The organism is Streptomyces cacaoi, from assembly GCF_006539165.1.
Taxonomy (GTDB): Bacteria; Actinomycetota; Actinomycetes; order Streptomycetales; family Streptomycetaceae; genus Streptomyces; species Streptomyces cacaoi.
This window is the reverse complement of record NZ_BJMM01000003.1, coordinates 452,316-500,264: the sequence shown is the minus strand read 5'-3', so window position 1 is coordinate 500,264 and position 47,949 is coordinate 452,316. Positions and strand designations below refer to the sequence as shown.

At 73.9% G+C, this 47,949-nt stretch carries 26 protein-coding genes (1 of these 26 cut by a window edge); 12 read left to right on the top strand and 14 right to left on the bottom strand.

The genetic code is table 11. The annotated features are described in order from the left end of the window. From SCA03_RS05395 to SCA03_RS05370, 6 genes are all read right to left on the bottom strand, one after another. Positions 1 to 20,922, bottom strand: a 20,922-nt coding sequence (locus SCA03_RS05395) for a type I polyketide synthase (protein ID WP_141275230.1), incomplete at its 3' end; no start/stop codon positions are given. A gap of 208 nt (positions 20,923 to 21,130) precedes the next feature. Continuing rightward, positions 21,131 to 22,165, bottom strand: coding sequence for a GDP-mannose 4,6-dehydratase (locus tag SCA03_RS05390; protein ID WP_030882160.1), 1,035 nt, complete (start codon positions 22,163 to 22,165; stop codon positions 21,131 to 21,133). 157 nt (positions 22,166 to 22,322) lie between these two features. Continuing rightward, positions 22,323 to 23,792 carry a GH1 family beta-glucosidase gene (locus tag SCA03_RS05385; protein WP_086814834.1) on the bottom strand — a complete coding sequence of 490 codons (1,470 nt, stop codon included), beginning with the start codon at positions 23,790 to 23,792 and terminating at the stop codon, positions 22,323 to 22,325. A 210-nt stretch (positions 23,793 to 24,002) separates the two neighbouring features. Then, positions 24,003 to 24,992 (bottom strand): carbohydrate ABC transporter permease, encoded by a 990-nt coding sequence (locus SCA03_RS05380; RefSeq protein ID WP_230988493.1) that lies wholly within the window; start codon positions 24,990 to 24,992, stop codon positions 24,003 to 24,005. Between the two features lie 11 nt (positions 24,993 to 25,003). Next, positions 25,004 to 25,993, bottom strand: a complete 990-nt coding sequence (locus tag SCA03_RS05375; RefSeq protein WP_086814835.1) for a carbohydrate ABC transporter permease — start codon at positions 25,991 to 25,993, stop codon at positions 25,004 to 25,006. Continuing rightward, positions 25,974 to 27,314 (bottom strand): ABC transporter substrate-binding protein, encoded by a 1,341-nt coding sequence (locus SCA03_RS05370; RefSeq protein ID WP_030882150.1) that lies wholly within the window; start codon positions 27,312 to 27,314, stop codon positions 25,974 to 25,976. The genes SCA03_RS05375 and SCA03_RS05370 overlap by 20 nt, the downstream gene beginning before the upstream one ends. 232 nt (positions 27,315 to 27,546) lie before the next feature. Between SCA03_RS05370 and SCA03_RS05365 the strand changes: the two genes are divergently transcribed. Continuing rightward, entirely contained in the window at positions 27,547 to 28,656 is a 1,110-nt protein-coding gene (locus SCA03_RS05365; protein WP_030882148.1) for a LacI family DNA-binding transcriptional regulator, read from the top strand. Positions 28,657 to 28,758: 102 nt separating this feature from the next. Here the strand turns inward: SCA03_RS05365 and SCA03_RS05360 are convergent, their stop codons facing one another. Then, a complete protein-coding gene (locus tag SCA03_RS05360) occupies positions 28,759 to 29,331 on the bottom strand; it encodes a nitroreductase family protein (protein WP_230988492.1) in 573 nt (190 codons plus the stop codon). A 246-nt stretch (positions 29,332 to 29,577) separates the two neighbouring features. On the opposite strand from SCA03_RS05360, the gene SCA03_RS05355 reads away from it, so the two are divergent. Further along, complete coding sequence (locus SCA03_RS05355; RefSeq protein WP_086814836.1) at positions 29,578 to 29,919, top strand: DUF6092 family protein; 342 nt, start codon at positions 29,578 to 29,580, stop codon at positions 29,917 to 29,919. Between the two features lie 21 nt (positions 29,920 to 29,940). Here SCA03_RS05355 and SCA03_RS05350 read toward each other — a convergent pair whose 3' ends face one another. From SCA03_RS05350 to SCA03_RS05340, 3 genes are all read right to left on the bottom strand, one after another. Next, the gene (locus SCA03_RS05350; RefSeq protein ID WP_051847148.1) at positions 29,941 to 30,657 is read right to left on the bottom strand and encodes a methyltransferase; all 717 of its coding nucleotides are present in this window, start codon (positions 30,655 to 30,657) and stop codon (positions 29,941 to 29,943) included. A 28-nt stretch (positions 30,658 to 30,685) separates the two neighbouring features. Continuing rightward, a complete protein-coding gene (locus SCA03_RS05345) occupies positions 30,686 to 31,801 on the bottom strand; it encodes a cytochrome P450 (RefSeq protein WP_158102260.1) in 1,116 nt (371 codons plus the stop codon). 140 nt (positions 31,802 to 31,941) lie between these two features. Beyond that, the gene (locus SCA03_RS05340) at positions 31,942 to 32,661 is read right to left on the bottom strand and encodes a tRNA-dependent cyclodipeptide synthase (protein WP_230988499.1); all 720 of its coding nucleotides are present in this window, start codon (positions 32,659 to 32,661) and stop codon (positions 31,942 to 31,944) included. 431 nt (positions 32,662 to 33,092) lie between these two features. Here SCA03_RS05340 and SCA03_RS05335 point away from each other — a divergent pair, with 431 nt between their 5' ends. The 3 genes from SCA03_RS05335 to SCA03_RS05325 all read left to right on the top strand — a co-directional run bounded on the left by SCA03_RS05335 (position 33,093) and on the right by SCA03_RS05325 (position 36,633). Further along, positions 33,093 to 34,301 (top strand): sensor histidine kinase, encoded by a 1,209-nt coding sequence (locus SCA03_RS05335; RefSeq protein WP_086814839.1) that lies wholly within the window; start codon positions 33,093 to 33,095, stop codon positions 34,299 to 34,301. Next, positions 34,294 to 34,959 carry a response regulator gene (locus tag SCA03_RS05330; RefSeq protein ID WP_086814840.1) on the top strand — a complete coding sequence of 222 codons (666 nt, stop codon included), beginning with the start codon at positions 34,294 to 34,296 and terminating at the stop codon, positions 34,957 to 34,959. Before SCA03_RS05335 ends, SCA03_RS05330 begins: the two co-directional genes overlap by 8 nt. A 438-nt stretch (positions 34,960 to 35,397) precedes the next feature. Beyond that, on the top strand, positions 35,398 to 36,633 hold the full coding sequence (locus SCA03_RS05325; protein ID WP_141275233.1) for a serine hydrolase domain-containing protein: 1,236 nt from the start codon (positions 35,398 to 35,400) through the stop codon (positions 36,631 to 36,633). Positions 36,634 to 36,676: 43 nt separating this feature from the next. Here SCA03_RS05325 and SCA03_RS05320 read toward each other — a convergent pair whose 3' ends face one another. Beyond that, positions 36,677 to 37,540: an IclR family transcriptional regulator gene (locus tag SCA03_RS05320; RefSeq protein ID WP_051847150.1), complete on the bottom strand. Its 864-nt coding sequence runs from the start codon at positions 37,538 to 37,540 to the stop codon at positions 36,677 to 36,679. Positions 37,541 to 37,745: 205 nt separating this feature from the next. On the opposite strand from SCA03_RS05320, the gene SCA03_RS05315 reads away from it, so the two are divergent. Genes SCA03_RS05315 through SCA03_RS05300 form a run of 4 tightly spaced genes read left to right on the top strand, consistent with a single transcriptional unit; the run spans position 37,746 to position 42,508 of the window. Further along, positions 37,746 to 38,315, top strand: coding sequence for a thioesterase family protein (locus tag SCA03_RS05315; RefSeq protein WP_037866154.1), 570 nt, complete (start codon positions 37,746 to 37,748; stop codon positions 38,313 to 38,315). 14 nt (positions 38,316 to 38,329) lie between these two features. Next, complete coding sequence (locus tag SCA03_RS05310) at positions 38,330 to 39,490, top strand: acyl-CoA dehydrogenase family protein (protein ID WP_030895626.1); 1,161 nt, start codon at positions 38,330 to 38,332, stop codon at positions 39,488 to 39,490. Beyond that, a complete protein-coding gene (locus SCA03_RS05305; protein WP_086814747.1) occupies positions 39,490 to 41,694 on the top strand; it encodes an acetate--CoA ligase family protein in 2,205 nt (734 codons plus the stop codon). Before SCA03_RS05310 ends, SCA03_RS05305 begins: the two co-directional genes overlap by 1 nt. Continuing rightward, a complete protein-coding gene (locus SCA03_RS05300; protein ID WP_086814748.1) occupies positions 41,687 to 42,508 on the top strand; it encodes an enoyl-CoA hydratase-related protein in 822 nt (273 codons plus the stop codon). The genes SCA03_RS05305 and SCA03_RS05300 overlap by 8 nt, the downstream gene beginning before the upstream one ends. A 371-nt stretch (positions 42,509 to 42,879) precedes the next feature. On the opposite strand, the gene SCA03_RS05295 is transcribed toward SCA03_RS05300, so the two are convergent. Beyond that, a complete protein-coding gene (locus SCA03_RS05295; protein ID WP_086814749.1) occupies positions 42,880 to 43,803 on the bottom strand; it encodes an NmrA family NAD(P)-binding protein in 924 nt (307 codons plus the stop codon). Positions 43,804 to 43,907: 104 nt separating this feature from the next. Here SCA03_RS05295 and SCA03_RS05290 point away from each other — a divergent pair, with 104 nt between their 5' ends. From SCA03_RS05290 to SCA03_RS05280, 3 genes are all read left to right on the top strand, one after another. Beyond that, positions 43,908 to 44,471: a TetR/AcrR family transcriptional regulator gene (locus SCA03_RS05290; protein ID WP_086814750.1), complete on the top strand. Its 564-nt coding sequence runs from the start codon at positions 43,908 to 43,910 to the stop codon at positions 44,469 to 44,471. Between the two features lie 97 nt (positions 44,472 to 44,568). After that, positions 44,569 to 44,895 carry a hypothetical protein gene (locus SCA03_RS05285; RefSeq protein WP_086814751.1) on the top strand — a complete coding sequence of 109 codons (327 nt, stop codon included), beginning with the start codon at positions 44,569 to 44,571 and terminating at the stop codon, positions 44,893 to 44,895. 356 nt (positions 44,896 to 45,251) lie between these two features. Continuing rightward, positions 45,252 to 46,007, top strand: a complete 756-nt coding sequence (locus SCA03_RS05280) for a S1 family peptidase (protein ID WP_030885290.1) — start codon at positions 45,252 to 45,254, stop codon at positions 46,005 to 46,007. 158 nt (positions 46,008 to 46,165) lie between these two features. Here the strand turns inward: SCA03_RS05280 and SCA03_RS35960 are convergent, their stop codons facing one another. Continuing rightward, positions 46,166 to 46,591, bottom strand: coding sequence for a zinc-binding metallopeptidase family protein (locus SCA03_RS35960; protein WP_230988491.1), 426 nt, complete (start codon positions 46,589 to 46,591; stop codon positions 46,166 to 46,168). A gap of 893 nt (positions 46,592 to 47,484) precedes the next feature. Further along, a protein-coding gene (locus SCA03_RS05270; protein WP_086814752.1) for a DUF1028 domain-containing protein crosses the window boundary here: on the bottom strand, positions 47,485 to 47,949 show its 3' portion. The gene runs 234 nt beyond the window's last position; the window shows 465 of its 699 coding nt (coding positions 235-699); its start codon lies off the right edge, out of view — the gene reads right to left on this strand; the stop codon is at positions 47,485 to 47,487.

Sequence of the window (47,949 nt, the reverse complement as noted above, 5' to 3'; positions counted from 1 at the left end):
CGCCAGCACCATCTTGATGACCCCGGCGACACCGGCGGCGGCCTGGGTGTGCCCGAGGTTCGACTTGACCGATCCGAGGAACAGCGGCTGTTCGCGGTCGTTGCCGTAGGAGGCGAGGAGCGCGTTGGCCTCGATGGGGTCGCCGAGTCCGGTGCCGGTGCCGTGTGCCTCGACCGCGTCGATGTCGGCCGGGGTGAGGCCGCCGTCGGCGAGGGCCTGGCGGATCACCTGCTGCTGTGCGCGGCCGTTGGGGGCGGTGAGGCCGTTGGAGGCGCCGTCCTGGTTGACGGCCGTGCCGCCGATGACGGCCAGCACCCGGTGCCCGTTGCGGCGCGCGTCGGAGAGGCGTTCCAGTGCGAGGACGCCGACGCCCTCCGACCAGCCGGTGCCGTCGGCGGCGTCCGCGAACGCCTTGCAGCGGCCGTCCGCCGCCAGCCCGCCCTGGACGGTGAACTCCGTGAAGGCGTCCGGGCTGGACATCACGGAGACGCCGCCCGCGAGCGCGAGCGTGCACTCGCCCTGGCGCAGGGAGCGGGCGGCCAGATGGAGGGCCACGAGGGACGAGGAGCAGGCGGTGTCGACGGTGACGGCAGGGCCTTCGAGCCCGAGGGCGTAGGAGAGCCGGCCGGACATGACGCTGGCCGTGTTGCCGGTGGCGACGTGCCCGCGCACATCGGCGGTGCCGCCGCGCAGCAGGGTGACGTAGTCCTGGCCGTTGGTGCCGACGAAGACACCGGTCCGGCTGCCGCGCAGCGCGTGGGCGTCGATGCCGGCGCGTTCCAGTACCTCCCAGGAGGTCTCCAGCAGCAGCCGCTGCTGCGGGTCCATGGCCAGCGCCTCGCGGGGCGAGATCCCGAAGAAGGCGGCGTCGAAGAGGCCGACACCGTCGAGGAAGCCGCCTTCCAGGGTGGCGGATCCGCCGTGGGCGAGGCGGTCGAGGTCCCAGCCGCGGTCGGTGGGGAAGCCGGAGATGGCGTCCTCGCCGCGGGTGAGCAGGTCCCACAGGTCCTCGGGGGTGGTGATGCCGCCGGGGAAACGGCAGCTCATCCCGACGACGGCGATGCGGTCGTCCTCGGCGGGACGGTCGGCGGCGGCCGTGCCGGCGGTCCGTGCCGTGCCGTCCTCGGTCAGGGAGCCGGTGAGCTCGGTGAGGAGGAAGCGGGCGAGGGCACGCGGGGTGGGGTGGTCGTAGACGAGGGTGGCGGGCAGCTTCAGGCCCGTCGTGGCGGACAGCGCGTTGCGCAGTTCGACGGTGGTGAGCGAGTCGAAGCCGAGGCCCAGGAAGGTCTGTTCGGGGTCGAGGCGGTCGCCGCCCGCGTGGCCGAGGACGGCGGCGGCGTGGCCGCGCACCAGGTCGAGGACGAGCCGGGCGCGGCCCGACGCGGGGAGCGGGGCGAGCTTGCCGAGCAGTTCGGGCGCCTGCTGTCCGGGGGTGCCGGGGCCGGTCAGGGTGGCGGAGGACACCACGGCGCCGGCGCGGCGCAGTGCGGGCAGGTCGGCGACGAGCGGGTTCGGCCGCACGGTGGTGAAGGCGGCGGCGAAGCGTTCCCAGTCGATGTCGGCGACGGTGACGGCCTCGTCGTCGTGCTCGATGGCGTGGTGCAGGGCGGCCAGTGCCCGGTCGGGGGCCATCGGGGTGTAGCCGCCGCGGCGCACGCGCTGTTCCACCCCGGCGCCGTCGACGGCCATACCGGCGCCGGCCCACGGGCCCCAGGCGACGGAGGTCGCGGGCAGGCCCTGGGCGCGGCGTACGGCGGCGAAGGCGTCGAGGAAGGCGTTGGCGGCCGCGTAGTTGCCCTGCCCGGCGGCGCCCAGGGTGCCGGCGGTGGAGGAGAACAGTACGAACGCGTCGAGGTCCAGGGCGCGGGTGAGGTCGTGCAGATGGAGCGTGGCGGTGACCTTGGCACGCTGGACGGCGGCGAACTTCTCCGGCGTCAGGGCGTCGACGAGGGCGTCCTCGACGACACCGGCCGTGTGGAAGACCGCGGTGAGCGGCGTCTCGTCCGGTACGGCCGCGAGGACGGCGCGGAGCGCGTCGCGGTCGGCGGTGTCGCAGGCGGCGAGGGTGACCCGGGCGCCCGTCTCCTCCAGTTCGGCGCGCAGCGCGTCGGCGCCCGGCGCTTCGGGGCCCCGGCGGCTGACGAGCAGCAGGTGTGCGGCGCCGTCGCGGGCGAGGCGGCGTGCCACATGGCTGCCGAGCCCGCCGGTGCCGCCGGTGACGAGGACCGTGCCGGTGGGCCGGTAGGGGCGCACGGCGGGGTCGCCGCCGACGGGGTGGTGGGCGAGGCGCCGGGCGAAGACGGCGGTGGAGCGGACGGCGAGCTGGTCCTCGTCGCCGGCGGCGGTGAGGGCTCCGGGCAGCCGCCGGAGTGTGGCTGCGTCCGGCGCTGCGGGCAGGTCGACGAGGCCGCCCCAGCGGGTCGGGGGTTCGAGGGCGACGGCGCGGCCCAGCCCCCAGACGGCGGCCTGGGCGGGGTCGGCCGGCGGTTCGGAGCGGCCGGTGCGGACGGCGGCCCGGGTGAGGCACCACAGGGGTGCGTCGATACCGGCATCGCCCAGCGCCTGCACGGCCGTTGCCGTGAAGAGCGGCCCCGCCGGGGTGTCCGCCGGGCCGGTGGGCTCGTCGTGGCCGGTGGGCTCGTCGTGGAGGGAGAGCAGGGACAGCACTCCGCTGAACACGGTCCCGTCCGCGACGGACGCGCGCAGGCGTGCCGCGAGGGCGTCCCGGTCGGCTTCGGTGACGTCGAGGCGCACGGTGCCGGTGCCGAGCGCGGCGGCCACGGTGTCGCTCCAGTCGTCCGCGCCGGTGGTGCCGGGGGCGAGGATCAGCCAGGTGCCGTCGGGGTGTTCGGCCCGTGTCCCGGTCAGCGGCTTCCAGGTGACGCGGTAGCGCCAGCCGTCGACGGTCGTCTCCTCGCGGCGCTTGCGGCGCCAGGAGGACAGTGCGGGAACGAGGGCGGTCAGGGTCTCGCCGTCCAGGTCGAGCCGGTCGCCGAGACCGGTCACGTCGCCGCGTTCGACGGCCGACCAGAACTCGGCGTCCACCGGGTCCGCGGGGGCCGAGGCGTCCACGGGCCCGGGGAGGGCCGGGGTGTCGGGCCAGTAGCGGGAGCGCTGGAACGGGTAGGTGGGCAGGTCGATGTGGCCGGTGCCGGGGAGCACGGCGTTCCAGTCGGGCCGTACGCCGTGCAGGTGGAGCGCGGCGAGGGCCGTGGCGACGGCGTGGGGTTCGTCCCTGTCGCGGCGCAGCAGGGGCACGGCGGCCGGGGTGGTACGGCCCTCGGTGTCCGCGACGCCTCCGAGGTGGGTGGTGCCGACGGTGTCGGCTGCGGCGGCGGTGTCCGCGGCGTGGGCGGCGTCGGCCGTATCGCCCGCAACGCTTGTGTCGGCTGTGCCGGCTGTGCCTGCTGCGTCGGCTGCGTCCGCTCCGTCGGCGGCATCTGCTGCGGCCGCGGCATCTGCTGCGGCGGCGATGTCGCGGACGGCGCCGGAGAGGGTGCCGTCGGGGCCGAGTTCGAGGCAGCAGGTCACCCCGGCGTCGGCCAGGCGCCGCACCGCGTCGGCGAAGCGCACCGCGTGCCGGGTCTGCCCGGCCCAGTAGGCGCCCGTGCCGAGGTCCTCGGCGCCGAGCAGTTCACCGGTGACGGCGGAGACGAACGGGATCTCCGGCGGCCGGTGGGTGACGCCCGCCGCGATACGGGTGAACTCCTCCAGCACCGGGTCCATGTGGTGCGAGTGGAAGGCGTGGCTCACCGTCAGCCTGCGGGTCCTGCGGCCCTGTGCGGCGAAGTGTTCCTCGATCGCCCGCACCGCGTCCTCGTCGCCGGAGACGACCAGTGAGCGCGGGGTGTTGACGGCGGCGACGGACGCACGGCCGTCCGGCCTGTCCAGCAGCGGCAGCACCTCGTCCTCGGCCGCCTGGAGCGCGCACATGGCGCCGCCCTGTGGGAGCGCGGCCATGAGCCGGCCGCGTGCGGCGACGAGCGTGCAGGCGTCGTCGAGGGTGAGGACGCCCGCCGCGTGCGCTGCCGCGTACTCGCCGATGGAGTGCCCGGCGACGTAGTCGGGGCGCAGGCCCCAGGACTCGGCGAGCCGGAACAGCGCCACTTCGAGGGCGAAGAGCGCGGGCTGGGTCCAGGCGGTGTCGTCCAGCAGCGCGGCCTCGGGGGTGCCGGGCTCGGCGAAGAGGATGTCGCGCAGCGGCCGGTCGAGTTCCTGGTCGAGGCGGGTGAGGACGGCGTCGAGGGCGTCGGCGAACACCGGGTGGCGCTCGTACAGTTCCCGGCCGGTGCCGGGGCGCTGGCTGCCCTGGCCGGTGAACAGGAAGGCGAGCCGGCCGGACGCGGGGCGGCCGGTGCTCAGCACGCTGTCCGGGGTGCCCTCGTGCAGCGCGGTGAGCCCGCGGAGGAGGGTGTCCCGGTCGGCGGCCACGACGGCCGCGCGGTGGTCGAGCGCCGTGCGGGTGGTGGCGAGCGCGCGTGCCAGTGCGGCGGGCGGCACCTCGGGCCGCTGCTCGACGAGGTCGCGCAACTGTGCGGCGCGGGCGCGCAGTCCGGCCTCGGTGCGGCCGGAGAGCAGCACGGGCACGGGCCCGGCGACGGCGGCCGTGTCCCGGGTCTCCCCTGCCGCCGCGACCGCCCCGTCGGCCGTGTCCGTTCCGGCGGTCCGGTCGGTTCCGTCGGCTCCGCCGGTCTCGTCGGTTCCGTCGGTCCCGGCCGGTGCGGCGTCGTCCTGCGGCAGTTCGAGGACGGTGTGCACGTTGGTGCCGCTCAGCCCGAACGACGAGACGGCGGCACGGCGCGGCCCCGGGGTGTCCGGCCACCGCTCTTCCTCGGTGAGCAGCCGGATGGCGCCGGAGGACCAGTCGACGTGCGTGGAGGGCTCGTCGACGTGCAGGGTGCGGGGCGCGGTGCCGTGGCGCATCGCCATGACCATCTTGATGACGCCCGCCACGCCCGAAGCCATCTGCGTATGGCCGATGTTGGACTTCACCGAGCCCAGCAGCAGCGGCTGTCCGGCGTCCCGGTCCTGGCCGTAGGTGGCCAGCAGCGCCTGCGCCTCGATGGGGTCGCCGAGCCTGGTGCCGGTGCCGTGGCCCTCGACGACGTCCACCTCGGCGGGGGTCAGGCCGGCGTCGGCGAGGGCGTCGCGGATGACGCGCTGCTGCGACGGCCCGTTGGGCGCGGTCAGCCCGTTGGAGGCGCCGTCCTGGTTGACGGCGGAGCCGCGGATGACGGCGAGGACCCGGTGGCCGTTGCGGCGTGCGTCGGAGAGCCGCTCGACGACGACGAGGCCGAGGCCCTCGGCCAGGCTCATGCCGTCGGCGGCATCGGCGTACGCCTTGCACCGGCCGTCGGCGGCCATGGCCCGCTGCCGGCTGAAGCCGACGAACGCGCTGGGGGTCGCCATGACGCTGACGCCGCCGGCCAGGGCGAGGGAGCTCTCCCCGTTGCGCAGCGACTGGCAGGCCAGGTGCAGTGCCACCAGCGACGACGAGCAGGCGGTGTCCAGGGTGACGGCCGGGCCCTCGAAGCCGAAGCTGTAGGCGAGCCGCCCGGACAGCACGCTGGAGATGCTGCCGGTGATCAGGTGCCCCTCGTTGCCCTCGGGCGCGGCGCCGCCGGCGGTGTAGTCCTGGTAGCTGGCGCCGATGAAGGTGCCGGTGCGGCTGCCGCGCAGGGTGGCGGCGTCGATGCCGGCGCGCTCCACGGCCTCCCAGGCGCTCTCCAGCAGGAGCCGCTGCTGCGGGTCCATGGCCAGCGCCTCGCGTGGGGAGATGCCGAAGAACCCGGCGTCGAAGTCGGCGACGTCGTGCAGGAAGCCGCCGCGGGTGGAGTAGGTGTGCCCGGGGCTGTCGGGGTCCGGGTCGTAGAGGCCCTCGGTGTCCCAGCCGCGGTCCTCGGGGAAGGCGCCGATGGCGTCGCCGCCGGAGGCGATGAGCTCCCACAGCTCCTCCGGGGAGCCGACGCCGCCGGGGTAGCGGCAGCTCATGCCGACGATGGCGAGCGGCTCGTCGACGGAGCCGCCGGCGGGAGCGGGCGGGGCAGCGGCGGCGTCGGTGGTGCCGGTGCCGGCGAGCCGGGTGCGCAGGAACGCGACGAGCGCGGACGGCGTCGGGTAGTCGAACACCATGGTGCTCGGCAGGGTGAGGCCGGTGACGCCGTTCAGCCGGTTGCGCAGATCGACGGCGGTGAGGGAGTCGAAGCCGACGTCGCGGAAGGCGCGCTGTTCGGAGAGGACATCGGGCGAGGCGTGGCCGAGGACCGTCGCGGCCTCGCCGCGGACGAGGTCGAGGAGGACCCGGTCCTGTTCGACGGGGGGCAGCGCGCGGATCCTGGTGGCGAACTCGCTGCCGCCCTCGGTGGCGGTGCCGTCCTCCGCGAGCTGCTGGACCTCGGGCAGCTCCGCGAAGAGGGCGGTGTCCCGGCCGGACGTGAAGACCGGGTGGTAGCGCTGCCAGTCGATGTCGGCGACGCAGAGCACGGTCTCGTCGGCGTCGAGGGCCTGCCGCAGCCCGGTGAGGGCCAGTTGGGGCTCCATGAAGGCGAGTCCGCTGCGGCGGATCTCGCCGGGGTCGACGCGGCCGAGTTCGATGTCGTCGGACCAGATGCCCCAGGACAGGGAGGTCGCGGTGGCGCCGCGGGCCCTGCGGTGCTCGGCGAGCGCGTTGAGGCAGGCGTTGGCCGCGACGTAGGCGGCGTGCCGGCCGCTGCCCCACATTCCGGCGGTCGAGGAGTACAGCACGAACGCGTCGAGTGCGTCGTCGTCGAGGAGTTCGTCGAGGTGGCGGGCGCCGGCGACCTTGGCGTGCACGACCCGGGCGAAGGAGTCGAGGTCGGTCTCCTCCAGGGAGAGCAGTTCGATGACGGCGGCCGTGTGGACGACGGTGCGCACGGTGCGTCCTTCGGCGCTGAGCCCGTCCAGCAGTGCGGCGACCGCGGCGCGGTCGGTCAGGTCGCAGGCGGCGACGGTGACCTCGCAGCCGGACCGGCCGAGTTCCTCGACGAGTTCGGCGGCGCCGGGCGCGTCCATGCCGCGGCGGCTGGTGAGCACGAGGTGCTCCGCGCCCTGCTCGGCGAGCCAGCGGGCCAGGTGGGGGCCGAGGGTGCCGGTGCCGCCGGTGACGAGGACGGTTCCGCGCGGTGTCCAGGGGCGGGCCGGCTCGGCGGGCGGGGCGGGTGCGTGCACGACGCGGCGGGCGAGGACGCCGGAGGGGCGGATGGCGAGCTGGTCCTCGCCGGTGCGTCCGGTGAGGACGGCGGCGAGCCGTTCGGCCGCGCGCCGGTCGAGCCGCTCGGGCAGATCGGCCACGCCGCCCCAGCGCTGCGGGTGTTCGAGCGCGGCGGTCCAGCCGAGGCCGAGGATCTGGGCCTGCGCCGGGCGGGTCAGCCGGTCGGAGCGGCCGGTGGAGACGGCGCCCCGGGTCAGGCACCACAGGGGCGCGTCCACGGCGGCGTCGCCGAGGGCCTGGATGAGGACGACGGACAGGGCGAGGCCGAGGGTGAGCGCGGGCCGCTGCTCGTCGGGTTGCTCGGCCGCGGCCAACAGCGAGACGACGCCGGTGAGTTCGGCGAGGTCCTCGCGTGCCGCCAGCCGGGCGGTGAGGGCGGCGCGGTCGGTGTCGGCCTCGTCCAGGACGAGGGTGCGCACCCGTGCTCCGTGTGCGGCGAGGGCGTCTTCGACCTCGGAGACCGCGGCAGCGGAGGCCGCGTCGGAGGCCGTGTCGGAGGCGGCATCGGCGGTGGTGACGAGCAGCCAGGTGCCGGACAGGGCGGCTGCGGGCAGTCCGGTGAGCGGCTTCCAGGTGGCGCGGTAGCGCCAGGAGTCGACGGTGGACAGCTGGCGGCGCCGGCGGCGCCAGTCGGCGAGCGCCGGCAGCACGGGGGCGAGGGCCGCGCCGTCGACGCGGAGCCCGGCGGCGAGGGCGTCGACGTCGGCGTCCTCGACCGCGCTCCAGAACTCCGTCTCGGCGGCGTCGGCGGCACCGGCCGCCCGGCCCTGCTGCCGGTCCTGCGCCGTGGGGAGCGCCCACAGGTGTTCGCGCTGGAAGGCGTAGGTGGGCAGCGGCACGGGCCGGGCCCCGGTGTCCGCGAAGACGGGGTTCCAGTCGACGCGGACGCCCCGGACGAACGCCTCGGCGAGGGAGGTCAGGAAGCGTTCGACGCCGCCCTGGTGGCGGCGCAGGGTGCCGGTCACGACGGCCCCGGTCGCGGTGCCGCCCGCGGTCTCGTCCGCTGCCTCGTCCACGGTGTCGCCGACCGCCATCGTCAGCACCGGGTGGGAGCTGACCTCGATGAACGTCGTGTGTCCGGCGTCGAGCAGGGCGCGGACGGCCGGTTCGAAGCGCACGGTGTGCCGCAGGTTGCGGTACCAGTAGTCGGCGTCGAGGGGGGCGTCCTCCGCCGCGCGGTCGCCGGTGACGGTGGAGTGGAACGGCACCTGCGCCGGGCGGGGCCGTACCGGGGCGAGGGCGTCGAGGAGTTCGTCCCGGAGGAGTTCGACCTGCTCGGAGTGCGAGGCGTAGTCGACGGCGATGCGCCGGGCACGGACATCGGCGGCGGTCAGTTCGGCGAGGAAGGCGTCGACCGCCGTCACGGTGCCGGAGACGACGACGGAGGCGGGCCCGTTGACGGCGGCGACGGACAGGGCGTCGCCGTACGCGGTGAGGCGCCGCTCGACGTCGGAGACGGGCAGCGGCACGGACATCATCCCGCCGGAGCCGGCCAGGACGCGGGCGATGGCCCGGCTGCGCAGGGCCACGACGCGGGCGGCGTCCTCCAGGGTGAGGGCGCCGGCGACGGTCGCGGCGGCGATCTCGCCCTGGGAGTGGCCGACGACGGCGTCGGGCGTGACGCCGTGGCTGCGCCACAGTTCGGCCAGCGACACCATGACCGCCCAGGAGGCGGGCTGGACGACGTCGACGCGGTCCAGCCCGGGCGCGCCCTCGGCCTGGTGGAGGACGTCGAGGAGGGACCAGTCGGTGAACGGGGCCAGGGCTGCGGCGCAGGCGTGCATCCGTTCGGCGAACGCCGGTGACTCCGCCAGGAGTTGGGCGCCCATACCGGCCCACTGGGAGCCCTGGCCGGGGAAGACGAAGACGGTCCGGCCGTCGGCGTCGGCGGTGCCCTGCACGACGGCGCGCGAGGAGCGGCCCTCGGCCAGCGCGGTGAGGGCGTCCAGCGGGTCGGTCACCTCGGCGTCCGCGCCGGTGTCGATGTCGGTTCCGGCGGTGTCAGCGGCGGTCTCGCCCGCGCTGTCGTCGGACGCTCCTGCGCCCGTGGTGGTGAGGACGACGGCCCGGTGCTCGAAGAGGGTGCGGGAGGTCAGCAGGGTGTGGCCGACGTCGAGACGGCACGGTGCGTCGTCCTCCGTGAGGCGCCCGGCCAGCCGGGCCGCCTGGGAGCGCAGCGCCGCGGGGGTGCGCGCGGACAGCAGCCAGGGGACGACGCCGCCGGCGGGCGCGACGGGCTCCGCCGCACCGGCGGGCCCGGACTCCTCGTCGCGGGGCGCCTCTTCGAGGACGGCGTGCGCGTTGGTGCCGCTGATGCCGAAGGAGGACACGGCGCACCGGCGGGCCCGCTCACCGCGCGGCCAGTCGGCCGGCTCGGTCAGCAGCGAGACCGTGCCCGGGCTCCAGTCGATGCGGCCGGAGGGCTGCTCGGCGTGCAGGGTGGGCGGCAGCGCGCCGTTCCGCAGCGCCAGCACCATCTTGATGACACCGGCGACGCCGGCGGCGGACTGGGTGTGGCCGATGTTGGACTTCACCGACCCGAGCAGCAGCGGACGTTCCGCGTCCCGCGCCCGGCCGTAGGTGGCCAGCAGCGCCTGCGCCTCGATGGGGTCACCGAGTGAGGTGCCGGTGCCGTGCGCCTCCACCGCGTCGATCTCGCCGGGGCCCAGCCCGGCGTTGGCGAGGGCCTGCCGGATGACGCGCTGCTGCGACGGCCCGTTGGGCGCGGTGAGCCCGTTGGAGGCGCCGTCCTGGTTGATGGCCGAGCCCCGGACGACGGCCAGCACCTCGTGGCCGTTGCGGCGCGCGTCGGAGAGCCGCTCCAGGACCAGCACGCCGACGCCCTCGGCGAGGGTCATGCCGTCGGCGCCCTCGGAGAAGGACTTGCACCGCCCGTCGCCGGCCAGCGCCCGCTGCTTGCTGAAGGCGATGAACGGCGCCGGGGTCGTCATGACGGTGGCGCCGCCGGCCAGGGCGAGGGAGCTCTCCCCGTTGCGCAGCGACTGGCAGGCCAGATGCAGGGCCACCAGCGACGACGAGCAGGCCGTGTCGACGGTGACGGCCGGGCCCTCCAGGCCGAAGGCGTAGGCGAGCCGCCCGGACAGCACGCTGGGGCTGGTGCCGGTGACGGCGTGCCCGGCGCCGGCCGCGTCGTCGAGGCCGAGCCCGTACTCCTGGTAGCTGGAGCCGATGAAGGTGCCGGTGACGCTGCCGTGCACGGTGGCGGGGTCGATCCCGGCCTGCTCGAACGCCTCCCAGGTCGTCTCCAGCAGCAGCCGCTGCTGGGGGTCCATGGACAGCGCCTCGCGGGGCGAGATGCCGAAGAACCCGGCGTCGAACTCCCCCGCGTCGTGCAGGAAGCCGCCGCGGGTGGAGTAGGTGGTGCCGGGGTGGTCGGGGTCGGGGTGGTGGAGGCCGTCGCCGTCCCAGCCGCGGTCGACGGGGAAGTCGGTGATGGCGTCGGTCCCCTCGGAGACCATCCGCCAGAACTCCTGCGGGGAGCGCACGCCGCCGGGGAAGCGGCAGCCCATGCCGACGACGGCGACGGGCTCGTCGAAGCCGCCGGTGGTGACGGCGGCCGGTGCCGCGGGGGTGCCGGCCGTCGACGGGCCGTCGGCGCCGAGGAGTTCGCCGTGCAGGAACCGGGCGAGCCCGACGGGCGTGGGGTAGTCGAAGACGAGCGTGGCGGGCAGGTCGAGCCCGGTGCCGAGGGCGAGGCGTTTGCGCAGTTCGACGGCGGTGAGCGAGTCGAAGCCCGCGTCGCGGAAGGCGCGGCGCGGCTCGACGGCCTCGGCCGAGGCGTGCCCCAGGACGGCGGCGGCCTCGCCGCGTACCAGGTCGACCAGGTGCTGCTCCTGCTCGTCCCGGGTGAGCCCGGTGAGCCGTCCGGCGAGCGGGGTGCGGCCGGGCGCCTCGGTGTCGTCGGCGTGTGCGAGGGCGCGTACGTCGTCGAGTGCGCCGAAGAGCGTGCTGGGCCGGGACGAGGTGAACACCGGGTGGTAGCGCGCCCAGTCGACGTCGGCGACGGTGAGGGCCACGTCCTGCTGGGCGAGGGCGCGGCGCAGTTCGGCGAGGGCGCTGCGCGGGTCGAGGAAGCGCAGTCCGGTGCGTTCCAGCCGGTCGGCCATGGCGTCGTGGGTGGCCATGCCCGCTTCGGCCCACGGGCCCCAGGCGAGGGAGGTGGCGGGCAGGCCGCGCGCCCAGCGGTTCTCGGCGAGGGCGTCCAGGTAGGCGTTGGCCGCACCGTAGGCGCTCTGCCCGGCGCTTCCCCATACGCCGGCGACGGAGGAGAAGAGGACGAAGAAGTCGAGGTCCGCGTCGTCGTCGAGCAGCGCGTCGAGGTGTGCGGCGCCGAGCATCTTGGCGGACGCGGTGGCCGCCGCGTCGTCGAGGGAGGTGTCGGCCAGGGCGGAGACCTGGCCGACACCGGCGGCGTGTACGACGCCGGTCAGCGGGTGCTCGTCGGGGATGCCGGCGAGCACCCGGGCGAGCGCGTCGCGGTCGGCGGTGTCGCAGGCGGCGAGGGTGACGCGGGCGCCGAGGTCCTCCAGTTCGCCGCGCAGCCGGTCGGCGCCGGGCGCCTCGGGTCCGCTGCGGCTGGTGAGCAGCAGGTGCGTGGCGCCTTCCCGGGCGAGGAAGCGGGCGACCTCGGCGCCGAGCGCGCCGGTGCCGCCGGTGACGAGCACGGTGCCGGTGAGGGAGAAGGCGCCGGGGGGCGGTGCCTCGGCGGGCTGGCGTACCAGCCGGCGTGCGAACGTGCCGACGGGGCGCAGCGCGAGCTGGTCCTCGGCGGGGCCGGTGTGTCCCGTGCCGGTGGCGGCGAGGGCGGAGACGAACTGCTGGACGACGGCGGGGTCGAGGTGGGGCGGCAGGTCGACGAGTCCGTGCGGGCGTTCGGGGTGTTCCAGCGCCGCGACGCGTGCCAGGCCCCAGACGGCGGCCTGGACGGGGTTGTGGAGCGGGTCGGCGGAGCCGGCGGTGGAGACGGCGCCGCGGGTCACCGTCCACAGGGCCGCGGTGGTGCCCGCGTCGGCGAGGGCCTGGAGGAGGGTGAAGCTGCGGCGCAGCCCGGGCGGCAGGCCGGCGGCGGGCGGAACGCCGGGGCGGTCGGCCAGCGGCAGCACGGAGAGGATCCCGTGCGCTTCGGGGTGTGCAGCCAGACGGGCGGCCATGGCGGCCCGGTCGTCCTCGTGCGGGGCCAGGAGCAGCTCTTCGAGGAGGGCGCCGTGGCCGCGCAGCGCGTCGAGGAGTTCCGCTGCCTCGTCCCGGGTGTCCTCGGTGGTGACGACGAGCCAGGTGCCGTCCAGCACGGGTGCGGCCGACGGCTGGACGGGGGTCCACTCCACCCGGTAGCGCAGGGCGTCCAGGCGGGCCTGTTCCTGCCGCTGCTGGCGCCAGGAGGACAGGGCGGGCAGCAGGGTGTAGAGGGAGGCGTGCTGTTCGTCGCGGAGTCCGAGGAGCGTGGCGAGTTCGCCGGCGTCGCCGCGGTCGACGGCGTCCCACAGCTCGGAGTCGGCCGTGTCGGTGGGCGGTTGGGCCGCCGGTGGGCCGGTCCGCTCCCCGGGCTCGGGCCAGTACCGCTCGTGCTGGAAGGGGTAGGTCGGCAGGTCGACGGGGGTGCGGGCGGCCGTGCCGAACCAGGCGGCCCAGTCGACGGGGGTGCCGTGCGTGTGCAGGCGGGCGAGCGCGGTGGCGAGGGTGCGCTCCTCGCTCCGGTCGGTGCGCAGCGCGGCGACGAGGTCGGTGCCCGGGTCGTCGCCGAGCACGTCCTGGGCGAGGGCGGTCAGGGTGCCGTCGGGGCCGAGTTCGAGGAAGGCGGTGGCTCCGGCGGCGCGTGCCGCGCTGACGCCGTCGGCGAAGCGGACGGTGGCGCGGACGTGGTCGACCCAGTGGTCGGGTGAGCACAGTTCGTCGGCGGTGGCGACGCGTCCGGTGAGGTCGGAGACGACGGTGACGGACGGTGCGTGGTAGGTGAGTTCGGCGGCGACGCGGCGGAAGTCCTCCAGCGCGGGTTCCATCAGCGGGGAGTGGAAGGCGTGGCTGACCCGCAGCCGCCGGGTCTTCCGGCCGAGTCCGGCGATGTGCTCGCGGATCTCCTCGGCGGCGCGCTCCTCCCCCGCGACGACGACGGCCCGCGGGCCGTTGACGGCGGCGAGGGACACCTCGTGCTCGCGCCCGGCGAGCAGCGGGGCGACCTCGTCCTCGGTGGCCTGGAGGGAGATCATGGCGCCGCCGGCGGGCAGCGCGTCCATGAGCCGGGCGCGGGCGGTGACGAGCCGGGCGGCGTCGGGCAGCGAGAGGACGCCGGCCACGTGGGCGGCGGCGATCTCGCCCACCGAGTGGCCGAGGAGGACGTCGGGGCGTACGCCCCAGGAGTGCAGCAGGCGGTGGAGGGCGACTTCGAGGGCGAAGAGGGCGGGCTGGGCCCAGCCGGTGCGGTCCAGCAGCGCGGCTTCGGGGCTGCCGTCCTCGGCGAACAGGACCTCGCGCAGGGGCCGTTCCAGGTGCGGGTCGAGCGCGGCGCACACCTCGTCGAGGGCCTGCGCGAACGCCGGGTGGGCGGCGTGGAGTTCGCGTCCTGCTCCGGGGCGCTGGCTGCCCTGCCCGGCGAAGAGCAGTGCGAGGGTGCCGGTGCCGGCCTCTCCCTCGACGAGCGCGGGGTCGGGGCGGTCGTCGGCCAGGGCGCCGAGGGCGCGCAGGAGTTCGTCGCGGTCGCCGAGCGCGACGGCGCGCCGGTCGAAGGCGGAGCGGGTGGTGGCGAGCGCGCGTCCGGTGGCGGCGAGGTCGAGGTCCGGCTGCTCGGCGGCGCGGGCGCGCAGCCGCGCGGCCTGGTCGCGGAGGGCGGCCCGGGTCCTGGCCGACAGGGTCCAGGGCACGACGGCGGGTGCGGCGGCGGGTGCGGGCTCCTGCGGGGCGGCGGGCGCCTCTTCGAGGATGACGTGGGCGTTGGTGCCGCTGATGCCGAAGGAGGACACGCCGGTGCGGCGCGGCCGGCCGGTGCCGGGCCAGGGCGTCTCCTGCCGCAGCAGCCGGACGGCTCCCTCGTCCCAGTCGACGTGGCTGGACGGCCGGTCGGCGTGCAGGGTGCGGGGCAGCACTCCGTGCCGCATCGCCTGGACCATCTTGATGACGCCGGCGACCCCGGCGGCGGCCTGGGTGTGGCCGATGTTGGACTTCACCGAGCCGAGCAGCAGCGGGCGGTCGGCGTCCCGGTCCTGGCCGTAGGTGGCGAGCAGTGCCTGGGCCTCGATGGGGTCGCCGAGTGAGGTGCCGGTGCCGTGTGCTTCGACGGCATCGATGTCCCGGGGGGTGAGCCCGGCGGCCCCGAGTGCCTGGCGGATGACGCGCTGCTGCGACGGCCCGTTGGGCGCGGTCAGCCCGTTGGAGGCGCCGTCCTGGTTGATGGCCGAGCCGCGGACGACGGCGAGGACCCGGTGGCCGTTGCGGCGTGCGTCGGAGAGCCGTTCCAGGACGAGGACGCCGACGCCCTCGGCCCAGCCGACGCCGTCGGCGTCGTCGGAGAACGCCTTGCACCGGCCGTCGGGGGACAGTCCGCGCTGGCGGGCGAACTCGATGAGGGAGGTCGGTGTGGACATCACGGTGACGCCGCCGGCCAGGGCCAGCGAGCACTCCCCCGCGCGCAGCGCGTGCATCGCCCAGTGCATGCCGACGAGGGAGGAGGAGCAGGCCGTGTCGACGGTGACGGCCGGGCCCTCCAGGCCGAGGGTGTAGGCGACGCGTCCGGAGGCGATGCTGGGCGAGGTGCCGCTGCCCTGGAAGCCCTCGAACCGCTCGTCGGTGAGGGTCGCGGCGTAGTCGTTGTACATGACGCCGGCGAAGACTCCGGTCCTGCTGCCGCGCAGCGACACCGGGTCGATGCCGGCGCGTTCGACGGCTTCCCAGGAGGCTTCGAGCAGCAGCCGCTGCTGCGCGTCGGTGGCGAGGGCCTCGCGGGGGCTCATGCCGAAGAAGGCGGGGTCGAACTCGGCCGCGTCGTGCAGGAATCCGCCGTAGCGGGTGTAGGTGGTGCCGGGGTGGTCGGGGTCGGGGTGGTACAGGTTCTCCAGGTCCCAGCCGCGGTCGGTGGGCAGTCCGGAGATGGCGTCGGTGCCCTCGCCGACCAGCCGCCACAGGTCCTCGGGCGAGGTGACGCCGCCGGGGTAGCGGCAGCTCATGCCGACGATGACGACGGGGTCGTCGTCGGCCGCCGCACGCGGTGCGCTCCCGCCGTCCCGGGCGTGTGTGCCGTCCGTCGTGTCGGCGCCGAGGAGTTCGGCGAGTACGTACCGGGCGAGCGCCGTGACGTTCGGGTGGTCGAAGACGACGGTGGCGGGGATGCGCAGTCCGGTGACGGAGCCGAGCCGGTTGCGCAGCTCGACGGCGCTGAGCGAGTCGAAGCCCAGTTCCTGGAAGGGGCGTGCCGCCTCGACCTCGGCCGGGTCGGTGTGGCCGAGTACGGCGGCGACCTGGGTGCGGACGAGGTCGAACACGGCGCGGGAGCGGGCCTGTTCGTCCAGCCGGGTCAGCCGCTGGACGAGGCCGACGGCGGTCTCGGAGGCGGAGACGGCCGTCCGGCGCGCGGGGGTGCGCACGAGGCCGCGCAGCAGCGGCGGCACCTCGTCCTGGAGGCGCAGCACGGAGGTGTCGAGCCGGGCCGGCAGCAGTACGGGGGTGCGGGCACCGAGGGCCGCGTCGAAGAGTGCGAGGCCCTGTTCCTCGGTGAGCGGCGGTGTGCCCCGGCGGGCGAGGCGCTCGGTCTCGGCTCCGGTGAGGCCGCCGGTCATGCCCGCGTTGAGCTGCCACGGGCCCCAGGCCAGGGAGAGTGCGGGCAGCCCGGAGGCGTGCCGCAGTTGGGCGACGGCGTCCACGAAGGCGTTGGCTGCGGCGTAGTTGCCCTGTCCGGCGGCGCCGACGGTGCCGGAGAGGGAGGAGAAGACCACGAACGCGGCCAGGTCCAGGTCGCGGGTGGCCTCGTGCAGGTGCCACACGGCGTCGGCCTTGGGCCGCAGCACGGCGCTGACCCGCTCCGGCGTCAGGGACGTGAGGACTCCGTCGTCGAGGACGCCGGCGCTGTGCACGACGGCCGTCAGCGGGTGCGCTTCGGGCACGCCGGCCAGCAGTCGGCCGACGGCCTCGCGGTCGGCGAGATCGCAGGCTTCGAGGGCGACCTCGGCGCCCAACGCGGCCAGCTCGTCGGCGAGTTCGCGGGCGCCGTCGGCGGCCGGGCCGCGCCGCCCGGCGAGCAGGAGGTGGCGTACGCCGTGGTGGGTGACGAGGTGGCGGGCGAAGATCCGGCCGAGGCTGCCGGTGGCGCCGGTGAGGAGCACGGTGCCGTCCGGGTTCCACGCGGTCGCGTCGGCGGTGGCGCCGGTACGGGCGCGGGCCATGCGGGCGCCGAGCAGCCGGCCGTCGCGAACGGCGGTCTGCGGCTCGGTGGTGGTCAGGGCGGCGTCGGGCAGTGCGGTGCCGGCCTCGGCGGGGTCGAGGTCCAGCAGCCGGATGCGGTCGGGGTGTTCGCTCTGTGCCGAGCGGACGAGCCCGAGGACGGCGGCGGCCGCGGGGTCGGTGAGGTCGGTGAGGTCGCCTCCCCCGGCGGCGGTGGCGCCCCGGGTGACGACGACGAGCCGGGAGGCGGCGTGCCGCTCGTCCGTGAGCCAGCTGTGAAGCCGTTCCAGGACGGTGGCGGTGAGGGTGTGCGCGCGGGCGGCGGGGTCCTCGGGGCCGCCGCAGACGGGCAGGAGGACGATCGGGGCCGGCCGGCCCTCGGGGGAGCCGGGGAGCAGGCGGGTGCCGAGTGCGTCGGCGAGGCCGAGGGTGTCGTCGCCGAGCACGGCGACGGCCTCGGGTGCGGTGGCCGTGTGTTCCCGCAGCGGCGTCCAGCGCAGCTCGAACAGGGCGTCGCGGACGATCGGGGCGGCGGTGCCGGCTCCGTGCTCGGGTGCGGCCCGCAGGGCGAGGCTTCCGACGGAGGCGACGGGTGCGCCGGAGGCGTCGGCGACGGCGAGGGACACCGTGTCGTCACCGGCCCAGGAGAGCCGCACCCGCAGGGTGGTGGCGCCGGTCGCGTGCAGGCTGACGTCCTGCCAGGAGAAGGGCAGCCCGGCGGCCGGCCGCTCGCCGGGCCCGGCGAGGAGGGGGGCGGCGTGCAGGGCGCCGTCGAGCAGCGCGGGGTGGAGTGCGAAGGCGCCGCTGTCCCCGGCGCCTTCCTGTGGGAGCGCCACCTCGGTGCAGAGGTCGTCTCCGGCGCGCCAGGCGGCCCGCAGTCCCCGGAAGAGGGGGCCGTAGGCGAAGCCGGCGTCGGCGAGGCGGTCGTAGAAGCCGTCGAGGTCGACGGGCCGGGCGCCGGCCGGCGGCCATGCGGTGGCGTCGAACGGGGCACGGTGTTCCCCGGTGGCGAGGACGCCGGTGGCGTGCCGGGTCCAGGGCCGGTCCTCGGCGCCGTCGGGGCGGGAGTGCACGCTCACGTCCCTGCGGCCGGAGCCGTCGGGGCTGCCGACCCACACCTGCACCTGTACGGCGGTGTCCTCGGGCAGGGCGAGCGGCTCGGTGAGGGTCAGCTCCTCGACGCGGTCGCAGCCGGCCTCGTCCCCGGCCCTTACGGCCAGTTCCAGGAAGGCGGTGCCGGGCAGCACGACGCTGCCGTGCACGGCGTGTTCGGCCAGCCAGGGGTGGGTGTGCCGGGAGAGCCGGCCGGTGAGCAGCACACCGTCGGAGTTGGCGAGGGAGACGGCGGCGGCGAGCAGCGGGTGGCGGGCGGCGCCCAGGCCCGCGGAGCCCACGTCGCCGGTCTGTGTGATGCCCTTGGGCCAGTAGTGGCGGCGCTGGAAGGCGTAGGTGGGCAGGTCGGTGCGGCCCGCGCCGGTGTGCGCGAACCAGCCGTCCCAGCGGACGGGCACGCCGTGCAGATGGAGTCCGGCCAGTGCGGCGGTGGCGGTCGCCTCCTCGTCGCGGCCGGGGCGCAGCAGGGGCAGGGCGGTGGCGGCGGGGCCGTCTTCGGTGGCTTCGGCGGCTTCAGCGGCTGCGGTGGCCTCGGTGCTGTCGGCGGCCGCGGTGGCTCCGGGTCCGCCGGGGTCCTCGGTGGTGCCGCGGGCGTCGAGGCAGGTGCGGGTGAGGGCGGTCAGCACGCCGTCCGGGCCGATTTCGAGGAAGGCGCCGGCTCCGTGGTCGTCCAGCCAGGAGACGGCGTCGGCGAACCGGACGGCCGCACGCGCGTGCTCCACCCAGTAGGCGGGAGAGGTGAGTTCCTCGACGGTGGCGAGAGTGCCGGTGACGGTGGAGACGAGCGGCACGGCGGGCGCCCGGGGCATCAGACGTTCCGCGACGGCGCGGAACTCCTCCAGCATCGGCTCCATGAGCGCCGAGTGGAAGGCGTGCGAGACACGCAGCCGCCGGGTTCTGCGGCCCTGCGCGGTGAAGTGGTCGGCGACGGCGGTGACGGCCTCGTCGGTGCCGGAGACGACGACGGCCCGGGGGCCGTTGACGGCGGCGATCGAGACGCCTTCCCGGTGCGGTGCGACCAGCGGCAGCACCTCGTCCTCGGTGGCCTCCAGCGCGATCATGGCGCCGCCGGCGGGGAGTTCCTGCATCAGCCGGCCGCGGGCGAGCACGAGCGAGGCGGCGTCGGGCAGGGAGAGCACTCCGGCCACATGGGCGGCGGCGATCTCGCCGACGGAGTGGCCGGCGAGGTGGTCGGGCCGCACGCCCCAGGACTCCACGAGGCGGTGGAGCGCGACTTCGAGGGCGAACAGTGCGGGCTGCGCGTAGTCCGTGCGGTGCAGCAGTTCCGCCTCGGTGCTGCCCTCGGCGGCGAACAGGACGTCCCGCAGGGGGCGTTCGAGGCGGGACGAGGGATGGTCGTCGAGCTGGGCGAGGACCTCGTCGAGCGCGTCGGCGAACACCGGGAACCGGGCGTGGAGTTCCCGCCCGGCGCCGGGCCGCTGGGAGCCCTGCCCGGCGAAGAGGAAGGCCGTCTTGGTGCGGCCCTGTGCCCTGCCCCTCAGCAGGCCGGGGTGCGGCTCGCCGGCGGCGAGCGCGGCGAGCGCCGCCTCGCGTTCGGCCGGGTCGTGGGCGAGCACCACGGCCCGGTGCTCGAAGCCGGCGCGGGCGGTGGCCAGGGAGCGGGCCACGTCCAGGGGGTCGAGAGGACGGGCGGCGCCGGCGTCGGATTCCCCGCGGGCGGCGGAGTCGTCGGAGTCGTCGGAGTGGGGCCCCGGTCGTCCGGCGACGAACTCCCGCAGGCGCGCGGCCTGGGCGCGCAGGGCCTCGCGGGTGCGTCCGGAGACGAGCCAGGGCAGGGTGCCGGGGGTGACGCGCCGCTCGTCGGCTTCCTCGGGCGCGGGCTGCGGGGGCGCCTCCTCGATGATGGTGTGCGCGTTGGTGCCACTGAGCCCGAAGGAGGAGACGCCCGCCCGGCGGGGCCGCTCACCGCGCGGCCACGGGGCGGGCTCGGTGAGCAGGCGCACCGCTCCCGAGGACCAGTCGACGTGCGAGGACGGGGCGTCGACGTGCAGCGTCCGCGGCAGCACACCGTGCCGCAGGGCGAGGACCATCTTGATGACGCCCGCCATGCCCGCCGCCGCCTGTGTGTGGCTGAGGTTGGACTTGACCGAGCCCAGCAGCAGCGGGCGGTCCTCGGGCCGGTTGCGGCCGTAGGTGGCCAGCAGCGCCTGCGCCTCCACCGGGTCGCCCAGTGAGGTGCCGGTGCCGTGTGCCTCGACGGCGTCGATCTCGTCCGTGGAGAGGCGGGCGTTGAGCAGCGCCTCCTCGATGACGCGCTGCTGCGAAGGGCCGTTGGGCGCGGTCAGCCCGTTGGACGCGCCGTCCTGGTTGACGGCCGAGCCGCGCACGACGGCGAGGACCTGGTGCCCGTTGCGGCGCGCCTCGGAGAGCCGTTCCAGGACGAGGACGCCGACGCCCTCGGCCCAGCCGGTGCCGTTCGCGGAGTCGGCGAAGGAGCGGCAGCGCCCGTCGGCGGCCAGCCCGCCCTGCCGGCTGAACTCGGTGAAGGTGGTGGGGCTGGACATCACGGTGACGCCGGCGGCCAGGGCGAGGGAGCACTCGCCCTGGCGCAGGGAGTGGGCCGCCAGGTGCAGGGCCACCAGGGACGAGGAGCACGCGGTGTCGACGGTCACGGCCGGGCCGACGGCACCGAAGAAGTAGGACAGCCGTCCGGACAGGACGCTGGTGGCGTTGCCGGTCAGGGTGAAGCCCTGGACGTCGTCGTCGGGTCCGATGCGGTAGTCCTGGGGCATCGCTCCGACGAACATGCCGGTGCGGCTGCCGCGCAGGGAGCCGGGGTCGATCCCGGCCCGCTCGAACGCCTCCCACGAGGTCTCCAGCAGCACCCGCTGCTGGGGGTCCATGGCCAGCGCCTCGCGGGGCGAGATGCCGAAGAAGCCCGCGTCGAACCGGGTGGCGTCGTGCAGGAAACCGCCGGCGAACTCCTCGGACCCGTCCGTGAGCAGTTCCCAGCCGCGGTCGCCGGGGAGCCCGGTGATGCCGTCCGCACCGGCCGAGAGCAGCTCCCACAGTTCCTCCGGGTTGCCGACGTCGCCGGGGAACCGGCAGGTCATGCCCACGATGGCAATGGGTTCCCGGGCGGCGGCCTCCAGTTCGCCGACCCGCTGCCGGCTGCGCTTGAGGTCGGCGCTCGCCCGCCGCAGGTAGTCCCGGAGCTTCTGTTCCATGTCCATTGTCAACTCAACCCATCTCAAGACCGGCGGACGGCAGAGGATTCGATGTGGGCATCCGGCACTCGGAACGGCTGATCCACAGCGACTGAGTCGTCCGCGCACCCCGCTGGAGGGCGCTGCCCCGTTGCAGGGCGCTGCCCGGCTTCCCGCACGCCACGCGCTCAGTGTCGGCGGGCCACGACGTGGAAATCCCTAGTGATGCCGCGGGCTACCAGCTCGCCGCGGTGAGGAGCTTGCCGTGATCGCGGGTCTGTCCGGCCATCCGGAGGTCGGACTCGACCATCATCTGGATCAGTTCGGGGAATTCGACGGTCTGTTCCCAGCCGAGGACCTCACGGGCCTTGCCGCAGTCCGCGCAGAGGGTCTCGACCTCGGCGGGGCGCACCAGCGCCGGGTCGACGACGACGTGCTGCTCCCAGTCCAGCCCCACGCACTCGAAGGCGATGCGGGCGGCCTCCCGCACGGAGTGCATCCGGCCGGTGCCGATGACGTAGTCGGCGGGGCTGTCCTGACTCAGCATCAGGTGCATGGCGCGCACATAGTCCCCCGCGAAGCCCCAGTCGCGTACGGCGTCGAGGTTGCCCAGCGCCAGCTTGTCCTGGAGCCCGAGCTTGATCTGGGCCACCGCGAGGGAGATCTTGCGCGTGACGAACTCGGCGCCGCGGCGCGGCGATTCGTGGTTGAACAGGATGCCGGAGACGCCGTACATGCCGAACGACTCGCGGTAGTTCTGGGTGATGTAGTGGCCGTACGCCTTGGCGACGCCGTAGGGGCTGCGGGGGTGGAAGGAGGTCAGCTCGCTCTGCGGGCTCTCCACGACCTGGCCGAACATCTCCGAGGACGACGCCTGGTAGAAGCGGATCTGCCCGGACGGGTCCCGCCCGGCCGACCTGCCGAACCCGCTCACCATCCGGACCGCCTCCAGCATCCGCAGCACGCCGGTGCCGTTGACCTCGGTGACGAGTTCGGCCTGCTGCCAGGACATGGGGACGAAGGAGATGGCACCGAGGTTGTAGATCTCGTCGGGCTGTACGACGTCCACGGCCGCCACGAGGCTGCCCTGGTCCATCAGGTCCCCGCTGACGAATTGCAGTTCCGGGATCAGTCTGCTCACCCGGTCCTTGCGGGGGTTGGCCTGCCCCCGGGTCAAGCCCCACACCTGGTACCCCTGCTGCAACAGGTGCTCGGCCAGGTAGGAACCGTCCTGACCGGTGATTCCGGTGATCAGCGCGCGCTTGGACATCCCGTCCCCTTTCACAGTGCTGGGCGCGCTCACCGAATCACGCAACGGGCTAAGGAATTTCCGAGACTTCGGCCCGGAGCACCGCGGCCCCGCCCCCTCGGCGGGCGGGGCGGGGCCGGTGTTCCGGGAGGGACGGCCGTGGTGCCGCCCCGTCCGCTCACTCCCGGGGCAGCCGTCCGGAACGGGCGAGCCGCGCGTACCAACGGGCGCTCGCCTTGGGTGTGCGCGCCTGGGTCGCGAAGTCCACATGGACCATGCCGAAGCGCTTGGCGTAGCCGTACGCCCACTCGAAGTTGTCCAGCAGCGACCACAGGAAGTAGCCCCGCACATCGGCGCCCGCCGCCAGCGCCCGGTGCACGGCGGCCACGTGCCGGCGCACATAGGCGATGCGCTGCGGATCGTGGAACCGGCCGGCGGCGTCCGGGACATCGGGGCAGGCGGCCCCGTTCTCGGTGATGTACAGCGGCAGCCCGGGGGCTTCGCCGTGGAAGCGCAGCAGCAGTTCGGTGAGGCCCTCCGGGTCGATGCTCCAGCCCATCTCGGTGCGCTCGCCCGGGGGTTGGTGGAAGGAGACGTGGTCGGCGCCCGGCCAGGGAGAGTGCGGGCTCGCGCCGTGGCCGTCGTGCCGTTCGGTGGCGGTGCCCTCCGGTGCCGCCGAGACGACGGTGGGCGTGTAGTAGTTGAGGCAGAGGCCGTCCAGCCGCTGGTGTGCGAGCGCGGTGTCGCCGTCGTGGACGAAGGACCAGTCGGTGAGGGCCGCCGTGTCGGTGAACAGGTCCTCGGGGTAGGCGCCGTGCAGCATGGGCCCGGTGAAGACCCGGGTGGCGAGCGCGTCGATACGGCGGGCGGCGTCGAGGTCGGCGGGCGTCTCGCTGCGGGCCCGCACCACGGCCGGGTTGAGGCCGACGGTGACCCGGGCGTGCGAGGGCAGGGCGGCGCGCAGTGCCTGGGTGGCCAGTCCGTGTGCGAGGTTGAGGTGGTGTGCGGCGCGCAGCGCGGCCACGGGGTCGGTGCGCCCGGGAGCGTGCACGCCCGAGCCGTAGCCGAGGAAGGCGCTGCACCACGGTTCGTTGAGCGTCGTCCACAGCGGGACGCGGTCCCCCAGCGCTTCGGCGACGATCCCGGCGTAGTCGGCGAACCGCTCGGCGGTCCTGCGCACGGGCCAGCCTCCGGCGTCCTCCAGTTCCTGGGGCAGGTCCCAGTGGTACAGCGTGAGGACCGGGGTGATGCCGGCGGCCAGCAGTTCGTCGACGAGGGCGCGGTAGAAGTCGAGCCCGCGCTGTACGGCGGGCCCGCGTCCCGTGGGCTGGACGCGCGGCCAGGAGACGGAGAACCGGTAGGCGCCCAGGCCGAGTTCGGACATCAGGGCGACATCGTCCCGGTAGCGGTGGTAGTGGTCGCAGGCGACGTCGCCGGTGTCACCCGCCGCGGTTCTGCCGGGGGTGTGGGAGAAGGTGTCCCAGATGGACGGGGTGCGCCCGTCCTCCCGTGCGGCGCCCTCGATCTGGTACGCGCTGGTGGCCGCTCCCCACAGGAAGCCGGCCGGGAAGTGCGTGTCCGTGCCGGGGTCGGCGGTGGCCCCGGGGGCTGTCCCGGGGAGCTGTGTCGTCTCGGAGAATGAGGTCATCGGAGCGCTCCCATCATGGCGCCGGTGGTCAACCGGCCCGATTCGGACGGTCGTTGGTGTGCGGTGGTGACGGCCGGTACCGGGGCCGTGGGACGGCACGCCGTCCGGTACGGCACGCCGTGGGACGGCGTTGCCCGGTGCGGCGCGCCGGGCCGTGTGCGCGGAGGCGGTCCGCCTCCGCGCACACGGCCCGGTCCGGCCGTCGGGTCGTCAGCCCTTCACGGCTCCCTGCATCACCCCGCCGACGATCTGCTTGCCGAACAGCGTGAACGCCAGCAGCAGCGGCAGGGTCCCCAGCAGGGCTCCGGCCATGATCACGGACTCGTCGGGGATGTAGCCCCGGCCCAGCCCCGTGAGCGCCACCTGCACGGTCGGGTTGTCCTGGGTGAGGGCGATGATCGGCCAGAAGAACTCGTTCCAGGCCAGCACGAAGGTGAGCATGCCCAGCACCGCCATCGCCGGACGGGCGACCGGGAAGACGACGTGCCACACCACACGCAGGCTGTGGGCGCCGTCCACCCGGGCCGCCTCGATCAGTTCGGTGGGCAGCGCGTTCACCAGGTACTGCCGCATGAAGAACACACCGAAGGCGCTGACCAGCATCGGCAGGACGACGGCCTGGAGCTGGTTGGTCCACTCCAGTTCGGCGACGGCCATGAACAGCGGGACGACACTCAGCTGGGGCGGCACCATCATCGTGCCGATCACCGTCAGCAGCAGCGCGTTCTTCGCCCGGAACCGTAGCTTGGCGAAGGCGTATCCGGCGAGGGTGGCGAACAGGACGGTGCTCAGCGCGATCGTGCCCGCCACGAAGACGGTGTTCAGCAGCGCCTTGCCCATGTTGGCGTCCACCCAGGCCGTCCGCAGGTTCGCGAACAGGTTGCCGCCGAACCAGAACGGCGGCGGTGTCTCGGCCAGCCGCTGGTTGGTGCGGGAGGCTGCGACGGCCGTCCAGACCAGCGGGAAGAGCGAGCCCAGGGTGAACACGGTCAGCACGGCGTACGTGATCCGCCCGGCGTGCAGATGGCGGCCCGCGCTCCCGGCTCTCCGCTCCCGCCGGCTGCGGCGCCGTCCGGCGGGTAACCGGCCGGACGGTCTGCCCGGCCCGGAAGCGGCACCGGCCCGCGGGTCGTCGCGGTCGTGGCGGTCGGCGGGGTCGTGCGTGTGCGGGGTACGGCGCCGGGCCGTGGTCGGCAGCATGGTCCGCCCCCTCATCGGCGTGTGTGCAGTCGTCGGGAGATCAGCCAGTTGACCAGGCCGATCACGATCAGGATCAGGAACATCGCCCAGGCGATGGCGGAGGCCCGGCCCAGCTGGAAGTTGAACCAGCCCTGTTCGTAGAGGTAGAGACCGAGCGTCTGGTACTGGTGCGAGCCGCCGCCGGTCTGCGAACCGCCGAACAGCAGCGGCTCGCCGAACAGTTGGGTGGCACCGATGGTCGAGACGACGACGGTGAACAGGATCGTCGGTCGCAGCGCGGGGACCGTCACATGCCAGAACTGCTGCCGGCGGGACGCGCCGTCGAGCGCCGCGGACTCGTACAGGTCGTCGGGGACGGCCTGCATGGCGGCGAGGTAGATCAGCGCGTTGTAGCCCGTCCACCGCCAGATGACGATGGCGGAGACGGCGAGCTGGGAGGTCCAGGTGCCGTTCTCCCAGTCGACATGGTCGAAACCCACCAGCTCCAGACCCCAGTTGATCATCCCGTAGTCACGGCCGAACAGCATGGCGAACACCAGGGTGGCGGCGGCGACGGAGGTCGCGTACGGGGTGAGCAGCGCGACACGGAAGAACGTCGAGCCGCGCAGCCTGTAGTGCAGCAGATGGGCCAGGCCCAGCGCCATCACCAGCTGCGGCACCGTGGAGAGCACCCCGATGGTGAAGGTGTTGCGCAGGGCGTTCCAGAAGAAGTCGTCCTCCAGCAGCCGGGAGAAGTTCTCCAGCCCCACCCACTCCATGTGCCCCGGATCGTGCAGGGAGACCTTGTGCAGCGAGGCCCAGCCCGTGTACAGCAGCGGGAAGAGGCCGAAGGCCGCGAAGAACAGGAAGAACGGCGCGATGAAGGCGTAGGGGCTCCACTTGGCGTCCCACCGGTGCCGCCGCCGGGCCCGCCGCCCGGCGCGTTCCGGGTGTGCGCCGGGCGCCGGGGCGGACGAGGGTGCGCGCCGGGCCGTCGCCGCGTCAGTCGTCGACGACGTCATCGATCTTCTTCGTCGCCGCGTCCCAGCCCTCCTCGGGCGACTTGCCCTGCTGCTCGACCTGGAGGATGCCGATGTCCGTGAACGTCGTCTTGATGATCTGGTCCTTCGGCCCCAGCGGTGTGGTGGGGATGCCCTCGGCCGCCGCGGAGAAGATCTTTCCGATGGGAGCGCCGCCGAAGTAGGAGTGCCGAGCCTTGCCGACCTCGGGCAGCTTGTAGGCCGCCTGCGCGCTGGGGAAGCTGGCCTGTTCACGGAAGAGCTTGGCCTGCTGCTCGGGCGCGGTCAGCCAGGTGGCCAGCTCGACGGCTTCCTCGCGGTGCTTGCCGTTCCTGGGCACCGTCAGGAACGAGCCGCCCCAGTTGGCGGGCTTCGGCGCTGCGGCCACGTCCCACTTGCCCTTGCCGTTGTCGCCGGCCTTCTCCTTGATGTACCCGAGCATCCAGGGCGGGCAGATCACGCTGGCGAAGGCGCCGTTGGCGTACGCCTGGTCCCACTCCTTGTCGAACTGCTTGAGCTTGCTGGTCAGTCCGGCGTCGACGGCCCGCATGGCCAGATCCCAGGACTCGCGCACGGCGCGGCTCTTCTTGTAGACGAGGGTGCCGTCGGCCGCGTAGTTCTTGATCGGGTAGCCGGCGACGGAGCCGTTGAACAGACCGGCCGCGCTGTCGGTGAAGGCGGTGCCCTTCGGCGCCGACTTCTTGTACTTCTCGCCGGCCTCGACGTACTTCGACCAGTCGCCCTTCCAGAGCTTGCCGACCTCCTCCCGCTCGGTCGGCAGCCCGGCCTTGCGGAAGAGGTCCTTGCGGTAGCAGACGCCCATGGGGCCGATGTCGGTGCCCAGCCCGACGACCTGGCCGCTCTTCGCCTTGGCCTGGTTCCACTTCCAGCCGAGCCAGTCGGCCTTGTCCACGCCCTTCACCTTCGCCATGTCGACGAACTTGTCGGCGTGCAGCTGTGCAATCTCGCTGATGTTGTCGACTTCGACGGCCTGGATGTCGCTCAGTCCGCTGCCGGCCGACAGATGGTTGAGCAGCGCCGGGTAGTAGTCCTCGTTGCGCTCGGTGGAGTTCTCCTTGATCCGGATGTCCGGGTGGAGCTTCTCGTACTCGTCGTAGAGCCCGGCCTGTTTGTAGCCGAAGACCCCGAACACCCCGACCGACAGGGTCGTCCTCCCCCCGGAGTCGGCGCTCGATCCCCCGCCGTCCTCGGCGCATCCGGCCAGCAGACCGGCGCCCAGTACGGCCACGAGGCCGCAGGCGGCGGCGCGGTGCCGCCGGGCGCGGCCCGTTGTCCGGTGTGCTCTCTTCCTGGCTGTGCGCATGGCTGTGCCATCCCCTCCGAGCCGTGAAAGCGGCAGCGCTTCTTCCCCGCGTCAACTGTGGGAGCGCTCCCAGTAGTTGTTGCAGGATGTGCGCTGCGCCGCCCGTCGTCAATAGGGTTGGCGGGTGGAGCGCTCCCGTCACGACCCGGTACGCCGTCGTGCGGTGCCGTGCGGTGTAGTTCAATGAGCAGCGTCAGCGGCGCCACCGGGCCCGCGGAAGGGGGAGACGTCCATGGCAGCAGGCCGCGCGGAAGGCACCGGCAGGTCCGGGCCGACCCTGGAACAGGTCGCGGCGCGTGCGGGCGTCGGCCGGGGAACGGCGTCCCGGGTCATCAACGGCTCGCCCCGGGTCAGCCCCCGCGCACGCGCCGCGGTCGAGGCCGCCGTCGCCGAGCTCGGCTACGTGCCGCACCGGGCCGCCCGTGCGCTGGCCGCCGGGAGCGCGGACACCCTCGCGCTGGTCGTGCCCGAGCAGGAGAACCGGCTGTTCGCCGAGCCGTACTTCTCCGAGATCCTGCGCGGGGTGAGCAGCGAACTCGCCGACACCGACATGCAGTTGCTGCTGACCCTGATCCGGGACGAGCGCAGCCGGGACCGGTTCGCGCGGTACGCGGCCGCCCGCCGGGTGGACGGCGTCCTGCTCGTCTCGGTGCACGGCGACGACCCGCTGCCGGAGCTGCTGCGCGACGCCGGGGTGCCGGCGGTCCTGAGCGGACGCCGCTCGGCGGACGAGCGGGTGCCCCATGTCGACTCCGACAACGTCGTCGGCGCCCAGATCGCCGTCGAGCACCTGCTGGGGCGGGGCCGCCGGAAGGTCGCCACGATCACCGGGCCGCCGGACATGTACGCGGCGCGCTGTCGGCTGGAGGGCTACCGTGAGGCCCTGCGCGCCGCGACCCGCACCGAGGGCGGGCCGGACGAACGCCTCATCGCGCAGGGCGACTTCACCGAGGAGGGCGGACGCCGCGCGATGCTGCGGCTGCTGGAGCGGGACCCCTGGGTCGACGCCGTCTTCTGCGCCTCCGACGTGATGGCGGCCGGTGCGCGGCTGGCGCTGCGCGAGGCCGGCCGGAAGGTGCCCGAGGACGTGGCGCTCGTCGGGTTCGACGACTCAGCCGTCGCCCGCCACATGGATCCGCCGCTGACGACCGTGCGGCAGCCGATCGAGGAGATGGGCCGGGCCATGGTCAGGATGCTGCGGCGGCTGATGCCGGGCGAGGACGGGCCGCCGGACGGCGCCCGTGCGAAGGGCCGGGCCAAGGGCGGCGGGGCGGACGCCGCCGACGAGGACGGCACGCGGCTGGTGCTGCCGACCGAGCTGATCCGGCGCAGCTCCTCCTGACCGGCCGGCGTCCGCCCGGCGGTGGCGGAAGCCGGTCCCGTGGGAGCGATCCCACCGGTCCCGGTCCCGCCGCGTCGACCGCCGGGACCCGGCGTCCCGCTGTCAGGCCACGCCGGGTCGGTGGTGGCCGAACGTCTCGTCGGCCACCACCTCCTCGCGGGGGCGGCGCCGGGACGCCTCCGGCTGATCGGCGGCCGGGTATCCGACGGGCACCACCAACACCGGCTCCAGGTGCGTCGGAAGGCGCAGCAGGCGGTGCACGGGAGCCGGCTGGAAGCTGTGCACGGGGCAGGCGCCCAGCCCCTGCGCGTGAGCGGCCAGCAGGAAGTTCTCCACGGCCATGGCCACACACAGCCGGTGGGCGCCCCGGGACACGGGGTGCTCCGGCACCCGGCTGTGGTCCACACAGGCCGCGAGCACCATCGCCGGTGTGCCGAAGATGCCCGGTGCGAACGCCCGCAGGGCACGGATCCCGCGTTCGGAGCGCACCGTGACGAACGCCCACGCCTGACGGTTCGCACCCGACGGCGCAGCGAGCATCGACGTCACCAGGGAGTCGACCACCTCGTCGGGGATCGGCTGCGACGCGTAGGAACGCACCACCCGGCGCGTCACGACGACGTCGAAGAAGGAAGCGGTGGCCGAACCACCCTGAGCGGGAACGAGACTTGTCACCCCGAGGGCATTGCCGCGTCTCCTCGCCGCCACACCGCAGGACGTCGCGGGCCCGGCCGGTTCACACGCAGGGCCCCTTCCGCCGCGTACACCGGATCCGGCGTCGCCCGCCAGTTCGCCACCAGCCGCCCGGCTTGTCGGCGGTCCGGATGAGCGCCGGCCCCGCCCCGCATGGGACGCCCCGTACCGACGCAGGGAGAAGGTGCTCCGCACCGTCCCCTCCAGCCGAACGAGAGGCCGTCAGCCATGGAACACACGGACCGCCAGCTGCCTGCGCGTCTGCGGGAGGACCTCGTCCTGTTGACCGCCTACCTGCTCAGCACGGGCCACGGGCTCCTCCACGAGCCGGCCGCCTACGCGCCGGCACGCGCCGTGGACGCCGCGCGCCGGACTCTCGGGCTCCTCGCCGAACACGACGGCCCCGACCGCCGCCTCGACGAGGTGCGCGCCCGTATCGACGAGTTCTTCACCGATCCGCACGACGGGGAGCCGCTCGCCGAACTGCTCGACGAGTTGTGCGTGCGGATGGCCGAGGTGGTCGACGCTTTCCAGGAGGACGCGTCCCCCGCCGAGACGCAGCCCCGGTGAGGAAGCCCGGCGGACCCGCCGTCACGGGTGTGCGTCATGGTCGACGAGCCGGTAGAGCCGGTGTTCGACGTGCAGGTCCGGCTCGGCTGCTCCGGTGGCGACGAGGCGCACCGCCCAGCCGTACTCGGCGGCGATGTTCTCCAGCGCGCGCAGATCGCCGATGTTGCCCAGCCCGACATGGGCACTGCCCCCGTGCGCGAGGAAGTCCCGCACGCCGGAGAGGTAGGCGCGGGAGCCCTGGTGCTCGATGTCGAAAACGGCTCTGCTGAGGGGCGAGGTGTGCACGTAGTCGGCCGCCAGGCTGACGTAGGGAATGTTCCAGAACACCCCGTCGAAGACGCCTTCGCCGCGCAGCCCCGCGAACACGTCGGCGACGCGTGTGCGCACGGCCGTTGCCCCGTGACGGGCGGCGTTGAGCCGCGCGTTGGCCACCGCCCGGGGATTGATGTCGACCGCGAGCACGTCCTCGCAGCCGGCCAGGGCCGCCTGCACCGCGGTGACCCCGGCGCCGCAGCCGATCTCCAGAAAGCGGCCACCGGCCGGGAAAGGCACGGCTCTGCTGTAGAAGACGGTGCCGTAGCTGAGCACGGGGGAGAAGACGCCCGACAGCAGCTTCCACTCACGTCCCAGCATCCGGAAGGTGCGTTCGCCGTCCTGTTCCGCGCGAGCGATCAGGGACAGTCCCTCGGCGACTCCCGCGTCGGGCGGGGGCGAACCGTCCTGTTGCCGATCCGGCATCCGCGGCTCCTTTCTCATGTGTGTGCGCTCACCAGCGCACCGGAAGCGTCTCGGGCATGCGCAGCTGCTCGTCGGGACGCCAGGAGATCTCCGCGGGCTCGACAGCGAGCCGGAGCCGGGGAAAGCGGAGCAACAGCGGTGTCAGGGTTCCGCGGACGACCGTGCGGGCCACGGCGCTTCCCGGACAGTGGTTGGTGCCGAGGCCGAAGGCCAGATGGGGGTTGGGCGACCTCGTCAGATCCAGGGTGTCCGGCCCGGTGAAGACGCGCGGGTCGCGATTCGCCGCGTCCACGCAGGTCAGAACCAGGTCCCCCGCCCGGATCCGCACGCCGGCCATCTCCATGTCCTCGGTGGCGATGCGGGGCAGCGCGTCGTGGATCCACAGGGCGTGACGCAGCAGTTCTTCCAAGGCGGCGGAGGGGACCTCCGGGGTCCGGCTGACCTGTTCCCACGCTCCCGGCGTGCTGAGCAGCGTGGCCAGGCTCAAGGCCAGCACGGAGACGGTGGTCATGTGGGAGGCCATGAACAACCCGCCCATGACGTCGGCCAGTTCGGCGGGTTCCAGGCGGTCGTCCCGGGGCAGCGCGTCGTTGGCCGTGGTCAGGCGTTCCACGACGGAACCGGCGGTGTCCTGCCTGCGGTCTCCCGAGACCGCGGCCTCGATCAGGTGCAGCACGTGGGCCCGGTACTCGTTCCAGTTGTCCTCCAGCTGCCGCGGCGAGTGGACGCTCATGCTCAGCGCGACCTGCGACCACCGCAGATACCGGGCGTCCTTGACCGGGGGAAAACCGAACTGCCGGCAGGCGACGAAATGCGGCAGCGGGTACAGGTACTCCTTCAGCAGATCGGCAGGAGGGTCCACCGCGCTCATGTCCCGCAGCAGTTCGTCCGCCAGCTGCGCCATACAGGGCCGGATCCAGTCGCAGCGTGACGGTGAGATCGCCCGCATGAATTCCGCGAAGAGGCCGGAGTCCTCCAGACGTTTCATCGAATTGGCCACGGTGGCGGGAATGGGCGGCACATCCAGTTTCGGAACGTCGGGGTGCGTGGTGAGGCTGTGACTCAGCCGGTCGTCCGTGAGCACATGGCGGGCCGCTTCATATCCGGTGACGAGCCAGGCGTGGTCACCCGTGTTGGTGCGCACACGCGCCACCGGGGAAACACGTTGCCATTCCCGGCACCGCGGATCCGGCCGGCTTCCGTTTGAGGAGAAGGGATAGGGCGGCGGCCCGTGCGGCCCGTCCGCTTCAGGGTTCATCGCGTTCCTTCCGTCGAATGCCGTCTTCAGGATTCGTCCACCGGCGCGACGACCGCGAAAGCCTGCCCGGGCGCAGCGCGCAGACCGGCTCCGGGCCGGCGCAGGGCCCGCCAGACCTGCGCCTCCATGTGGTAGCAGCTCACCGAGGACGGGACCCCCAGCAGGGCGGGGGTGTCCACGAGGAACGGCATCTCGGCCCGTACGTAACTGAGCCCGGCTTCGATCTGTTCGGCCGTCAACTCCCCCTCTCCGCCCGGCTGTCCGGACAGGAAGCTGCGCACCATGTCGTGGCAGGCCGTGGACAGGCCGTCCTCCTCGGCCAGGGCGCGGTCGACGCGGGCCCCGAGGGCTTTGTACACGGGAGAGTCCGCGAAGTCGGACAGCGCGTGGGCGCGGAACTCGGTCGGCGAGTCCTCCACCGCCGACAGCGCCTGGCGCACCCTTCGGCGTACCTGGGAGACTCTCTTCTTCGCCCGTCGGCGCGCCTCCGACTCCTCACAGCCAAGGGCGATGAGAGAGGTGTCGATATGCATGTCGGCATAGACGACATCGACCGCGGAGAAGTGGTTCTGGAGCCATTCGAGAAGTCGCGTCAAACGCACCCGGTTGAAGTATCCGTTGCCGGTGCTGACGCCGACCAGAATATGTTCTCCGCGTTCCCAGATATCCTTGCACCGGGCTGTGATCGGGCTTACCGAGAAATGGGCACCGCTCGTCGGTCCGGGCACATCGGCGCCCTCGCACATGTCCCCCACCATCCCATGTCGGCACCTTGGCGCTCCGCAAAGTTCGCTACAAAGTGTGGATACCCGTCACCTTTCGGAGAGGAACCGGATACACCCAAAAGTGTGACCAGCGGAATTCGTTGCCCAAAGAAATAAGAAAAGGGGAGGCGGGAGAACTCGGAAGGGAATTCCGGTACGGCTGCCGGTAGCATGCACCCACTGTTTGCCATGAGTTCGGCACGGTACTCTGCGGCGAGGTACGGGTAGAATTTCCCGAGTGCCGGGTGTGTGTTTTCCGGATGGCCCGGGGCACACGTGTCCCCCGGCTTCCGCCCTGTCCGCCGCGACACCGGTCCCGGTCGTCGCCGTGGCCCGTCCGCACATCGAGCAGGGGCCGGGAGTCGCTCTTAGGAGTGACGAGGTGTCCGGCGGGAGCGCATAGTGTCGGCCGGATGAGAGTGCTTGAGGGCAGGTGGCCCCGCGGTGCCGCCGACGCCGGTCTGGTCGCTCTGACGGTCCTGCCGCCGCTGCTGTCGCAGCCGCATGTCGACACGTCGGGGGTGGCGTGGGCGGCGCTCGCCGCTTACGAGACGGTGGCCGCGCTGCTGCTGGTGCTGCGCCGTCACCGGCCGGCGACGGCGTTCGTCACGGCGTTCGGTGCGCTCGTCGCGGCGCTGGTGGGCAGCGCGAGCGAGGGGGCGAAGCTGACCCCGCTGGTGTTCGTGCCGCTCGCGGTGCTGCTGTACAACCTCGGCAGCCACGGCACGAGCGGCAGGCGCACGGGGGCGGCGCTGGCCGGCGCCGCCGTACTGGCCGTGCTGGGCCTGGCGGGGAACCGGATGACGACCGGATCCGCCGAGTACCGGGGCGGCCTGGACGTCCTCGCCGTCCTGGCTCCCCTGCCGCTGGCGTGGGCGATGGGCTTCGCGGCGCGTTCCCGGCGGGCGCTGCTGGCCGCCGCCGAGCAGCGTGCGGCCGAGGCGGGCCGGGCGCGGCGGCTGGAGGCGGCGCAGGCCGCACAGCGGGAGCGGGCCCGGATCGCCCGCGAGATGCACGACGTGGTCGCGCACTCGCTGACCCTGCTCGTCGTGCACGCGGAGGCGCTGCGGGCCCGTGGCGGCGAGCTGCCCGAGTGGGCGAGGCCCCGGGTCGACGATCTGGCGGCGGCGGGCCGGCAGAGCAGCGGTGAGCTGCGGGATCTGCTGCGTATGCTGCGCGACCCGGCGGAGGCCGCGCCCCTGCAACCGCTGCCGGGGCTCGGGGAGTTGGCCGAACTGCTGGACAGTCATCGATCCGCGGGAGGAACGGTCGAGGTGCGGATGGGAACGACGGGGAGCGCGCTGGAGTCGGTGCCCGCCCCGGTGCAGACGGCGGGGTACCGCGTCGTACAGGAGGCGCTGGCCAACGCACGCCGGCACGCTCCGGGGGCGCCGGTGCGGCTCACCGTGGACGGTGGGGCCGGCCGGCTGCGGTGCGAGGTGGAGAACAGCCGCGGCGAGCGGCGCGGCGCGGCCGGCGCGGGGACGGGGCTCGGCCTGGTCAGCATGCGGGAGCGGGTGGGCGCGGTGGGCGGTGAGCTGACCGCCGAGCCGACCGGTGACGGCGGCTTCCGTGTCGTCGCGACGCTGCCGTGGGAGCCGTGGGTGAAGGCCGGTGCCTGAACAGATCAGTGTGCTCGTGGTGGACGACGAGCCGGTCATCCGGGCCGGGTTGAGCGCGATCCTGGACAGCCAGGCCGATCTGGCCGTGGCGGGCGTGGCGGGTGACGGCGAGACGGCCGTCGAGGAGTGTGCGCGGCTGAGCCCGGCCGTGGTGCTGCTGGACATCCGTATGCCGCGCCGGAACGGGCTGTGGACGCTGGCCGAGCTGGGCCGCCGACGGCTGCTCGGCCCCGGCCGGAGCCGGGTGCTGATGCTGACGACGTTCGACCTGGACGAGTACGTCGACGAGGCGCTGGCGGCGGGGGCGTCCGGGTTCCTGCTCAAGAACAGTTCCTACGAGGAGCTGACCGGGGCGGTGCGGGCGCCGGCGGCCGGGCACAGCGCGCTGAGCCCGGCGGTGACCCGCCGCATCATCGAAAGGCATCTGAGCGCCCGGCCCAGACCCAGTGACCAGGAGTTGGCCCGGCTGCGGGATCTCACGGACCGGGAGCGGGACGTGCTGCGGCTGGTCGCGGACGGATTGAGCAACACGGAGATCGCGGATCGGCTGGTGGTGAGTCTGCACACGGTGAAGACGCACGTCAGCCGCATGCTCACGAAGACCGGCTGCCAGAGCCGGGCACAGGCCGCGGTGCTGGCCAGGAACACGCTGGTCTGACGGCCGGGGGGGGCGGCGTGGGGCGTGCGCCGCAGCGTCGGCCGGTGCGGGGCCGTGCGAGGCCGTGCGAGGCGGTGTCACTCCTTGGAATGACCTGGGGCCTGCCGAAGGCCCGCCATCGAGCGATGTGCCGGGCCGTCGGCTGCGGCTGAATGGTCGCTGTGCGCGGGGCAGTTGTCCGGCCGGGCGACCCAACGGCGTCCGGGAGGCCCGGGCCCGGGACCCGGCGCACGAAGCAACTGTCCTGCGCCGAAGGGAATTCCCGTGTCCGCTGTGCCTTCCACGTCCTCCGAGTCCCCCGATTCCACTGTGTGCCCCGCGTGCCCCGCGTACCCCGCGTACCCCGACTCCCCCGGACACCCCGGGTCCGTACGCACCGCGTCCCGCGTCGCCTCGCGCTCCGCGTCCCGCCGCCGGCTCCTGCGCGGTGCGCTGACGGTGGCGCTGGCGACCGGGATGGCCGGTGCGCTCGTGGGGTGTTCGGACGCGGAGCCCGGCGCGGCGAAGGCCTCGGTCGAGCAGGGCGGGGGCGCGCCGTCGGACAAGGCGCTGGCCGGGCTCGTGCAGAAGGCGGCCGACGGTGGCTCGCTGGGCGTGATCGTCCGGGTGGACCGCGGCGAGGGAAAGCCCGTGGAGATCGCCCGCCAGGCCGACTGGACGAAGGACGACCACCGCATCGCCCCCGACGACCGGTTCAGAGTCGGGTCCAACACCAAGACCATGACGGCGACGCTCGTCCTCCAGCAGGTGGCGGAGAAGAAGATCGGGCTGGACGACCCGGTGGAGAAGTGGCTGCCCGGGAAGGTCGAGGGCGGCGCTGACATCACCGTGCGGATGCTGCTCAACCACACCAGCGGTCTGGGGGACTTCCTGCTGACGCCGGAGTTCCTGCCGTCCCTCACGGGTCAGGAGAAACGCACCTGGAAGCCGGAGGAGCTGCTCGCCGTCACTCCCGAGCAGGACCCGCCGGCCGGGCCGGGTGAGAAGTACTCGTACAGCAACGCCAACTACCTCGCTCTGGGGCTGATCCTGGAGAAGGCCACGGGCAGCACCGTGGCGCAGCTGATCGAGCAGAAGATCACCGGGCCGCTGGGGATGAAGCACTCGTTCCTGGCCACGGACGCGTCCTGGAAGGACGAGAAGCGGCATGTGAACGGCTACGAGCCGGACGCGGCGCGGCTGAAGAAGATTCTCTCGGGGACGGTGGAGGTGCCCGACGGTGTCGGCTTCGCCGGGCCCCGGCGGCCCGGGCACAACGTCGGTACCACGGACATCGATCCGAGCTGGGCCTGGGCGGCGGGCGGCATGGTGTCGACCGCGCAGGACTGGCAGCGGTTCATGACGGCGCTGATGTCCGGCAAGCTGCTGCCGAAGGCGCAGATGAAGCAGATGCGCACCACCGTGCCGGCGCCCGAGGAGGGCGGCGCCTACGGGCTCGGGCTGATCAAGGTGGACACCGCCTGCGGCACCGTCTGGGGCCACACCGGCGGGCTGCCCGGGTACTCCAGCGAGATCTACACCGACGGGCACGGCCGGCGCAGCGTCGCGGTGCTGACGAGCACGAACTTCGGCGTCAAGGAGAAGGCCGCCGCGACCGCGAACAAGGCGGTCGTGGAGGGCGCGGTCTGCCGCATGCTGGGGCAGCCGATCCCCTCGAAGAGCCCCGGCAAGTGACGGCTGTCCGCGCGCCGGGGGCCGGGCCGCCGCCGTGGCCCGGTCAGGCGCTGCGGTGTTCCCCGGCCGGGTCCGTGCGGCCGGGCGCCGGCCCCGCGGGCCGCGCGGAGGCGGTGCCGCCGAGGAGTTCGCTGATCTCCTCGGCGGCCCGCCGGGCCCGGGTGCCGAGTTCGGCGAAGCGTGACCGGGGGACCCGGTCGCTGGGGCCCCACACGCTGACCACGGCCACGGGACGCCGCCAGGAGTCGAGCACGGGCGCCGCGACGCCGTACAGCTGCTGTTCGAGTTCGCCGACGCTGACGCTGTAGCCCTGGGCGCGGATCTCGGCGAGTTCGGCGTGCAGGCTCTCCCGGTCGGTGCGGGTGGTCTCGGTGAACTCCGCCAGCGGGCCGGACAGCATGGCCTCGACCTCGTCGGCCGGGAGCCATGCCAGCAGGGCCTTGCCCGCCGAGGTGGCGTGGATGGGGACCTGCCGGCCCAGCCAGCGTGCCGTGAGGACGACGGGCGGTGTCACCTCGTCCACGTAGGTCAGTCCCAGGCGCTGGGCCACGGCGAGGTTGGCCGTCTCGCCGGTCTCGTGGCACAGCTGTTCAAGTACGGGGTGGGCGCGGCGGATGAGGCCCTCGGTGCCTGCCGTCGCGGCCATCGTCGTGATGGCGGAGCCGATGGTGTAGCGGTTGGTCAGCGGGTCGCGGTCGACCATCGCGTGGTGTTCCAGGGTGGCGAGCAGCCGCCAGGCGGTGGCCCGGTTGAGGCCGCACTCGACGGCGAGTTCCGCCACGGGCCGTCCCTTCGGCGCGCTGGCCGCGACGGCGTTGAGCAGGGCGATGGCCCGCTCCAGCGCCTGCACCCGCCCGCCCGCCGGCTGTGCCTGTTGCTGTTCTCCGGGGGCGTGTGCCGCTGCCATCCGATGCCTCCTGCCGCGTTCCTGGTGCTCCGGGCAGCGTAATGGGCCCGCACGCGGCGCCCGGCACGGGCCGTGTGCGGGGCCGCGGCCGCGGTCCGGCGCTGCCCTTGACGGGAGCGTCACCCTCTCCGTACGTTCATCATGCGAGCGCGCGCCGCACATTATGAACACGTGAGGAACGGAGCCGACGCATGAGGACGGCCGGATGAACGCGGCGGACGACAGGCAACCCGACCGGGTGGTGACGCCCTACGAGGGCACGGGGCACCGGGCCTGGGACGACGAGCGGGAGATCCCCGTCCCGCTGCGGCTGCACAGGACGCCGGTGCGGCCCCAATGGGTCGACTACAACGGGCACATGAGCGAGTCGTGCTACTTGCTCGTCTTCGGCGACAACTCGGACGCCTTCTTCCGGTACCTCGGCATCGGCGAGGAGTACCGGGCCGGCGGGCGGTCGCTGTACACGGTCGAGTCGCACCTGCACAACAAGCGGGAGGCGGCCGAGGGCGAACCGCTCGAACTCGGCCTGCGGCTGCTGGACTTCGACGCCAAGCGGATCCATCTCTTCCATGAGATGCGGCACGGCGCCGACGGCACCCTGCTCGCCACGGCCGAGCAGATGCTCGTGCACGTGGACGCCGCCCAGGGGCGCTCCTGCCCCCTGCCCGAGGAACTCCAGCGGCGGCTGGGGGCGATCCTCGCCGCCCATTCCCGCGCCCCGGTGCCCGACGTGGTCGGCAGGCCGATGGGCATTCGACGCGACCGGAACACGTGAGGAGAGCCAGGGAAATGCACTTCGCGCTCACGGACGAGCAGCGGATGATCGTGGACACGGTCCGCCGGTTCGTCACCACGGAACTCGACCCGCACGCCGACGAGGTGGAGCAGAAGGACGAGGTGCCGCCCGAACTGGCGCGGCGCATCCGCGAGAAGGCGCTCGACGCAGGGCTGTACGCCGCGAACATGCCGGTGGAGCTGGGCGGCGCCGGGCTCGACGCGGTGAGCATGACGCTCGTCGAGCGGGAACTCGGAGCGACCAGCTACGCGTTGCAGATGCTCGTCGCCCGCCCCAGCAACATTCTCCAGGCGTGCCGCGGCGAGCAGCGGGAGCGGTATCTCCTCCCGGCCGTCCGGGGCGAACGGCACGACTGCCTCGCCATGACGGAGCCGGGCGCCGGGTCGGACGTCCGCGGCATGACGACACGCGCCGAACGCTCCGGCGACGGCTATGTCCTCAACGGCACCAAGCACTTCATCAGCCATGCCGACGCCGCCGATTTCGCCGTGCTGTTCGCCGCGACCGGCACCGAGCAGACGGCCCGCGGCACCAAGAGCCTGATCACCGCGTTCCTCGTGGATCTCGACGCGCCCGGCGTCGAGGTGCGGCGCGGCTCCTCCTGCGTCTCGCACCGCGGATACCACCAGTGCGAACTCTCCTTCACCGACGTCCGCCTGCCCGAGACGCAGCGGCTCGGCGAGGAAGGCAAGGGCTTCGAGCTGATGGGCGAATGGCTGGGCGCCAGCCGGCTGTCGGTCGCGGCCACCAGCGTGGGACGGGCCCGCCGCGTGCTGGAGATGACCACCCGGTGGGCGGCCGAGCGCGAGCAGTTCGGGCAGCCCATCGGCCGGTTCCAGGGCGTGGGCTTTCCGCTCGCCGACATGGCCACCGAGCTGGAGGCGGCCGAGCTGCTGACGCTGCGCGCCGCCTGGAAGCAGGACCAGGGCACCATGACCGACCGGGACGTGGCCATGGCGAAGCTGTACGCCACCGAGGCGCTGGCCCGCATCACCGACCGGGCGGTGCAGATCTTCGGCGGGATGGGACTGATGGCGGAACTGCCCGTCGAGCGGTACTGGCGTGACGCACGGGTCGAGCGCATCTGGGACGGCACCAGCGAGATCCAGCGCCACATCATCTCCCGCTCCCTGCTGCGCCCCCTGGGGTCCTGATGGGTGCGGGCAGCGACCGCGGCCGGCGCACACCGGGCGGCGCGGCAGCGCACACCGGACGCCGGGGCCACGGGGACGGGCTGCGACGGCTGCTGCGGCCCCGGCACATCGCAGTGTTCGGCGGGGAGAGCGCGGCCGAGGCGATCCGGCAGTGCCGCGCCATCGGCTTCACCGGCGAGGTGTGGCCCGTGCACCCGCACCGCGACAGCATCGAGGGGCTCCCCTGCCGGCGCAGCGTCGGCGAACTGCCGCAGGCGCCGGACGCCGCGCTCGTCGCGGTGCCGAGGGAGGCGTCGATCCCGGTGCTCGCCGAGCTGTCCGCGCACGGCGCCGGCGGCGCGGTGTGCTACGCGGCCGGGTTCGCGGAGGACGGCGCGGACGGCGCCCGCCTCCAGGAGCGGCTGCGGGAGGCGGCCGGTGCCATGCCGGTCGTCGGGCCGAACTGCATCGGGGTGCTCAACTACCTGGACGGCAGCGCACTGTGGGCCGATCAGCACGGCGGCACCCGGGTGGCGCGGGGCGTGGCCGTCATCACGCAGAGCGGGAACATCGCCCAGAACATGACGATGCAGCGCCGTTCCGTCCCGCTCGGCTATGTGATCACCGCGGGGAACGGCGCGGTGACGGGCGTACCGCAGCTCATGGAGGGGCTGCTCGACGACCCGCGGGTGACGGCGATCGGGCTGCACCTGGAGGGGATCGACGACGTGCCGGCCTTCTCGCGTGCCGCGCTGAAGGCGCTGGCCGCCGGGGTGCCCGTGGTGGCACTCAAGACCGGCAGCTCCGAGCTGGGGGCGCGGGCCAACCTCAGCCACACCAGCTCCCTCGCCGGGTCCGACGTGCTGTGCGACGCGCTGTTCCGGCGGCTCGGCATCGCCCGGGTGCACGAGGTCGGCACGTTCCTGGAGACGCTCAAACTCCTGCATGTGCACGGGCCGCAGGACGGCACCCGGATCACCTCGGCCAGCTGCTCCGGCGGCGAGGCCGCACTGATCGCCGACGTCGCCCAGCGGCACGGCGCCGAACTGCCCGAGCTGCCCGCCGAGGTGGCCGCGCGGCTGCGGCGGGTGCTGGGCGAGCGGGTGCACGTGGCCAACCCGCTCGACTACCACACCTACATCTGGGGCGACGCCGAGGCACAGCGGGACTGCTTCACCGCGCTGCTCGGTGCGGGGTTCGACATGAACCTGCTGCTGCTCGACGTGCCCCGCGCCGACCGCTGCGCACCCGAGCTGTGGACGACGACGCTGGAGGCGTACACGGCGGCGGCCCGCGCGAGCGGCGCACCGGCGTGCGTGGTCAGCTCGCTGCCCGAGGGGCTGCCGGAGGAGACGGGCAGCCGGCTGCTGGCCGAGGGCATCGCGCCCATGCACGGCATGGCCGACTGCGTACGCGCCCTCGCCGCCGCGGCGTCGATCGGCGCGGCCCGGAGGCGGCACGCCGGCACCGGCACCCTCCCGCCCGGCCCCTCGGGGCCGGCTCCGGAAGGCCCGGCTCCGGCCCGACGGGGCGGCCCGGGCGGCGCGTTGGACGAGTACGAGGCCAAACAGGCGCTGTCGGCGCACGGGGTGCCCACCCCGCGCGGCGCCGCCACCGGGCAGGGCGGCGACGGGGCGGCCGACGAGGCAGCCGCCCTCGCCGCCACGCTGGGTTTCCCCGTCGTCGTCAAGGCGCTCTCCCCCGGGCTCGCGCACAAGAGCGAGGTGGGCGGGGTGCGGACCGGACTCGCGGACGAGGGCGCGGTGCGCGAGGCCGTCGCGGCCATGGCACCGCTCGCCGACCGCTTCCTGATCGAGCGGATGGTGCCCGGCGCGGTGGCCGAACTGGTCGTCGGCGTACGGCACGATCCCCGGTTCGGCCGGGCCCTCACGCTCGGCTCCGGCGGTGTGCTGGTCGAACTGGTGCGGGACACGGCGACGTTGCTGCTGCCCGCGTCCCGGGCCGAGATCGAGGAGACGCTCGGCTCGCTGCGGGCCTGGCCGGTGCTGCGGGGCTTCCGGGCGGGCCCGGCGGGCGATGTCGCCGCGGCCGTCGAGGCCGTGTCAGCGGTGGCCGCGTACGCCCAGCGCGAGGACGTGACCGAGGTCGAGGTGAACCCGCTGCTGGTGCTGCCCGAGGGGCACGGTGCGGTGGCCGTCGACGCGGTCGTCCGGTACGCGGGGCACGAACACACAGACGAAAACGAAGAGGTGACACATGGGTGAGGCGGCCGAGGAGTACGGAGCCCGGTCGGAGGCGGTCCGGCTGGAGGACCGGGACGGCATCCTGCTGATCACGCTGGACCGGCCCAAGGCGAACGCGATCGACGTGGCCACCAGCCGCGCGCTGTACGCGGCCTTCGACCGGCTGCGCCGAGAGGACGGGCTGCGTGCCGCCGTGCTCACCGGTGCGGGCGAGCGGTTCTTCTCGGCCGGCTGGGATCTGAAGGCCGCGGCCGCCGGCGGCGAGGGCATCGAGGCCGACCACGGGCCCGGCGGATTCGCCGGACTCACGGAACTGTTCGACCTGGACAAGCCGGTGATCGCCGCGGTGAACGGGCTCGCCGTGGGCGGCGGCTTCGAACTGGCCCTCGCGGCCGATCTGATCGTCGCCGAGGAGCACGCCGAGTTCGCGCTGCCGGAGGTCGGCATCGGCATGATCCCCGACTCGGGCGGTGTGCTGCGCCTCCCCAAGCGGCTGCCCCGCGCCGTCGCCAGTGAACTGCTGCTCACCGGGCGGCGGATGAGCGCCGGTGAGGCCGCGCGCTGGGGACTCGTCAACGAGGTCACGACCGGGCCGGGCAGCGCCGTCGAGAGCGCCCTGGCGCTGGGCCGGCGCATCGCCGAGGGGGCGCCGCTGGCCGTCGCCGCGGTGCAGGAGGTGCTGCGCGCGACCGAGCCGCTCGGCGTCGCCGACGGCTACGCACGCATGCGCGGCGGCGCCCTGCCGCGCTACCGCGCCATGCTCGACTCCGCCGACGCACAGGAGGGCCCACGCGCCTTCGCCGAGAAGCGGGCGCCGCGCTGGCAGGGGCGTTAGGACGCGCCCGACTGCCTTGCATGTCGGGCCGGTCGGCCTCCTCCAGAGCGCTGCCGTAGCCGACCGGAGCGCTGATCAGCGTCTCGCGCCTTTGTCTTGGTCAGCCGCTTCGCGGCGGTTGCTCGCCGTTCCCGGGGAGCACGCGGCTCGATGCCGGTGCGCTTGACGACCTTCGGGTGCCGCTGACGAGCGGCGAGCCAGGTGCCGGACAACCCGCCAGCAGACTTCGGATCGAAGGAGGCGAACTCACCGTACGTTCTCGGGCTCGGCCTGCGGGCCCGGGAACTCGTCGCCCTCCGGACCGACAGCGGTTCCCGAGCCCCGCACCGGTGCCAGGTGCGAGGCGACAGGCCGACGTCATACCTCTCTGCTCAGGCGGAGGTCCGCAGGTGTTCGTGCGCCCACTCTTCGAAGCTGGTCAGGTCGATGCCCAGCGCGCGAGCGAACTGTGGCCGGGCCGGTTGTCCGACCACATCCATGAACTCGTGCGTGGCACCCATGTCTCCCATGCCGGCGGCGCGCGCCTGTGCCTCGGTCATGTCCGGGGCCGTCAGTGGGACGCCCAGGGCGCGGGAGAGGATCTCGGCGATTTCGGTCATGGTCAGGTAATCGCTGGCGAGCTCCAGTTCCACTCGGTGGAACTCGGCGGGGGCGGACAGGGCAGCCACCGCGGCTCGGCCCACGTCTTTGGCTGCTACGAGTGCCAGGTGCGTGCTCGGTTTGACGACGGTGACCAGACCCCCTTCGACGCCGCGGGGGAAGTAGAACCGCATGGACGGCTCGAAGTTCTCCATGAAGAACGACGGCTTGAGCAACGTCCAATAAGGAAAGTCGAGTTCGCGCAGCCGGTCCTGGATCGCAGCCTTCGTGCCAAGCGGGGCTTCCATCACCGCCCACCGCCCTTCGGCCCAGCCCGGAGCCTCGACGTGCTGTCCCACGCCGCTGGTGGAGGACTGGACGAACTGCTCCACACCGGCGGCCCGTGCAGTCGTCATGAGGTTGTCCGCCTGGCTGACCTCGCCGGCGAAGTCGAACCCCTGCTCGGTGTATGCGGGCATCTGCACGGAGAAGACGGCCCGCACGCCGTCCATGGCCGCCTCCAGTGTCCCGGGTGCGGTGAGATCGCCCACGAACAGGCTGGCGCCGAGTTCTTCGAGAGCCCGTGCACGCGGCGTGCTCGGGTCGCGTACCAGGGCGCGTACCGGTGTTCCCTGCGCGAGCAGGGCGCGGGCGGTGGCGCCGCCTTGGCGGCCAGTGGCACCGGCGACGAGAACCGGTGTTGCGGCAGTGGTCATGTGTACATCTCCTCAGTAGCCACGCACCCACAAACGGCGGGGCCCGCCGTTTCGTGTTCGCTACGATATGGCGGGGCCCGCCACTTATCAATGTTGGAGCGACCATGACCGGCCAGCGCTCGGACGCCCGCCGCAACTACACGCACATCCTCGCCGTGGCCGAGGCCGAGGTGGCGGCCCAGGGAGCCCAGGCATCCCTGGAGCGGATCGCCCGCATCGCAGGCGTCGGATCAGCCACCGTGCGGCGCCACTTCCCCACCCGCAAAGCCTTGCTCGAAGCCGTCTTCAAGCAGCGCATCCATGCCCTGTGTGATCGCGCCCATACGCTCAGCGGCGAGTACGACAGCCGCTCCGCGCTGGTGGAATGGCTGCGCGAGTTGCTCGCCTACGCACTCGCGGCACGCGGTCTGGCAGACGTGCTCTCCTACCAGCCACTCCAGGACGAGGCCGCCCAGGACTCGTGTGCGGCAGCCATCGGTGCCGCCGGCGACTTGCTGCTACGCAGGGCCCTCGACGACCGGACTGTCCGGGCGGACCTCACCATCGACGATCTACTCACAGTGATCGTCGGAATCGCCCTGGCCACCGAGAACTACACCGACCCGGCGATGCAGGCCGACCGCGCTTTCCGGCTCACGGTCGCGGGGCTCGGGGCCAACGGCACCTGAGCACTCGTGCGCGGCACCGTCACAGCCCCGGCTCAGTACGGCAATCCGCCCACGCAGCTGGTCCCCGACCCGGGTCCGACAGCGGGTCGCCGACCTCATGCCCGAGCACACTGCCGCCGACGCCAAGGACGCCCCGGTCGAGCTGCCGGCCATCCTCGACATGCCCGACAGGGCCGCCGACTTCCTCCGGCTCCCCGATATCAGCGCCGAGCCGGACGCCGACGGGCGGGCCGCGCTCGCCGCCGGCCCGACGGTGCGCCGCGGCCAGGGCTACATCCTGCGCGTCAGCACTACCCCGGCTGTCCACCGCGGGCTCCTCGTCCGCTGCCAGTCCCTCGACGGCGCCAATGCGGTTCCGGCTCAGCGAAAGGCGCGCCGCGAGTACGAGAACCGCGTCGCCGCGCTCCCCGTTGCAGGGGCCTGATCTACGTCGGCAAGCGGAGGCTCAACTACCGCTGATTCCCGTTCCGATGCTCCCCGAGGACCTTGACCGGCTCTCCGGCGCGCCTCCCCGTGTCCGGTCGGATGCGCCACTGCCGCCGACCGGACACGCGGTACCAGGTGGGCACATCAGCCCCGGGGCGCCTTCCCCGTCACAGCACCGGACCGTCTGCGGCCCGCGCCGACTCCCCGCCCTGCGCGGCCGGTCGGCCGCTGCCATAACAGCGGTGTTATGGAAAGGTGCTATTGGCCGAACCGGTCCGCTTCCGGAATTCTGACTTCTGGTAGTTCCCTGTCCTTCACGCGCGCGGCACCGCGCGTCTCCGGAAGCGAGGAACCTTGCGACTCACCAGGATTCCGGCCGCGATAGTGGCGGCCCTGATGGCCACGCTCACCTTCAGCACCGCCGCAGGAGCCACCGACCGCTCCCCCACCGACGAAGGACCTGCCGCAGCCTCCGTGCAGACCGCCCCCGGCCGGGGGCAGGAGCGGATCATCGGTGGCGGTTACGCCGACAGCGGCCCGTGGGCCGCACGGCTGTTCTCCGGCGGCAGACAGACGTGCACGTCGACGATCATCTCCCCCACCTGGATCCTCACCGCCAAGCACTGCGTCAGCGGCGGTCAGCTCTCGTTCCGTATCGGCAGCCTCGACCAGACGACGGGCGGCACCACCGCCAACGGCACCCAGGTCCAGACGCACCCGACGGCGGACCTGGCGCTGGTGCGCCTCGACCGGTCCGTGCAGGCCACCTACTCCCCGCTCGGCAGCCCCGGTTCGGTCTCCGTCGGCCAGACCGTGCAGGTGTACGGCTGGGGGGCCACCTCGCAGTGCGGCTCGGAGATCAACTGCCAGTCGCGGCTGCTGAAGGTCGCGAACGTCGTGGTGTCCGGGGGCTGTTCGGACGCCTACGGCGGCTCGGCGATCTGCGCGCGGCGCGGTGACGGCATCACCGCGGGCGGCGACTCGGGCGGCCCGATGATGGCGGGCGGCAAGCAGGTCGGTGTGGCCTCCACCAGCGACCGGCAGACCACCACCGCCTACACGAACGTGACGCAGTACCGCTCCTGGATCCAGTCCGTCGCCGGAGTCTGAGCCGGCGGCACCGACCGGCGGGCCACACCCACCGCACGACCGCGCCGGGCCGTCTCCAGGCCGCCGTGTCCCGGCCGGTTCCGTGCCGTCCGTGTGGCCGCCGCCCCGCCGTTCCCCGTCCGCGCCCGGCCGCGGACGGGGAACGGTGCGCCAGGACATCAGCCGCGAGCGGGTGTGTCCCGGCCGGCGAGCAGCCGTTCCCGCTGGGCGCTGTCGGCCGCGGCGTCGGCGGCGGTGAGCGCCGGCGCGGTCGCGCCGTCCAGCACCGCGCGGTCCCCCGCCGGGCCGGCGGCGTGCGCGGCGAACTCCTTCTGGTGGTCGACGGCGGGCAGCGAGCCGATGCCCGGACAGGGGTGGGTGGCGGGCACGGTCTGCGAGACGTTGCCCATGTCCGTGGAGGCCCGGTTCATCCGCGCCGCCGGGTCCCCGGGTTCCGCGAACGTGCGGCCCAGCGCACCGGCGTTGCGCCGGTAGGCCGCCAGCAGAGCGTGCTCGTTGCGGAACTCGGCGTAGGGCGGGCTCTCCTGCTCGATGGTGAGGGCGCGCCCGGTGGCGTGCGCGCCCGCCGCGAAACAGCGCTCCACCCGCTGTTTCAGCTCCGCCGGCTCGCCGAGCGTACCGGCGGCCCCGGGTGTGCTCGGGGATGGCGTTGGGCGCCTGGCCGCCGGACGTCATCACACCGTGCACCCGTACCCCGGACGGCAGTTGCCGGCGCAGCAGCCCGATCGCGACCTGCGCGACCGTGAAGGCGTCGGCGGCGTTCCGGCCCTGTTCGGGGTGGGCGGCGGCGTGCGCGGCCCTGCCCCGGTGGTCGACGGCGCAGTGTGCGACGGCGAACGGGTCGGCCTCGGCGACGTCCACGGGGCCGGGGTGGCACATCATCGCGAGGTGCACCCCGTCGAAGACGCCGCGCTCCAGCGGATGGATCCTGCCGCCGCCGCCCTCCTCCGCCGGGGTGCCGAACACCGTGACGCGCAGGCCGAGTTCGTCGGCGACCGGGGCCGGTCCGGCGGCGGCGCCGACGGCGCTCGCGGCGATCACGTCGTGCCCGCAGGCGTGGCCGAGCCCGGGCAGCGCGTCGTACTCGGCGCACACGCCCACGTGCAGCGGGCCCGTGTTGAGGGTGGCGGTGAACGCGGTGGGCAGCCCGCCGGCGCCGGGGACGAGCGTGTGGCCGAGGGCGTCCAGTGCCTGGCCCGTCCAGCGTGCGGCCTTCTCCTCCTGCCAGGCGGTCTCCGGGCGGGCGTGGATCGGGTGGGCGTGGATGCGGTGGCTCAGCGCCAGCAGGTCCTCGGTGCGGCGGGCGACCGCCGCCCGACGGCCTCCCGCACGCCCGCCGGCGCGGCACCGGGCCCGACCGGGCCGGACGGGCCCGACGGCCCGGCGGTGTCCGGGAGTCCGGAGGCGTCCGGTGGTCCCGGGGAGCCGGCGGCCCCGGCGCGGGAGGGCGCGTCCGGAAGGCCACAGGAGCGGCCGGTCATGCGCTGCCCCGCTCGTCGCCGGGTACGCCGTAGCCGGGCGAATCGGCCGGGTCGAGGGCGCGCCGCAGATAGTCCTCCTCCTGCGGCTGCCAGCGCTCCCACAGCGCCCCCAGCTCGGCGACCGGATCGCCGTCGCTCCAGTCCACCCGCAGGTCCGTGACCGGCCAGCCCACCCCGCCCGGGCCGTCGCTGACCAGCAGCCCCGCCGAGTGGACGGGCCCGGACTCGCCGCCGGCGGCCTGCCCGGCGGCGAGCGCCTCCACCAGCCGGCGGCCGAGCGGTGCGGCGGGCCGGGCGGCGAAGGCGGCCAGCATGGCGTCCGGCACTCCGCGGTCGGCGAGCAGATTGCCCGCTGCCACGGCGTGCGGGGCGCGTGCCTCGGCGTGGGTACCCAGGGTGTGTGCCCCGGAGTGCACGGCGGTCCTGCCCTCCGCGTCGACGGCGGTCAACTGCCGCCAGGG

Excerpts from the sequence above, each read along its gene's own strand:
- SCA03_RS05390 (WP_030882160.1), bottom strand. The coding sequence starts at position 22,165 with ATGTCCAAGCGCGCGCTGATCACCGGAATCACCGGTCAGGACGGTTCC.
- SCA03_RS05385 (WP_086814834.1), bottom strand. The coding sequence starts at position 23,792 with ATGACCTCATTCTCCGAGACGACACAGCTCCCCGGGACAGCCCCCGGG.
- SCA03_RS05380 (WP_230988493.1), bottom strand. The coding sequence starts at position 24,992 with ATGCTGCCGACCACGGCCCGGCGCCGTACCCCGCACACGCACGACCCC.
- SCA03_RS05375 (WP_086814835.1), bottom strand. The coding sequence starts at position 25,993 with ATGACGTCGTCGACGACTGACGCGGCGACGGCCCGGCGCGCACCCTCG.
- SCA03_RS05370 (WP_030882150.1), bottom strand. The coding sequence starts at position 27,314 with ATGCGCACAGCCAGGAAGAGAGCACACCGGACAACGGGCCGCGCCCGG.
- SCA03_RS05365 (WP_030882148.1), top strand. The coding sequence starts at position 27,547 with ATGGCAGCAGGCCGCGCGGAAGGCACCGGCAGGTCCGGGCCGACCCTG.
- SCA03_RS05355 (WP_086814836.1), top strand. The coding sequence starts at position 29,578 with ATGGAACACACGGACCGCCAGCTGCCTGCGCGTCTGCGGGAGGACCTC.
- SCA03_RS05350 (WP_051847148.1), bottom strand. The coding sequence starts at position 30,657 with ATGCCGGATCGGCAACAGGACGGTTCGCCCCCGCCCGACGCGGGAGTC.
- SCA03_RS05340 (WP_230988499.1), bottom strand. The coding sequence starts at position 32,661 with ATGTGCGAGGGCGCCGATGTGCCCGGACCGACGAGCGGTGCCCATTTC.
- SCA03_RS05335 (WP_086814839.1), top strand. The coding sequence starts at position 33,093 with ATGAGAGTGCTTGAGGGCAGGTGGCCCCGCGGTGCCGCCGACGCCGGT.
- SCA03_RS05320 (WP_051847150.1), bottom strand. The coding sequence starts at position 37,540 with ATGGCAGCGGCACACGCCCCCGGAGAACAGCAACAGGCACAGCCGGCG.
- SCA03_RS05315 (WP_037866154.1), top strand. The coding sequence starts at position 37,746 with ATGAACGCGGCGGACGACAGGCAACCCGACCGGGTGGTGACGCCCTAC.
- SCA03_RS05310 (WP_030895626.1), top strand. The coding sequence starts at position 38,330 with ATGCACTTCGCGCTCACGGACGAGCAGCGGATGATCGTGGACACGGTC.
- SCA03_RS05305 (WP_086814747.1), top strand. The coding sequence starts at position 39,490 with ATGGGTGCGGGCAGCGACCGCGGCCGGCGCACACCGGGCGGCGCGGCA.
- SCA03_RS05300 (WP_086814748.1), top strand. The coding sequence starts at position 41,687 with ATGGGTGAGGCGGCCGAGGAGTACGGAGCCCGGTCGGAGGCGGTCCGG.
- SCA03_RS05295 (WP_086814749.1), bottom strand. The coding sequence starts at position 43,803 with ATGACCACTGCCGCAACACCGGTTCTCGTCGCCGGTGCCACTGGCCGC.
- SCA03_RS05290 (WP_086814750.1), top strand. The coding sequence starts at position 43,908 with ATGACCGGCCAGCGCTCGGACGCCCGCCGCAACTACACGCACATCCTC.
- SCA03_RS05285 (WP_086814751.1), top strand. The coding sequence starts at position 44,569 with ATGCCCGAGCACACTGCCGCCGACGCCAAGGACGCCCCGGTCGAGCTG.